Origin of the sequence: Azospirillum canadense (assembly GCF_025961225.1) — a bacterium.
GTDB classification, from domain to species: domain Bacteria; phylum Pseudomonadota; class Alphaproteobacteria; order Azospirillales; family Azospirillaceae; genus Azospirillum; species Azospirillum canadense.
This window is the reverse complement of record NZ_JAOQNG010000010.1, coordinates 1177199-1234226: the sequence shown is the minus strand read 5'-3', so window position 1 is coordinate 1234226 and position 57028 is coordinate 1177199. Positions and strand designations below refer to the sequence as shown.

The 57028-nt window shown below is 69.8% G+C and carries 48 protein-coding genes (2 of these 48 cut by a window edge); 32 read left to right on the top strand and 16 right to left on the bottom strand.

The genetic code is table 11. From position 1 onward, the window contains the following. Together M2351_RS41505 and rpoH are read right to left on the bottom strand one after the other, a co-directional pair. Positions 1-428, bottom strand: the 5' portion of a protein-coding gene (locus M2351_RS41505; protein WP_264661800.1) for a Cache 3/Cache 2 fusion domain-containing protein. It extends 94 nt beyond the left edge of the window; 428 of the gene's 522 nt are visible here — the first part of the coding sequence; it begins with the start codon at positions 426-428; its stop codon lies off the left edge, out of view. A gap of 482 nt (positions 429-910) precedes the next feature. Then, positions 911-1810 (bottom strand): RNA polymerase sigma factor RpoH, encoded by a 900-nt coding sequence (gene rpoH, locus M2351_RS41500; protein ID WP_264661799.1) that lies wholly within the window; start codon positions 1808-1810, stop codon positions 911-913. Positions 1811-2123: 313 nt separating this feature from the next. Between rpoH and M2351_RS41495 the strand changes: the two genes are divergently transcribed. The 4 genes from M2351_RS41495 to pseG all read left to right on the top strand — a co-directional run bounded on the left by M2351_RS41495 (position 2124) and on the right by pseG (position 6386). Next, positions 2124-3533, top strand: a complete 1410-nt coding sequence (locus M2351_RS41495) for a cytochrome ubiquinol oxidase subunit I (protein ID WP_264661798.1) — start codon at positions 2124-2126, stop codon at positions 3531-3533. Between the two features lie 22 nt (positions 3534-3555). Beyond that, positions 3556-4563: a cytochrome d ubiquinol oxidase subunit II gene (gene cydB / locus M2351_RS41490; RefSeq protein ID WP_264661797.1), complete on the top strand. Its 1008-nt coding sequence runs from the start codon at positions 3556-3558 to the stop codon at positions 4561-4563. 66 nt (positions 4564-4629) lie between these two features. Next, positions 4630-5322, top strand: a complete 693-nt coding sequence (locus M2351_RS41485) for a hypothetical protein (protein WP_264661796.1) — start codon at positions 4630-4632, stop codon at positions 5320-5322. A 14-nt stretch (positions 5323-5336) separates the two neighbouring features. After that, positions 5337-6386, top strand: a complete 1050-nt coding sequence (gene pseG / locus M2351_RS41480; RefSeq protein ID WP_264661795.1) for a UDP-2,4-diacetamido-2,4,6-trideoxy-beta-L-altropyranose hydrolase — start codon at positions 5337-5339, stop codon at positions 6384-6386. Here the strand turns inward: pseG and M2351_RS41475 are convergent. Continuing rightward, positions 6373-7143, bottom strand: coding sequence for an SDR family NAD(P)-dependent oxidoreductase (locus M2351_RS41475; RefSeq protein WP_264661794.1), 771 nt, complete (start codon positions 7141-7143; stop codon positions 6373-6375). The genes pseG and M2351_RS41475 overlap by 14 nt on opposite strands. Positions 7144-7150: 7 nt before the next feature. Next, the gene (locus tag M2351_RS41470) at positions 7151-8233 is read right to left on the bottom strand and encodes a 3-oxoacyl-ACP synthase III family protein (RefSeq protein ID WP_264661793.1); all 1083 of its coding nucleotides are present in this window, start codon (positions 8231-8233) and stop codon (positions 7151-7153) included. A 114-nt stretch (positions 8234-8347) separates the two neighbouring features. Between M2351_RS41470 and M2351_RS41465 the strand changes: the two genes are divergently transcribed. From M2351_RS41465 to M2351_RS41390, 16 genes are all read left to right on the top strand, one after another. Next, on the top strand, positions 8348-9475 hold the full coding sequence (locus M2351_RS41465; RefSeq protein WP_264661792.1) for an aromatic ring-hydroxylating oxygenase subunit alpha: 1128 nt from the start codon (positions 8348-8350) through the stop codon (positions 9473-9475). Beyond that, positions 9472-10242, top strand: a complete 771-nt coding sequence (locus M2351_RS41460; protein ID WP_264661791.1) for an SDR family NAD(P)-dependent oxidoreductase — start codon at positions 9472-9474, stop codon at positions 10240-10242. The genes M2351_RS41465 and M2351_RS41460 overlap by 4 nt, the downstream gene beginning before the upstream one ends. 30 nt (positions 10243-10272) lie before the next feature. Further along, a complete protein-coding gene (locus M2351_RS41455) occupies positions 10273-10824 on the top strand; it encodes a GNAT family N-acetyltransferase (RefSeq protein ID WP_264661790.1) in 552 nt (183 codons plus the stop codon). 163 nt (positions 10825-10987) lie between these two features. Next, on the top strand, positions 10988-11695 hold the full coding sequence (locus tag M2351_RS41450; protein ID WP_264661789.1) for a sugar phosphate nucleotidyltransferase: 708 nt from the start codon (positions 10988-10990) through the stop codon (positions 11693-11695). A gap of 30 nt (positions 11696-11725) precedes the next feature. Next, positions 11726-13315: a glycosyltransferase gene (locus tag M2351_RS41445; protein ID WP_264661788.1), complete on the top strand. Its 1590-nt coding sequence runs from the start codon at positions 11726-11728 to the stop codon at positions 13313-13315. A 59-nt stretch (positions 13316-13374) separates the two neighbouring features. Continuing rightward, positions 13375-14430, top strand: a complete 1056-nt coding sequence (pseI, locus tag M2351_RS41440; protein ID WP_264661787.1) for a pseudaminic acid synthase — start codon at positions 13375-13377, stop codon at positions 14428-14430. Beyond that, the gene (locus tag M2351_RS41435) at positions 14427-15188 is read left to right on the top strand and encodes a glycosyltransferase family protein (protein WP_264661786.1); all 762 of its coding nucleotides are present in this window, start codon (positions 14427-14429) and stop codon (positions 15186-15188) included. The genes pseI and M2351_RS41435 overlap by 4 nt, the downstream gene beginning before the upstream one ends. A 15-nt stretch (positions 15189-15203) precedes the next feature. Beyond that, positions 15204-15437, top strand: coding sequence for an acyl carrier protein (locus M2351_RS41430; RefSeq protein WP_264661785.1), 234 nt, complete (start codon positions 15204-15206; stop codon positions 15435-15437). Between the two features lie 231 nt (positions 15438-15668). Next, the gene (locus M2351_RS41425; RefSeq protein ID WP_264661784.1) at positions 15669-16487 is read left to right on the top strand and encodes an alpha/beta fold hydrolase; all 819 of its coding nucleotides are present in this window, start codon (positions 15669-15671) and stop codon (positions 16485-16487) included. Beyond that, positions 16484-16747 carry an acyl carrier protein gene (locus M2351_RS41420; RefSeq protein WP_264661783.1) on the top strand — a complete coding sequence of 88 codons (264 nt, stop codon included), beginning with the start codon at positions 16484-16486 and terminating at the stop codon, positions 16745-16747. Before M2351_RS41425 ends, M2351_RS41420 begins: the two co-directional genes overlap by 4 nt. After that, positions 16744-17970 (top strand): ANL family adenylate-forming protein, encoded by a 1227-nt coding sequence (locus M2351_RS41415; protein WP_264661782.1) that lies wholly within the window; start codon positions 16744-16746, stop codon positions 17968-17970. The genes M2351_RS41420 and M2351_RS41415 overlap by 4 nt, the downstream gene beginning before the upstream one ends. Beyond that, positions 17967-18731, top strand: a complete 765-nt coding sequence (locus tag M2351_RS41410) for an SDR family NAD(P)-dependent oxidoreductase (RefSeq protein ID WP_264661781.1) — start codon at positions 17967-17969, stop codon at positions 18729-18731. Before M2351_RS41415 ends, M2351_RS41410 begins: the two co-directional genes overlap by 4 nt. 24 nt (positions 18732-18755) lie before the next feature. Continuing rightward, a complete protein-coding gene (locus tag M2351_RS41405; RefSeq protein WP_264661780.1) occupies positions 18756-19889 on the top strand; it encodes a ketoacyl-ACP synthase III in 1134 nt (377 codons plus the stop codon). A gap of 164 nt (positions 19890-20053) precedes the next feature. Then, positions 20054-21919 (top strand): flagellin N-terminal helical domain-containing protein, encoded by a 1866-nt coding sequence (locus M2351_RS41400; protein ID WP_264661779.1) that lies wholly within the window; start codon positions 20054-20056, stop codon positions 21917-21919. A 132-nt stretch (positions 21920-22051) separates the two neighbouring features. Next, positions 22052-22477: a flagellar biosynthesis repressor FlbT gene (locus M2351_RS41395; RefSeq protein ID WP_264661778.1), complete on the top strand. Its 426-nt coding sequence runs from the start codon at positions 22052-22054 to the stop codon at positions 22475-22477. Continuing rightward, entirely contained in the window at positions 22474-28461 is a 5988-nt protein-coding gene (locus M2351_RS41390; protein WP_264661777.1) for a tetratricopeptide repeat protein, read from the top strand. The genes M2351_RS41395 and M2351_RS41390 overlap by 4 nt, the downstream gene beginning before the upstream one ends. A 69-nt stretch (positions 28462-28530) precedes the next feature. Here M2351_RS41390 and M2351_RS41385 read toward each other — a convergent pair whose 3' ends face one another. Continuing rightward, positions 28531-28713, bottom strand: coding sequence for a YdcH family protein (locus M2351_RS41385; protein ID WP_264661776.1), 183 nt, complete (start codon positions 28711-28713; stop codon positions 28531-28533). 225 nt (positions 28714-28938) lie between these two features. Further along, positions 28939-32523, bottom strand: a complete 3585-nt coding sequence (locus M2351_RS41380) for a tetratricopeptide repeat protein (protein WP_264661775.1) — start codon at positions 32521-32523, stop codon at positions 28939-28941. A gap of 179 nt (positions 32524-32702) precedes the next feature. Here M2351_RS41380 and M2351_RS41375 point away from each other — a divergent pair, with 179 nt between their 5' ends. Continuing rightward, positions 32703-33956, top strand: a complete 1254-nt coding sequence (locus M2351_RS41375) for a tetratricopeptide repeat protein (protein ID WP_264661774.1) — start codon at positions 32703-32705, stop codon at positions 33954-33956. Beyond that, a complete protein-coding gene (locus M2351_RS41370) occupies positions 33953-34318 on the top strand; it encodes a hypothetical protein (RefSeq protein WP_264661773.1) in 366 nt (121 codons plus the stop codon). The genes M2351_RS41375 and M2351_RS41370 overlap by 4 nt, the downstream gene beginning before the upstream one ends. Positions 34319-34323: 5 nt before the next feature. Here M2351_RS41370 and M2351_RS41365 read toward each other — a convergent pair whose 3' ends face one another. Next, entirely contained in the window at positions 34324-35805 is a 1482-nt protein-coding gene (locus tag M2351_RS41365) for a tetratricopeptide repeat protein (RefSeq protein WP_264661772.1), read from the bottom strand. 236 nt (positions 35806-36041) lie between these two features. Between M2351_RS41365 and M2351_RS41360 the strand changes: the two genes are divergently transcribed. Next, a complete protein-coding gene (locus M2351_RS41360; protein ID WP_264661771.1) occupies positions 36042-36701 on the top strand; it encodes a hypothetical protein in 660 nt (219 codons plus the stop codon). A 40-nt stretch (positions 36702-36741) separates the two neighbouring features. Further along, positions 36742-36948 carry a hypothetical protein gene (locus M2351_RS41355; protein WP_264661770.1) on the top strand — a complete coding sequence of 69 codons (207 nt, stop codon included), beginning with the start codon at positions 36742-36744 and terminating at the stop codon, positions 36946-36948. A gap of 119 nt (positions 36949-37067) precedes the next feature. On the opposite strand, the gene M2351_RS41350 is transcribed toward M2351_RS41355, so the two are convergent. Next, on the bottom strand, positions 37068-37694 hold the full coding sequence (locus tag M2351_RS41350; protein ID WP_264661769.1) for an ATP-dependent Clp protease proteolytic subunit: 627 nt from the start codon (positions 37692-37694) through the stop codon (positions 37068-37070). 262 nt (positions 37695-37956) lie between these two features. On the opposite strand from M2351_RS41350, the gene M2351_RS41345 reads away from it, so the two are divergent. Further along, positions 37957-38808, top strand: a complete 852-nt coding sequence (locus M2351_RS41345; RefSeq protein ID WP_264661768.1) for a glycosyltransferase family 2 protein — start codon at positions 37957-37959, stop codon at positions 38806-38808. On the opposite strand, the gene M2351_RS41340 is transcribed toward M2351_RS41345, so the two are convergent. Beyond that, positions 38766-39596 carry a phosphodiesterase gene (locus M2351_RS41340; RefSeq protein ID WP_264661767.1) on the bottom strand — a complete coding sequence of 277 codons (831 nt, stop codon included), beginning with the start codon at positions 39594-39596 and terminating at the stop codon, positions 38766-38768. The genes M2351_RS41345 and M2351_RS41340 overlap by 43 nt on opposite strands. A 159-nt stretch (positions 39597-39755) precedes the next feature. On the opposite strand from M2351_RS41340, the gene M2351_RS41335 reads away from it, so the two are divergent. From M2351_RS41335 to M2351_RS41325, 3 genes are all read left to right on the top strand, one after another. After that, entirely contained in the window at positions 39756-40145 is a 390-nt protein-coding gene (locus M2351_RS41335) for a hypothetical protein (RefSeq protein WP_264661766.1), read from the top strand. Positions 40146-40286: 141 nt separating this feature from the next. After that, positions 40287-41429, top strand: a complete 1143-nt coding sequence (locus M2351_RS41330) for an efflux RND transporter periplasmic adaptor subunit (RefSeq protein WP_264661765.1) — start codon at positions 40287-40289, stop codon at positions 41427-41429. A 4-nt stretch (positions 41430-41433) separates the two neighbouring features. Continuing rightward, positions 41434-44559, top strand: coding sequence for an efflux RND transporter permease subunit (locus M2351_RS41325; protein WP_264661764.1), 3126 nt, complete (start codon positions 41434-41436; stop codon positions 44557-44559). A gap of 57 nt (positions 44560-44616) precedes the next feature. Here the strand turns inward: M2351_RS41325 and M2351_RS41320 are convergent, their stop codons facing one another. The 6 genes from M2351_RS41320 to M2351_RS41295 form a co-directional block, all read right to left on the bottom strand. Next, the gene (locus M2351_RS41320; protein WP_264661763.1) at positions 44617-45396 is read right to left on the bottom strand and encodes a LamB/YcsF family protein; all 780 of its coding nucleotides are present in this window, start codon (positions 45394-45396) and stop codon (positions 44617-44619) included. Beyond that, positions 45393-46490 carry a 5-oxoprolinase subunit C family protein gene (locus M2351_RS41315; protein WP_264661762.1) on the bottom strand — a complete coding sequence of 366 codons (1098 nt, stop codon included), beginning with the start codon at positions 46488-46490 and terminating at the stop codon, positions 45393-45395. Before M2351_RS41315 ends, M2351_RS41320 begins: the two co-directional genes overlap by 4 nt. After that, on the bottom strand, positions 46487-47221 hold the full coding sequence (gene pxpB / locus M2351_RS41310) for a 5-oxoprolinase subunit PxpB (protein WP_264661761.1): 735 nt from the start codon (positions 47219-47221) through the stop codon (positions 46487-46489). The genes M2351_RS41315 and pxpB overlap by 4 nt, the downstream gene beginning before the upstream one ends. A gap of 11 nt (positions 47222-47232) precedes the next feature. Continuing rightward, positions 47233-48534, bottom strand: a complete 1302-nt coding sequence (locus M2351_RS41305; RefSeq protein WP_264661760.1) for a TRAP transporter large permease — start codon at positions 48532-48534, stop codon at positions 47233-47235. Positions 48535-48537: 3 nt separating this feature from the next. Further along, positions 48538-49047, bottom strand: a complete 510-nt coding sequence (locus tag M2351_RS41300) for a TRAP transporter small permease (RefSeq protein ID WP_264661759.1) — start codon at positions 49045-49047, stop codon at positions 48538-48540. A 207-nt stretch (positions 49048-49254) separates the two neighbouring features. Then, complete coding sequence (locus M2351_RS41295) at positions 49255-50238, bottom strand: TRAP transporter substrate-binding protein (RefSeq protein ID WP_264661758.1); 984 nt, start codon at positions 50236-50238, stop codon at positions 49255-49257. A gap of 210 nt (positions 50239-50448) precedes the next feature. Here M2351_RS41295 and M2351_RS41290 point away from each other — a divergent pair, with 210 nt between their 5' ends. The 3 genes from M2351_RS41290 to M2351_RS41280 are packed head-to-tail and all read left to right on the top strand — an operon-like array spanning position 50449 to position 55441. After that, positions 50449-51132, top strand: coding sequence for a TetR/AcrR family transcriptional regulator (locus M2351_RS41290; protein ID WP_264661757.1), 684 nt, complete (start codon positions 50449-50451; stop codon positions 51130-51132). Beyond that, positions 51129-52322 carry an efflux RND transporter periplasmic adaptor subunit gene (locus tag M2351_RS41285; RefSeq protein WP_264661756.1) on the top strand — a complete coding sequence of 398 codons (1194 nt, stop codon included), beginning with the start codon at positions 51129-51131 and terminating at the stop codon, positions 52320-52322. The genes M2351_RS41290 and M2351_RS41285 overlap by 4 nt, the downstream gene beginning before the upstream one ends. Next, a complete protein-coding gene (locus M2351_RS41280) occupies positions 52319-55441 on the top strand; it encodes an efflux RND transporter permease subunit (protein WP_264661755.1) in 3123 nt (1040 codons plus the stop codon). Before M2351_RS41285 ends, M2351_RS41280 begins: the two co-directional genes overlap by 4 nt. A 99-nt stretch (positions 55442-55540) precedes the next feature. Here the strand turns inward: M2351_RS41280 and M2351_RS41275 are convergent, their stop codons facing one another. Further along, a complete protein-coding gene (locus tag M2351_RS41275; RefSeq protein ID WP_264661754.1) occupies positions 55541-56494 on the bottom strand; it encodes a LysR family transcriptional regulator in 954 nt (317 codons plus the stop codon). Positions 56495-56591: 97 nt separating this feature from the next. On the opposite strand from M2351_RS41275, the gene M2351_RS41270 reads away from it, so the two are divergent. After that, a protein-coding gene (locus tag M2351_RS41270) for a sulfite exporter TauE/SafE family protein (protein WP_264661753.1) crosses the window boundary here: on the top strand, positions 56592-57028 show its 5' portion. Its footprint extends 313 nt past the window's final position; only the first 437 of its 750 coding nucleotides appear in the window; its start codon is at positions 56592-56594; its stop codon lies off the right edge, out of view.

Below are 57028 nucleotides of genomic sequence, written 5' to 3'. Positions count from 1 at the left end.
ATATCGACGTCTCCGAAGAAGCTCTCGCCCTTGGCAACTGCGGCTATTGCTTTACCCTTGGGGTCCAGCAGCGTGCCGATAGCGCGGGAACCATCGTCCTTTTTCACATTCGTTGCTACGCGGACGAAGTCATCGCCACTTTTTACGAAGATAGTGGCGGTGCCTCCTTTTTCCTTCTGGACCTCGTCAACGAGCGAGAAGTTGTTGTTCATTTTGGCGTTGCCGAAGTACAGAGCTGGCACCGTCTTTCCCGCAACAGCTTCCTCTCCTTTGATGCTCGGCGCGCCCAATGCTGCGGCCTTGGACTTGAGAAGCTGCATTGCCGACTGCACATCTTCAGCGGGTCCAGCGAGCACACGTGGATGGGGCAAAACAGTGAGATCGGCGGTGAAAACCAGCAGGAACAGAGCGAGTGTGGTTGTTCTCATTTCCGCCTCCTAGCCTTGCTGCATCTCGATGCCATAGGTGTCGTGGAAAAAGGTCCTATGGTCATACGGTTCAAGGGGAAGCGAAAATTGGGCGACTCTTGCGTCGCATGTGTCAAGTCATTGCTATGACATAGCTTTAAATATCCTGAACTCTCCACAAAGAGGGCGTGATCATTGCCCGCCGCTCCTCCAATTCTGCAAAGATGAATGCTTGATCGCCTGCACATGCGCCTGAGCAGCTATAAGGCAGTCGCTTCTCACTTTGACCGAGTAACGGGGCGAAGGTATCATGGTACCGCCAATCAAGGCGGCGATACGACGATCTGGACCCGGACATCGTGGAACCGGGCTTTGGGAGTGTCGACGTCGCAGACCCGCAATGGTGAAACACCACGCGTGCCGACGTTTCATCCAAAAGGGCGTCCAGGGGTCTTTCGACCCCTGGGAGGTCAGTGCGAAGGGATGGCTTCCCCTCGCCCGTTTTACGCGTTGACCAGGGCCTTGGCCGCCGCGGCGCCGGGCTGCTGCCGGGCCTGGGCCATGACGGCCTTCTGAACCTTTTCGAAGGCGCGCACCTCCAACTGGCGGACGCGCTCGCGCGAGACGTGGAAGTGCTGGCTCAGCTCCTCCAGGGTCAGCGGTTCCTCGCGCAGGCGGCGGGCGACCAGGATCTGCCGCTCGCGGTCGTCGAGCACGCCGAGGCCCAGCTTCAGGAACTGCTGGCGCCGCTGGCGCTCCTCCGCACCGGCTAGCATGGTCTCCTGGTCCGGCCGGTCGTCGGCCAGCAGGTCCTGCCATTCGCTGTCGCCGTCCTCCGCCAGGGTGGCGTTCAGCGAGCGGTCCATGCCCAGGCGGCGGTTCATCTCCACCACCTCGGCGGCCGGCACGTTCAGCTCCGTCGCGATGCTTTCCACCGCCTCCGGCGTCAGGTCGCCGGAGCCGGCGCTGTCCAGGTCGTTCATGCGCGCCTTCAGCCGGCGCAGGCTGAAGAACAGCTTCTTCTGCGCCGCGGTGGTGCCGATCTTCACCAGCGACCAGTTGTGCAGCACATACTCCTGGATCGCCGCGCGGACCCACCAGCTGGCGTAGGTCGCGAAGCGGAAGCCCTTGTCGGGGTCGAACTTCTGCGCCGCCTGCATGACGCCGACGTTGCCCTCGGCGATCAGGTCCGACAAGGGCAGGCCATAACCCTGGTAGCCCCGCGCCATCTTGAAGACAAGACGCAGGTGGCTGCCGATCAGCTTGTCCAGGGCCGCCCGGTCCTGCCGATCCCGCCAGCGCAGGGCGAGGTCACGTTCCTGGTCGGGCGTAAGGTACTCGTACTTCCGGGTCTCTTTCAAAAACTGCGTGAGGGGTTCGCCAGAAACAACCTGTTCCGTCAAAGACCATCTCCTGTTCCGGCATCCTCAGAACGCCCTGCAAACGCCGCCGCGCTCCAGACTGGTCAGCCGCATGTGGACCAGGGGGGACGGAGCGGGGTCGGTTTTTGGCCCAGGGCCGGCCAGACATAAGGGTGGATGTCGGGAAGAGCTTATAAATAGGCGGGTGGGGATGCGGTTCAAGGGCGGGGCTCGTTAAAAAAGGCACGGAACCGAACGGCGCCGGCTGCGTTGGGGGGTGAGGCTTGGAGGTTGGGGCCGAACGCCAGCCTCGGCATCCTCTTGCCCCATCATCTTGCGCGAAGGGACCGCGGCCATGGACCTCGATCCGCTGATCCTCTCCCGGATCCAGTTCGCGTTCGTCATCTCCTTCCACATCCTCTTCCCCTCCTTCACGGTCGGGCTGGCCTGCTGGATCGCGGTGCTGGAGGCGCGGTGGCTGATGACCGGCCGGGCGCTCTACCGCAGCCTGGCGGAGTTCTGGACCAAGATCTTCGCCATCTCCTTCGGCATGGGCGTGGTCTCCGGCATCGTGATGACCTACCAGTTCGGCACCAACTGGGCGCGCTGGTCGGACGTGGTGGGCAACGTGCTGGGCCCGCTGATCCAGTACGAGGTCGTCACCGCCTTCTTCCTGGAAGCCGCCTTCCTAGGCATCCTGCTGTTCGGCCGCGACCGCGTGCCCCGCGGCATCCACTTCATGGCGGCGGTGCTGGTGGCCTTGGGCACGGTCATGTCCTCCTTCTGGATCCTTTCGGCCAACAGCTGGATGCACACCCCGGCCGGGGCGGAGCTGCGGGACGGGAGGTTCTACGTCACCGACTGGTGGCAGGTGGTCTTCAATCCCTCCTTCCCCTACCGGCTGACCCACATGCTGACGGCCATGTTCCTGACCACCAGCTTCGTGGTCGCCGGCATCAGCGCCTTCTACCTGATCCGCAACCGCTTCCTGGACCACGCGCGGGTTGGGCTCAGCATGGCGCTCGGCCTCATCACGATCCTGGCGCCCCTGCAGATCTTCCTCGGCGATGAGCACGGCCTCAACACGCTGGAGCACCAGCCGGCCAAGATCGCCGCCATGGAAGGCAACTGGGAAGGCGGGACCCGCGCCCCGCTGATCCTCTTCGCCATCCCCGACGTGAAGCAGGAGACCAACCACCTGGAGGTCGGCATCCCCGCGCTCTCCAGCCTGATCCTGACCCACGATTTCAACGGCGCCGTGCCGGGGCTGAAGCAGTTCCCCGCCGACCAGAGGCCGGACCCGCGCATCATCTTCTGGACCTTCCGCCTGATGGTGGGAATCGGCATGCTGATGCTGGCGGTGGCACTCGTCCATCTGGTGCTGCGGGTCATGGGGCGGCTCTACAGCCCGAACTGGTTCCACCGGGTGCTGGTGGCCTGCATGCCCATCGGCTTCGTGGCGATCCTGGCCGGCTGGTTCACGACGGAGATCGGGCGGCAGCCCTGGGTGGTCTACGGCCACCTGCGGACATCCGACGCCGTGACCCCGGCGCTGACCGGCGGTGCGGTGCTGTTCTCGCTGATCGCCTTCATGGTGGTCTACGCGATGATCTACGGCTTCGGCACCTACTACCTGATCCGCATCCTGAAGATGGGACCCGCCGCGCTGCGCGACGACGACTACGCGCCCCAGGCCTTGCAGGAAGCCCAGCGCCCGAAGCGGCCGCTGTCGCTGCCCGGCGAATCGATCGAGCCAGCCGAATAACGATCAAGGTGGAGTGATCCCCATGGAAGGCAGCCTCCTCACCCTCGCCTGGGTCGCCATCATCGGATTCGCGGTCTTCATGTACGTGCTGATGGACGGCTTCGACCTGGGCATCGGCATCCTCTACCCCTTCGCGCCCAGCGAGGAGGCGCGGGACATCATGATGAACTCCGTGGCGCCGGTCTGGGACTTCAACGAGACCTGGCTGATCCTGGGCGGGGCGGGGCTGTTCGCCGCCTTTCCCATCGCCTACGCGGTGGTGCTGCCGGCCATGTACCTGCCGCTTCTGCTGATGCTGATCGCCCTCATCTTCCGCGGCGTGGCCTTCGAGTTCCGGTTCAAGGCGCGGACCAGCCGGCATGTGTGGAACAAGGCCTTCTTCCTGGGCTCCCTGCTCGCCACCTTCGCGCAGGGGGTGGTGCTGGGCTCCTTCATCCAGGGTATCGAGGTGCAGGGACGGGCTTTCGCCGGCGGCATGCTCGACTGGCTGACACCCTTCAGCCTGTTCTGCGGCGTGGCGCTGATCGGCGGCTACGCGCTGTTGGGCAGCACCTGGCTGATCTGGCGGACGATCGGGCGATTGCAGGACTGGTGCTATCAAACGGCGCGGCGGCTGCTGGTCGTGGTGCTGCTGCTGGTCGCCGTCGTCAGCCTGTGGACCCCGTTCCTGGAGCCGACCATCGCCCAGCGCTGGTTTTCCATGCCGAACCTCCTGCTGCTGTCGCCGGTGCCGCTGATGGTGGCGGTGCTGGCCTTCGGGCTGTGGCGCTCGCTGGAAGAGGGGCGGGACGTGCTGCCCTTCGTCTTCGCCATGGGGCTGTTCGCGCTGTCCTACCTGGGCCTGGCGATCAGCCTGTGGCCGATGCTGGTGCCGCCGCGGATCACCGTCTGGCAGGCCGCCGCACCGCCGGAAACGCAGGTCTTCCTGCTGGTCGGCATGGCCTTCCTGATCCCGACGATTTTGATCTACACCGCTTACAGCTACTGGGTCTTCCGCGGCAAGGTGACCGGCGCGATCGGCTATCACTAACCCGGCTACCATTGACGCCGGCCCTGTCGTAGAAAACATCTAATTTCTGCGGCAGGAGACAGCGCCATGAACCCAGAACCCGCCTTCGCCCCGGAGATCAGCTTTGCCGAGGTGATGCTGCGCAAGGGCGCCGAGTTGCTTCAGGAACAAATGGCCCCGGAACAGATGGTTGAAGGTCCGGAGGAGGCGGTCAACATCATGGCCCGGCGGCTTGCCGTCGCGGCCACGGTGGACGCGCCGCTGGTTGTCCACGCCGAGGGCGGCGAGCGGCCGGAACTGTTCGCGGAGGCCATGCGCCTGACCGGCGTGTCGGCTGGGGAGCGCGCCGCGGCGCTGGCCGAGGCCCGGCAGTCGGAGCGCGCCGTGGTCTTCGAGTTCGATGGCACCGGACCGCTGACCGGCAACCGCGTGGTCACCGCGGTGCTGCGCCCGGAGGATCGCCAGGACCTGCTGGAGGCCTACGTCGCCATCGGCCGCATGCGCGATGGCGCGGCCCAGATGACCGTCGCCCCGGCGACCCTGCGTTTCGACGCCAAGGCGCTCGGGCAGACGCTGGCCCTCATCGGCCCGGCGGCGCAGCGCAGCGTCAACGCGGCGAACGCCGCCATGGCGCACGCTGCGGGCATCGCCGCCTTGCCCGGCCACCAGGTGTCCGGTCTTCCGGCCGCGCTGGTTGCGCTGTTCTGGCACGCCTTCCTGCTGTCCTCCGCCCGGGCTCGGCTGCGTCCGACCGGCCCGAACGCGCCGACCTTGCACTGACCGGACGCCATGCCATGCCTCCTGTGGTGTTGTTCCGCGCCGACGCCGGCGCCTCCATCGGCGCCGGGCACGTCATGCGCTGCCTCGCAGTCGCTGAGGCGTTGCAGGACATGGACTTCACCGTGGCGTTCGTGTCCGCGATGCTGCCGCCGGCTCTGGAGGATCGTCTGCGGACCACCGGCATAATGGTTCACCGCATCGATGCCGAACCCGGCAGCGAGGGCGACCTTGCCGCGACACTCACTATTGCCCGAGACATCGGCGCGAGGGCCGTCGTCGTGGACGGCTATTGCTTCGGCCGGAACTGGCGGGCGGGGTTGGCGGGGGCGGTGCTGCCGGTGCTCGCCTTCGACGACACAGGCACGGGCGAGCCGCTGCACTCCGGCCTGATCGTCAACGCGGCCCCTGACGCCGCCCGCCTGCCTTACCGCTCCGGAAACCCGGACGCCATGCTGCTGCTCGGTCCCGCCCACGCCCCCTTGCGGCGGGAGGTGCGTCGGGCGGCTACCGCAGCGAAGGTGCCGCTGCCGGAGCGCCGGGCTCTGCTGGTCACCTTTGGCGGTTCCGACCCGCTCGGTTTGACCGCGCCGGTGCTGGCCCACCTTGCCGCCGCGCTGCCGCCGGACGTTCGCATCGACGTGGCGGTCGGCGGGGCGGCGCCCAACGCCGACGTGGTGGAGCAGGCCGCTCGCCCTCTCGGCGACCGTGTCCGCATGCATCGCGACACTCCGCGCATGGGGCAATTGATGGCCGAGGCCGGGCTGGCCGTGTCGGCGGCGGGCACCACCACGGCGGAACTGGCAGCCATCGGCACGCCGGCCGTTCTGGTCACCATCGCCGACAACCAGATAGAGGCCGCCCGCCAGTCGGAGGCGCTGGGCTGGTGCCGACTGGTGAATGGCCGGATTGCGGACGCGCCGGAGCGCATCGCCGAGGCCGCCGCCGCTCTCTGGGCCGATCCGGCTCAAAGAGTCGCGATGGCGGAACGCTTGTCGGGCATTGTCGACGGCCAGGGCGCTGTGCGAGTCGCCGAGGCGCTGGCGCGCCGCGTCACTGGGCGGTGAAGCCGCCGTCCACGGGCAGGGCGGTCCCGGTGATCCAGCGCCCGCTGTCGGCCAGCAGATAGGCCACTGCGTCGGCCACGTCCTGCGGGATCCCGTAGCCCAGCGGGTGGGCGGCCGCCAGGGCGGCGTTCTGCTCCGCCGGCAGCATGGCGAACTGCTTCTCCGCCTTCGCGCCCAGCACCACCGCCGGGGCCACCACGTTCACGCGGATCTTGCGGTCGGCCAGTTCCAGCGCCAGCGATTGCGCCACGGACACCAGCGCCGCCTTGCTGGCCGCGTAAAGGGACCGGCCTTTCTGCCCCTTCAGTCCGGCGACCGAGCCGACATAGACGATGGCCCCGCCGCCCGGCGCGAACACGCCTTTCTGGTGGAAGCCGCGCGCCAGCATCAGCGCGGCACCGACGTTCAGGGTGAAATACCGCTCGAACTGCGCGCGGTTGACCTGCCGCAGCACCGAATAGCCCTGCTCGGAGGCGGAATGGACCAGCCCGTGGAACGGCCCGTCAGCCTCGGCCAGCCGCTTCATCCAGCCGGGAATGGCGTCCAGGTCGGTCAGGTCGAAGGGGGCGACGCAGTGCCGCTCCGGTTCCGCCAGCAGGGCGCGCGTCGCCTCCAGCGCGTCGGCCCGGCGCCCGACCAGCGTCAGTGCGGCGCCAAGGTCGGCGAGCGTCCGGCACAGCTCCCGCCCGATGTCGCTGTCTACAGAGGCGCCGGTCACCAGGACGCGCCGGCCGGTGAGGTCGAGCGGGTTGCGCATGGTCGGCTCAGGGAGACAGCAGGGGGAAGTCGTCGGGGATCTCCTGCACCTCCGGTGCCGGGATCGGGCCGACGTCGGCGACCACGGCACCCCAGGACCAGCCCACGCCGAAGCCCGCCAGCAGCATCTTGCGCGTGCCGGTGGACAGCGCCTCGCCCAGCCGATGGCTGACCGCCAGCGGGATGGAGGCGGAGCTGGTGTTGCCGAAGTCGTGCATGTCCACGACGAACTTTTCCGGCGGGAACTTGGTCTTCTTGCGCAGATGCTCCAGCATGAAGGCGTTGGCCTGGTGCATGACGCACAGGTCGATGTCCTCCACGCCGACGCCCGCGAACTCCAGCGTGTCGCGAACCAGCGGCGGTACGGCGCGGAGCGTGAAGGCGAAGACCTCCGCCCCGTTCAGCGACAGGCGCGAGTCGGTGAACAGCCGCTCCTGCTGCTCGGGCGTCCAGGGCTCCCGGCCCGGCACCAGGGAGTTGCGCCGCCCGCCGGCCTTGACCCAGATGTTCTTGGCGCCGCCGCCGTCGGTGCCGACGACCACGTGGATCGGCGTGGCGCCCTCCACGCACTCCAGCGCCGCGGCGCCGCCGGCATCGCCGAACAGCGGCAGGGTGGACCGGTCGCCCGGCACGAGGTGGCGCGAACTGGTGTCGCCGCACAGCACCAGCGCCCGCTTGCCCGACGACCCGCCCAGCAGCCGTCCCGCCATCCACAGTCCGTAGACGAATCCGGAGCAGCCGAGATTCACGTCGAAGCAGGCCGCGCTCGTCGGCAGGCCCAGCCGCTTTTGCATGACGCAGGAGGTGGCGGGGACGTTGTAGTCCGGGTCCTGCGACACGAAGACCAGCACGTCGACGGTGGCCGGATCCCAGCCCAACTGGGCCAGCAGCCCCTCCGCCGCCGCCACGCACATGTCCGACGCGCAGATGTGCGGTGGCGCGATGCGGCGCTCGTACACGCCGGTGGTCGCCAGCAGCTTCTCCGTCTCCTCGGCGGAGAACAGGGAGTGGTCCTCCATGAAGGAATGGCGGTGCGGCGGCACGGCGGCCCGGAACCCCGCGATGCGCACGCCTTCGATGATCGCCTTCACCGGATACTCCCTTTATCCTATAACGGCCTAACACCGGCCTGGGCAAATTCGGGAAATATTAACCGACAAGACGCTAGGGTCGAATGATTAACGAACCGATAAATGGGACCAACCATGGACGACCGGGCTCAGCAACGCCAGCTTCCACCCCTGCCGACCACGGTGATCCCGCCCCAGCGTTATTCCGGTGAGGCGACCTACACCGAAGAAGTCGCCAAGATCTTCCGGCGCTCCTGGATGTTCGTTGGATTTACGGACGACCTGCGCGCCGAAAACGACTTCATCACGGCGGAGATCGCCGGGACGTCGGTGCTGATCCAGAACTTCGACGGCGAGCTGCGCGCTTTCCACAATGTCTGTACCCACCGCTACTCGCTGATCCACCTTCGGCCCTGCGGCAACGGCAAGCCGGTCTGCCCCTACCACGGCTGGGTCTTCAATCGCGATGGCGTCCCCGTCGGCATCCCCGGCAACCGGGAGCAGTTCGGCTTCAGCGAGGAGGACAAGAAGCGCCTCGCCCTGCCGCGGTTCGAGGTGGCGACGCGCGGCCGCTTCGTCTTCGTCCGGCTTGAGACGGGCGGCACGAGCCTGGATGAGCAGTTGGGCGCCTATGGTCTGATCCTCGACCATTTGTCGGAAACCTTCACCGACCGCATCGACGACGGCGTGCTGCCCTGGGCTGCCAACTGGAAGGCCGGGGTGGAGAGCGTGCTGGAGGTCTACCACGTCGATGCCACCCACCCGGAGACCTTCAAGAAGTTCACCAAGAAGGTCTGGGACTGCTCCTACGAGAAGGAGCATTCGCGGGGCACCACCCACTTGGCGGACGGCAGCGTGCGCTGGTGGGACGGCGTGAACCAGAAGATGGGCCTGCCGCGCAGCAAGATGCTGCGCAACTACGACCATTTCTTCCTCTTCCCGAACCTCGCCATCGGCATCACCCACGGTTCGCTGATGAGCGTGCAGACCTACGACCCGGTCGATCCGGACCACTGCAACCTGCATTACCGCCTGTTCCTGGGCGAGACCTCCAAGCCGCAGACCAAAGGCGGGGCCGCCCGCAAGGCGGTGGAGGACAACCTCCGCGGCTTCAACGTCCAGGTCCTGCGCGAGGATCAGGTTGTGTCGGAAGCAGCGCACAAGGGCCTGAAGCAGGTCACCCGCCCCGCCGTACCGGGCTGGGGGGAGGAGCGCATCTTCGCCTTCCACAAGGCCTATCTGGACCGCATGGCCGCCGAATGACGGGCATCGCTTCTCCGCTGGTCGACCTGTCCGGCCGGCGCATCCTGGTCACCGGCGCCTCAGCCGGGATCGGGCGCGCGACGGCGGTGCTGGCCGCCCGGCTCGGCGCGCGGGTGACGGTCAACGGCCGCGACGCGGCGCGCCTGGACGAGACGCAGGCGCTGCTGGCCGGGGAGGGCCACCGCGCCGCCGCCTTCGACCTGTCGGACACCGACGCGATCCCCGCATGGGTCAAGGCGCAGGCGGACGCCGGTGGGGCCTTCGACGGCGTCGCCCATTGCGCCGGCGTTCAGGTGGGCAAGCCGGTGCGGAGCGTGGACCGCGCCTTCTTCGACCAGATCCTGCACACCAACCTGCTGAGCGCCCTGGCGCTCGCCCGCGGCTTCCGCCAAAAGGGCTGCCACGCCGAGTCGGGCGCCATGGTGCTCGTCTCCTCGGTGGCGGCGGAGATCGGGCAGCCGGGCAACGTGGTCTATTCCGCGGCCAAGGGGGGCCTCGTGTCGGCCACCCGTGGCCTCGCCATGGAATTCCTGCGCGACGGCATCCGCGTCAACTGCGTCGCCCCGGCCATGGTCGAGACGGAGATGATGGAGCGCTTCCGCCAAACCACGACGGCGGAGCAGTTCGACGCCATCCGCGCCGCCCACCCCATGGGCTTCGGCAAGCCGGAGGACGTGGCCTCCGCCATCGCCTACCTCCTGTCCGATGCCAGCCGCTGGATCAACGGGGTCATGCTGCCCGTCGATGGCGGGTATTTGGCGAAATAACGCGCGCTTTTTTCAAGACAGTGAGTCCCTATGTTTCGCTTCCGCCGCCCGACTCTCGACGATGCCGCGATGCTGCTGCGCTGGCGCACGGACCCGTTCATCACGCGCTTCATGTTCACCGACATCGAGAACCCGGACGTGGAGCGCCAGCGCGCCTGGCTGAGGACCATGGAGGAGCGCCGGGATTTCCGCCACTTCATCATCGAGCATGAGGGCCGGCCGGTCGGCTACCTGTCCTATTCTGAGATCGACCCCGTGCACCGGCGCTGCTCTTCCGGGTCCTACATCGCGGAGCCGGAGGACCGGCGGAAGCTGGCGGGATTCCTGCACCCCTTCATCATGGATTACTGCTTCTACGGGCTGGGGATGAACAAGCTGGTCAACCAGTTCATGGAGGGCAACGACGCGGTCATCCGCATCCAGCGCCTGCTGAAGGCGCGGGAGGTCGGGGTGCTGCACCAGCACGTTTTCAAGAACGGCCGCTTCCACGACGTGTACGTGTTCGAGACATTGCGCAGCGAGTGGGAGACTCATCCCCACCTGTTCCCCCGGGATGTGACCCTGACCGCTTTTTCCGGGTAGATGCCCGGAAGAGGGCCTTGTCACAGGATTCGGAGACGAAAGTCCGCGCCGACCCCAACCGAATGTTTGACCTATCCACCGCCGACGCGGTATGCGGCGGGTGTGGATCGGTGCTGCCGCGCCGACAGCGGGAAGGGGAGGCATCGTGCGTCCTGAGGAAGCCTTGACGGACATCGACGTCATGCTGTTCGCCGGCGGGCTCGGCACGCGCATGCGCGGCGTGTCGGGTGACGCGCCGAAGGAGCTGGCCCCCATCGCCGGCCGCGCCTTCCTCGGCCATCTGCTGGACTATCTGGCGGCCTACGGCGCGCGCCGCGTGGTGCTGTGCCTGGGGCATTTGGCCGACCATGTCACCGCCTGGCTGGCACAGGGCGACACCAACCGGTCGCTCGACGTCGTCTGCCAGATCGAACCGCGCCCGCTGGGATCGGCCGCCGCGCTCGGCTACGTCCGCAAGGACCTCAAAACCGGCACGGTGATGGTGATGAGCGGCAACACCTTCCTTGACGCCGACCTGCGCGCTTTCGTCGCGTCGCACCGCTTATCCGGGGCCGACGCGTCGGTCCTCTGCGTGGAGGTGGAGGACGCCGCCCGCTTCGGCCGGGTGGAGGTCGGGCCGGACAGCCGCGTGCGCCGCTTCATCGACAAGACGCCGGGGCGCGGGGTCATCAACGCCGGAGTCTACCTGTTCTCCGCCGCCTTCCTCGACCGGCTCGACACCGCCGACACCGGCTCCCTCACCCGCGACGTGCTTCACAAGATGGCCCCGGGCACGCTGCACGCCCACGTCGCCAAGGCCCGCTTCATCGACCTCGGCACGCCCGAAAGCCTGGCCGTGGCGGCCAGCGTGATCGGCGGGCGCGACACCTGACGGGCCGGACGCGGCGCGGAGGCCCACACGATGTCCGACACCGTCGCGGCGGAGACCGCCGCCCTCACGGCCCTCCTGGCGGACCGCCAGTTCAACGCCGACAAGGTCAACCGTCTGTCCACCCATTGTGACGCGTTGCGCCGCCGGCTGGACGCCGACGATCGCCGGGCCGTCGCCGATGCGCTGCGACGCGCGCCGCCGTCCGGCGACACGGTCCTGCTCCAGTCGGTGCTGTTCCAGCTGACCGGCGACCTCTACCATTACGAGCGCATCCTCCATTACCTGCTGCTGGGTGGGGAGCGGGTCGGGCCGGAGCTGATGCACTACTCCTACTGGTGCATCGCCCGGCAGCTGTTCCTGGGCGCCGCGGCGCCGGAAAAGGCCGCCAGCTTCGGCCCCTGCGACCTGTTCCGCTTCTACGAGGAGACGGTGCGGGCGGTGTCCCGCCGCTGGGGCATCGTTCCGCCGCGCCGGACCCCTCGCGACGGGCCGATCCGCCGCGTGGCGGTGCTGACCAACCAGCTGACCAACGACCAGCACCAGCCCTCGCGCGACTGCTTCGACTACGCCAGCCGCTTGCAGGACGACTTCGGGCTGGACGTCGCGATCATCAACTGCAACACCATGCCGCTGCGGCTGGAAAACCTGTTCATCCCGCCGATGATGGCGGAGGTGGTGGCCGCCTACGACGGGGTCGTGGCGCTCCAGATGTTCGGCCGGTGCGTCAAGATGGCCTCCTTCACCGACCGGGCTTTCTCGAAGGATAAAATCGGCGCCATCGTGGACGCGATCGACGATTTCGACCCGGACCTGCTGGTCTGCTTCGGCGGCGCCAATGTGGTGGGCGACCTGTTCGCCGACAGCGACGCCCGGCCCGTGGTCTGCATCCCCACGACCTCCGGCATGACCATCTCGCTCGCCCACCTCGTGCTCGGCTACGAGGAGGGGGACCACACCGCGCACATGCCGGCGATGTACCGGGAGCCCTTTGCGCGGCGCTTCCGGCCCTTCACCCTGGGCTTCTCCCCGCCGCCCACGGCGGGGGACGAGGGCGACCACGGCCTCGGCAACGCGCCCTTCGTCTTCTGCGTGGTCGGCACCCGCCTGGACCTGGAGGTGACGGCGGAGTTCCTCGATGTGGCCGACGCCATCCTCGACCGCTGCCCCGGCGCCTTGATGGCCTTCGCCGGCGCGGCGGTGGAACTGCCCGCGCGCCTTGCCGCCACGCGCAACGCCGCTCGCATGTGCAGCCTCGGCCACGTGGCGGACATCCGCGCCTTCTACCGACGCTGCCACGCCTACCTGAACCCGTCCCGCCAGGGCGGCGGCGGCAGCGCCGCCTATGCCATCGCGGAGGGGCTGCCTGTGGTGACTCTCGCCTGGGGCGACGTCGCCAGCGTGGCGGGGGAGGGCATACCCGTGCCAGACCGCGCCGCCTTCGTGGAACGCGCCGCCGCCCTGTTCGCCGACCCGGCCGAGCGCGCCCGGCAGTCCGCCCTGTCCCGCGCCCAGTTCCGTACGGTCGGCGACCGGCACCGCTGCACCGAGCGCCTGCTTGCCTACGGCGAGGAGGCCCGCGACCTTCTGCGGTCCCGCCCGTCATCAACCGCACAAAATTAAGACCCGTTAACCGGTCGCGTGGCAGAGTGGTCGCCGCAACTGATTTGAGAACGACACCCGTGCCGCGCGACGTCATCATCAACGGCCGCCCCATTGGCCCCCGACATCCGCCCTATCTGATCGCCGAGCTGTCGGGCAACCACAACGGCGAGCTGGCGCGCGCGCTGGCGCTGGTCGACGCCGCCAAGGCGGCGGGGGCAGACGCGGTCAAGCTGCAGACCTACACGGCCGATACCATCACCATCGACCACGACGGCCCCGGCTTCCGGCTGGAGGGTGGGTTGTGGCAAGGCCGCACCCTGCACGACCTCTACCGCGAGGCGCACACCCCCTGGGACTGGCACGAGGCCCTGTTCGCCCACGCCCGCTCCATCGGCCTGACCATCTTTAGTTCCCCCTTCGACGACACGGCGGTGGACCTGCTGGAGCAGTTGGACGCCCCGGCCTTCAAGATCGCGTCCTTCGAGCTGAACGACCTGCCGCTGATCCGCCGCGCCGCCCGCTCCGGCAAGCCGCTGATCGTCTCCACCGGCCTCGCCACGCTGGGTGAGGTGGCCGACGCGGTGGAGGCCGCCGGCGACGTTCCGCTGGTCCTCCTGCACTGCGTCAGTGGCTATCCCACGCCGCCGGAGGACTGCAACCTGCGCACCATCCCGCATCTGGCCGAGGCTTTCAGCGTTGCCGTCGGCCTGTCCGACCACACGCACGGCTTGGCGGTGCCGGTCGCCGCGGCGGCGCTGGGCGCGGTGGTGATCGAGAAGCACTTCACCCTGTCCCGCGCCGAAGGCGGGGTGGACAGCGCCTTCTCCCTGGAGCCGGCCGAGTTCCGGGGCATGGCCGACAGCGTGCGCACCGCCTGGGCGGCGTTGGGCCGCGTCCATTACGGCGTGGAGCCGAGCGAGGCCGGGGGCCGCGACTACCGCCGCTCCCTCTACGTTGTCGCCGACGTGCCGGCCGGCGCTGCGCTGACCGCGGCGAACGTCCGCTCCATCCGCCCGGGTTTCGGCATGGAGCCGAAGCACCTGCCCGCCGTCCTCGGTCGCCGCGCCGCCCGCGCCCTCAAGCGCGGCGACCCGCTGCGCTGGGACATGCTGCTGCTGGAGGACGCGCCATGACCGCCAAAAAGCCGCCAGAAAAGCGTCGCGTCGTCTGCATCTCGCAGGCTCGCATGACCTCGACCCGCCTGCCCGGCAAGGTGCTGATGAACGCGGCGGGCAAGCCGCTGCTGGCGCACCACCTCGGCCGCCTGTCGCGCTGCCGCCGTCTCGACGCGCTGGTGCTGGCGACCACGGTGAACGCCACCGACGACCCCGTCGCGGACCTCGCCGGAACGCTCGGCGTGCCGGTTTTTCGCGGCAGCGAGCACGACGTGCTCTCCCGCTTTGCCGGGGCCGCTGCCATGGCCGGGGCCGATGTGGTGGTGCGCGTCACCGCCGACTGCCCGCTGATCGACCCGGCGCTGGTGGACCGCGTCGTTACCGCGCTGCTGGAGTCCGACCCGCCGCTCGATTACGTCAGTCTGGACGTCACCCGCTACCCACGCGGCCTCGACACGGAGGTCTTCACCCGCGCCGCGCTCGACGAGGCCGCCGCCAACGCCACCGACCCCGCGGAGCGCGAGCATGTAACCGCCCACATCTACCGCCGCCCGGACCGCTTCCGCCTCGGCGCGCCCCTTCAACCCGATGGGGACGCCGTGGACCAGCGCTGGTGCGTGGACGAACAATCCGACCTGGACCTCGTCCGCACTCTGCTTGGCGCCCTTCTTCCCGAAAAGCCCGACTTCGGATGGCAGGATTGTTGCAAACTCCTGGACCAGCATCCCGATTGGGCCGACATCAACCGCGCTGTTCGCCAGCGCACGCTGCACTGACACGGAGTTTTTCCTATGGACCGCAAGGAATTCCTGCTCGCCCTCGACGAGATGCTGGAACTGGACGCCGGCACCCTGACCGGTGCTGAGGAGCTTGAGTCGCTCGACAACTGGGACTCGCTGGCCGTCATCAGCTTCATCGCGCTGGTCGACGAGAAGCTGGGCCTGGTCGTGGAAGGCGAGAAGCTGGCCAAGGCCAAGGCCATCGACGACCTGCTGGCGCTCGCCGGCGTCGCCGTCGCGGCGTGAGGTGATGGGATAGGTGCTGGCGCTGGGCCCCCACCCTAACCCTCCCCCACTTCGCGGGGGAGGGGACTTGGTCGCGGAGTGGCGGCAGTCCCCTCCCTCGCCTCTCGCGCATGCGAAGCATGCGCTGACGGCTCTCAGCGAACGCCTTTGGCGTTCGCTGAGAGCCGAAGGTGGGGGAGGGTTAGGGTGGGGGCCCAACGCGACCACGCTTCCAAAATGCCCTTGTCCCCCATGACCGACACCACCCCCGGCCGTCTCCGCCGCGCGCGGGCCGACATCGCGGGCGGCCCGGCCGCTTACCTGTCGCTTGGGCGCGGTGGCGTTCCGGCGCTGCTGCTGCACGGTTTCGCCGGGGACTCGCTCACCTGGCAGTACAACCTCTCGCCCCTGGCCGCCGGCCGCAGGGTGCTGGCGGTGGATCTGCCGGGCCACGGCGGATCGACGCTCGACGTGGGTGACGGGCGGGTCGATGCCTTCGCGCCCTGGCTGGTGCGGCTGCTGAACGCGCTGGAGATCCCGCGCGTTCACGCCATCGGCCATTCCATGGGCGGCTTCGTCGCCCTCGAACTGGCCCGCCACGCGCCGGAGCGGGTGGCGAGCCTGTCGCTGATCGCCAGCGCGGGGCTCGGCCCCAACTTCGACCTCGCCTTCCTGCGCCGGGTGACCGCGCTGTCCTCGCCCGCCGAAGGGCAGGTGTGCGCCGACCGCCTGTTCGCCACGCCGTCACCGCTCGCCGAGCGGATCGGCGAGGTGCTGCACGCCCAGGCCGCCGACCCCGCGCGCCGTGCCGCGCTGGAGCGGATCGTCGACGGTTCGTTCGCCACGGCGGCGGAGCGCTGGCGGCCGGTGGACTGGGGCGCCGTCGTCCCGCCGGTCCAGCTGTTGTGGGGGCGGGACGACCGCATCATCCCCCTGCCTCCGCGCGACCGGCTGCCGCCCGCCGCCCCGCTGCATGTCTTCGACAACACCGGGCACTTGCCGCATAGTGAGGCCGCGACTCCCGTCACCGCCACCCTCCGCGACTTCCTCGCCACCCACGATCCCTCATGACCGAAACCATGCTCGCCCTGATCGCCGAAGAACTCGCCCGCATCGCCGCCGACAAGGGGGAGACTCTGCCACCGGTCGGGCCGGACACCCGTTTCCTGGGCGGCGACCTGCCGATCGACTCCCTCGACCTCGCCACGCTGCTGGTCGTGCTGGAACAGCGCACCGGCCAGGATCCCTTCCGCGCCGGCTTCATCCAGTTCACCACGGTCGGCGAGCTGGCGGCGCTCTACCGCCTCGACGCGCCAACCGGCGCGGCATGACCGAGCCCCCGCCGCCCTGGATCGATCCCAGCGTCCGCCTGATCGAAGGCGACGCCCATTTCGGCTGGCCGGACATCGCCAGGATGGCCGATGCGCTGGAGGCGACCTTTCGAAACGCAGCCGAAATGGCGACCGTCCGGGGCGATCGGGCCTCCACGGTCGTCGCCGCGCTGGTCGCGGCCGAACGCGCCAAGGTCCCGCTGTTCCTGAAACGCCATGGCTCAAAGCCGGGTGCCCCCGTCGCTGAAGATGCAACGCCGGCCTCGCCCGGCTTCTCGGTCCTGCTCGAAACCTCCGGCACGACCGGGGCGCCCAAGCGGGCCCGACACGGCTTCGACCGGCTGCGAGGGCGGCTGCGCGGCACCGCCGACCCGCACGCGCGCTGGCTGCTGACCTTTGATCCGGCCTCCTTCGCCGGCCTCCAGGTGATCCTGACGGCGCTGGCGTCCGGCGCGACGCTGGTCTCGACGCCCGGCGCCAGCACCGCGGAGCTTGCTGGCGCGGCGGTTCGGCACGCGGTCACCCACATCAGCGCGACGCCCAGCTTCTGGCGCGCCTTCCTGATGGCTCTGGGCACGTCCGGCCCGGCCCTTGCGGCCGTCACGCTGGGCGGGGAGGCGGTGGACCAGCCCCTGCTCGACCGGCTGGCCGCGCGTTTCCCGAACGCGACGCTGCGCCACATCTACGCGTCCACCGAGGCTGGTGCCCTGTTCGCCGTCACCGACGGGCGTGTCGGTTTCCCGGCGTCCTGGCTGGATACGGGCGTCGACGGTGTCGGCCTGCGGCTGAGCGACGGCGTGCTGGAGGTGCGCAGCCCGCGCGCCATGCTCGGCTACGCCGGTGGGAATTCGGCCGACAGCGACTGGTTCTCAACGGGCGACGTGGTGGAGGTGCGGGGCGACCGTGCGCTGTTCGCCGGACGCTTGGACGGCCGCGTCAACGTCGGCGGCGTAAAGGTGTCGCCGGAGGCGGTGGAGCAGCTGCTGCTTGGCGTGCCCGGCGTCCAGGACGCCCTGGTCCGCGCGGCGGCCAACCCGATCACCGGACACATTCTGACGGCGACTGTCGTGCCGGCCCCCGGCGCGCTGGAAGCGGACGTCCGCGCCGCCATCCGGGAGGCCGTGGCCGACCTGCCGCCGGCCGCGCGGCCGCGCGCCATCACCCTGGCCGACCACATCCCGCTGGGCTCCGCGGGCAAAAAGAAACGGGAAGGGGCCGCATGAGCGACGCCATGGAAACCGACGCCAAGCACAACACCGTCAAGCGCCACGTCATCGTCACCGGCGGCAGCCGCGGTCTCGGCCTCGGCCTTGTCGAGGCCCTGCTGGCCGACGGCTACCGCGTGTCCACCTGCAGCCGCGCGCCCAGCGACGCGCTGGAGCGGCTGGCCGGCCCTGACCTGTTCTGGAAAGCCTGCCGCGTCGGCGACGGCGACGAGGTGCGCGCCTTCGTCGACGCGGCGATGGAGTGGGGCGGGGCGTCGCCGCTGTGGGGGGTGGTCAACAACGCCGGGATCGCGCGGGACGGCGTGCTCGCCACCTTTCCGGAAATCGACGTGGAGGAGGTTATCCAGACCAACCTCACCGGCGCGATCCAGGTCGCCCGCGCCTTCCTGCGCGCCAAGCTGCTGAAGCGCGGGCCGGGGCGGATCGTCAACATCTCCTCCATCATCGGCCAGCGCGGCTACACGGGGCTTGCCGCCTATTCCGCGTCGAAGGCGGGGCTGGACGGGCTGACCCGAGCGCTGGCGCGCGAGGTCGGGCGGCTCCAGGTCACCGTCAACTCGGTGGCGCCCGGCTACCTGACCACGGAGATGTCCGGCACCCTGGCGGACGGCCAGCGGGAGCAGATCGTGCGCCGCACGCCGCTCGGCCGGCTGGGCGAGGTGGCGGACGTGGTCCCGGTGGTCCGCTTCCTGCTGGGTGACGGGGCCGCCTTCGTCACCGGCCAGACCATCGTCGTGGACGGCGGCATCACCGGCTGACGGCAACCACGCGAGGAACAGCCCATGGTCGCGAGCGTGATCGACGGCGTCGCCCTCCGCGGGCTGGTCGCCTGCGTGCCGGAACGGCGGGAAACGGTGGACGATCTGGCCGCCCGCTTCGGAGAGGATGCCGCCCGCAAGGTCGCCAAGGCGACGGGGATCGAGGCGCGGCGCCTCGTGCCCCCGCACCAGTGCACGTCCGACCTGGGCGAGGCCGCGGCGCGGCGCCTGCTCGACGGGCTGGGCTGGGACGCCGGTACCGTCGACCTGCTGGTCATGGTGACCCAGACGCACGACCGCATCATGCCGGCCTCCGGATTTCGGCTGCATCATCGGCTCGGCCTTGGCCGGCAGGCGGCGGTGATGGACCTGACGCTCGGCTGCTCGGGCTACGTCTACGGCCTGTGGACCGCTTCGGCGATGCTGAAGGCGGCCGGGGGGGGGCGCGCGCTGCTGGTGGCCGGCGACACAACGTCGCGGGTGCTCGACCCGAACGATCGGGCCGTGGCCCCCCTGTTCGGCGACGCCGCCGCGGCGACCGCGCTGGAGTTGGACGAGGCCGCCGCGCCGATCGCCTTCACGCTGGGCAGCGACGGCGCCGGCGCGCCCTACCTCACCGTGCCCGGCGGCGCCCTGCGGGAGCCCGACGCCCCCGCCCACCTGTTCATGGACGGCACCCAGGTCTTCGCCTTCACGCTGCGGGAGGTCCCGGCCAGCGTCCGCGCCGCGCTCGACCTCGCGGGCTGGACCATGGACGGGGTGGACCACTTCGTCCTGCACCAGGCGAACGCCCAGATGATCCGCCATCTGGCGCAGAAGCTCGGCGCCGCCCCGGCGCAGACGGTGGTTGGGCTGGCGGAATACGGCAACACCAGTTCCGCCTCCATCCCGCTCGCCCTCGCGTCGGAGCTTGGCGGCCGGCTGCGTTCCGCGCGTGCGCGGCTGCTGCTGTCCGGCTTCGGAGTCGGTTGGTCCTGGGGAAGCGTTGCGCTGGCGACCGGCCCTCTGGCGGTGTGCGGAACGATGCAGATCGACGCCGCCGGAAACCCGGTGGCGGATACGGTGGTGGATGCGGGGGAGGACCCGGCAAAATCTGCCGACGACGCGGGTGGACCGGCAAACGGTGCCGGTGGCCCGGCACATTCTGCCGGGCAGTAGGCAACTTTTGCCGATCCTGCTTTTGCCGCCCGGCAGGAAATACCACGAAAGCGCGGCAATTTTGGGCTGGCCCACATTTTGCCTAACGTAGCCCCGAGGGAATTAGTCCCTCTCCGTCAGCGCGAAGCGCGGCGGATCACAATCCTCCAAATGGAGTGACCATCATGGCTACCAATGGCGTCTCGCTCTCGTCGTCCATGCGCACGAACCTGCTGCAGCTGCAGGGCGTCCAGGACTCGATCGCGAAAAAGCAGAACATCCTCGCGACCGGCAACAAGATCAACACGGCCCTCGACGGCCCGACTTCGTTCTTCGCGGCCAAGGGCCTGAACCAGCGCGCCGGCGACCTGTCCGCGCTGAAGGACACGATGGGCCAGGCGATCAGCACCATCAAGGCGGCTGACAAGGGCCTGACCTCCATCGACGACATGATCGAGCAGGCCCGCGGCCTGACCACCGCCGCCTATTCGGCGCTGGGCACCGACGCCGGCTCGATGGCCACCCGCAAGTCGCTGGCCACGCAGTTCAACGCGCTGAAGGACCAGATCGACAAGCTGGCCGGTGACTCGAGCTACGGCGGCAAGAACCTGCTGGCCGGCAACGGCATGCGCATGGACAGCACCAGCGCCTCGCGCCAAGCGGTCAACACCATCCAGGGCATCGAAAACGCCCGCGTCACCAACGTGGTGTCGGCCGACACCTACACGGTGCGCGTCAAGGGCGACGGCTCCATCGAGGGTGCGGCCGGCGACATCAACAACGCCGAAATGGCGCACGGCCTGGTCGGCCTGAAGCTGTCGGGCACGATGTCGTCCACCGCGGGCAGCTTCTCCGACGTGCAGATCGAGGTCCGCGGCGCCACCGGCCGCGAGCGCTCCTTCATCGTGTCGGACGGCAACGAGTCGCGCACGATCAAGTACTTCGACAACAGCCAGACCATCGCCGCCAACACGACCCAGGCGTCGGTGTCCGGCACCGCGCAGGTCACCAACGTGCAGCTGGGCGGCACGATCGAAGCCGGCGACACCTTCACGATCACCGTCGAAGACCAGACCTTCTCCTACACGGCCACGTCCAGCGACGTCGCGGTCGGCGGCAACGCCCGGGCCAAGGTCGCCTCAGCGCTGCGCAACTCGATCAACACCGCGATGACCGGCAGCGGCCGCCTGGTCGGCACCGACGCCAAGACGGTCACCGTCTCGACCAACGGCACGATCACGCTGACCGGCGCCACCTCGCCGAACTCCACGCGCGAGATGAGCGTCAAGGCCACCTCTGAGAACGCCCTGACCAAGCGCATCTCCGAGAGCTTCTCGTCGGGCACGATCGTGTCCTTCACGGTCGACCGCAAGCTGCTGGAGCAGTCGGCCAACGGCGGCAATGGCACCTCGACCATCGAGAAGAAGGTCGACATCCAGGTCCAGGCCAGCAATCTCAGCGGCGCCACCATCACCCGGGATGGCATGGCCAACCGCGGCGAGGGCAAGCTGTCCAACGGCGAGAACGCCTTCGCGTTCGACACCGGCACGGTCCGCTTCAGTGTTGACCAGAACAAGATCAAGCAGGCGGCCTCGGCCAACTCGGCGGCGAACCTGGTGACGGTGCAGGTGACCGACTCCAACACGTCGAACGACCTGTCGGTTCAGCTGAACGAGCGCAACACCAACTCGATCAACGTGAAGGCCCAGAACCTGACCACCAGCGGCCAGGGCCTGCGCATCGACTACGCCCAGAACGACTGGACCGACCGTTCGGACATCGACAAGGCGGTGTCCAGCATCGACTACGCGAAGCAGAACCTGCGTTCGGCCTCGCAGACGCTCTCGACCAACCTGAACATCATCACGACCCGCGAAAACTTCACCAAGGAGTTCAGCGACGTGCTGACGGAAGGCGCCAGCAAGCTGACGCTGGCGGACCAGAACGAGGAAGGCGCGAACCTGCTGATGCTGCAGACCCGTCAGCAGCTCGGCACCATCGCCCTCTCGCTGGCCAACCAGTCGCAGCAGTCGATCCTGCGCCTGTTCTAAGCCGGGAACTTCGGGTAGGATCACGCCCGGCGGGCGGCGGCGCGAGCCGCCGCCCGTTCCATTTGGTGCGCGGCGCCTCCGTGGGATGGCCCCGGTTTCCCGCACCGCCCAGCCAAGACCGGGTCGGTTGTCATGCCTTTGAAGTTCGTTCTTCGTCCCAACGAAAAAGTCATCATCAACGGCGCCGTCATCGGGGCCGGAGACCGTCCGGGCTCCTTCTTTCTCTACAACACGGCGAATTTCCTGCGCGGCCGGGAAGTGCTGAAGGAAGAGCAGATCGACTGCATCGAGAAGAAGCTCTATTTCGTCATTCAGCTCGTCTACATTTTCCCGGAGGATGGAACGCTGAACCTGCAGCGCTTCGCCTCCATCCTGAACGAAACGCGGGAAGCGCGTCCCGATTGCGCCAAGGACCTCGACGAGATCGAGCGTCTGGTGGAATCGCGCAACTATTACCGCGCGCTCAAATTGTGCCGGAAGATGTTCCGGGGCGGACCTGACTCAGCCGACGAGACGACGCGCAGCCCGGGTGATTCCTCCTCCGATCCGGCTCCGTGACACGCATTGGGAATCGCCGCCCCGATAAGACCGGCCGGGCGGATTCGCGTGAGGGCCGGATTCTTGGCGATTGGCTGAACGCCGCGATCGACCACCATCGCGCCGGCCGGCTGGCCGACGCGCTGCGGCTCTACGCCCAAATCCTGACGTTGCGGGCGGACCACGCGGACGCGCTCCACCTCTCCGGTATCGCCGACTACCAAGCGGGCCGCGCGGAGTCCGCTGCGCGCCGCTTCCGCGCCGTGATCGCCGCCCATCCGGCCTTTGCGGAAGCCCACAACAGCCTGGGCAATACCCTGGCCGACGCCGGACGCTGGGGCGAGGCGGCTGCGGCCTATGGACGCGCCATTGCCCTGCAGCCCGGTTATGCGGAGGCGCTCGGCAACCTCGGGACCGTCCGGCAGGCAGAGGGGCGCCACGCCGACGCCCTGGCGGCCTACAACGAGGCGTTGCGGCTGGAACCCGGCCGCCCGGGCACCCTCCACAATCTCGGCCTGCTGCACCAGCAGCTGGGTGACCTCGACCATGCGGCGGTCTGCTTCCACGAGGCCGTCAAGGCGTCGCCCGGCCATGCCCCGGCCTGGCGCTCGCTGGCGCTCGTCCTGTGCACGCTCCGCCACCCCGATGCGGATGCCTGCCTGCGCCGCGCGCTGGCGGACGCCCCCGACGACGCCGACCTCGCCATCGCGCTTGGGACCCTGCTCGGCGAGCGGCGGTGCTGGGCGGAGGCGGAGGCGGCGCTCCGCCCCGCGCTGGAGGCCGATCCTTCACACGCGCGCCTGCGCTTCGCGCTCGCCGGCGCGCTGCAGAACCAGGGGCGCTGGGCCGAGGCGGCGGACGGCTACCGCCACGCCCTGGCCGGTGAGCCGATGCTGGCGAGCGCCTGGAACAACCTGGGCGTGGTTTTGCTCGATCTCGGCGCGGCGGGGGAGGCGACGGCGGCCCTGCGCGTCAGCCTGGCCTTGGAACCGGCCGACGCCATGGCGCTCAACAACCTCGGCACCGGCCTCGAAAGTCTGGAGCGGGCCGAGGAGGCCGTGACGGTCTATCGCCGGGCGCTGGCCGTCCGCCCCGATTACGCCAAGGCGCTGGACAACCTGGGCAACGCACTGGCGAGCGTGTCCAGCCACGAGGAGGCGATCCGGCTGCACCGCATGGCCATCGCCGCTCAGCCCGACCATGCCGAAGCCTACACGAACCAGGGCACGTCGCTGCACCCCCTGGACCGCTGGGCGGAGGCGCTGGCGGTGCACCGCCGCGCCGTGCGGTTGTCCCCGCGCAACGCGCCGGCGCGCACCGCGCTCGGCCTGGCGCTCCAGATGCTCGGCCATCCGGAGGAGGCCGAGGCCGCCCATCGCGCGGCCCTGGAGATCGACGCCCGGAACGCGGAGGCGCACGCCAACCTGGGCATGCTCCTGTGGCAGACCAACCGGCCGGACGAGGCGGAGGGGCCGCTGCGCTGCGCCCTCGACCTCAACCCGTCGCTGGCCGCGGCGCATCTCAACCTCGGCCTCGTCAGCCTGGCGCTTGGGAAGCTCGGCATCGGCTGGGAATCCTACCAGTGGCGCTTCCGCGCCAAGGGCTACCGCGACCGGGCCGTCGCAGCGCCGCCCTGGCGGGGGGAGCCCATGCCGGGCAAGCGCCTGCTGGTCTGGCGGGAGCAGGGGGTCGGCGACGAAATCCTCTTCGTCTCCTGCCTCCGCGCGGCGGCGGAGCGGGTCAGCCACATGGTGGTCGAATGCGACCCGCGGCTGGTCAGCCTCTTCGCGCGCTCCTTCCCCTGGGCCACGGTGCGCGCGGAGACCCTGACCGACGACGGGTGCGAGACCGTCGTTCCGATGGATTGCGACGCGCACATCGCCGCCGGCGCACTGCCACGCTTGGCCCGCCCAGCACTGTCCGCCTTTTCGGACGCGGCCCCCTGGCTGACGCCCGATCCGGCCCGCGCCGCAGCCTGGAGGGATAGGCTGGACGCGCTGGGGCCGGGGTTGAAGGTCGGAATCGGCTGGCGCAGCCAGATGATGACGACCGACCGCAAGGCCGCCTACGTGACGCTGGACGCCTTCGCGCCGCTATTCGCGCTGGCGGGCGTCGTCTTCGTCAACGTGCAGTACGGCGATTGCGCCGCGGAGCTTGCCGCGGCGGAGGCGCGCTTCGGCGTGCGTATCTACCGCTGGGACGACCTGGACCTGAGGGACGACTTCGAGGGCACGGCGGCGCTCATCGCCGGGCTCGACCTCGTGATCACCCCGGCGATTTCCGCGGGCGAGCTGGCCGGCGCGCTGGGCGCGCCGGTCTGGCGGCTGGGCCACAGGGACTGGACGCAGCTCGGCAGCGGGGTGCGCCCCTGGTTCCCGACGCAACGCCTGTTCCAGCCCCGTCCGGGCGAAGGGCTGGAGGACATGCTGGCCCGCATGGCGCGCACCCTGGACCGGATGCGGAACCCCGCGCCCCCCGATCTGACCCAGCCCGACCCGGCCCAGCCCGCTCCAACGGACGTGGACCGGCTGGTCGCCGACGCCATCGACCATCACCGGTCGGGGGACCCGGCCGCGGCGGAGCGCCTGTGCCGCGCGGCGCTCGACGCGTCGCCGGATCATGCCGTGGCCCTCCATCTTCTCGGCGTCCTGTTGCTGCGGCGGGAAGAGCCCGCCGCGGCGGCCGCGGCGCTCGCCCGTGCCACGACCGCCGATCCCGGAAACGCCGCCGCCCACGCGGCGCTGACCGACGCCCTGCAGGCGCTGGGGCACGCCGACCGGGCGGAGGTCGCGCAGCGCCACGCCATTGCCGCCCGCCCGGATGGGGCGGAGCATTGGGTCAACCACGCGGCGCTGCTTCGCGCCCTGGGGCAACCGGATGCGGCGGAGGCTGCCATCGGCCGCGCGCTGCTCCTGCGTCCGGGGCTGGGACCGGCGCACACCCACCTCGGCCATCTCCGCGCCGGCCGGGGCGACCGGGTCGGTGCCGCGCGCAGCCACCGGCTGGCGCTGGTCCTGACGCCGTCCGGGGTGGCGGAGCTGGTCAACTTGGCATCCGCTCTCCAGGACGCGCAACGCCTTCCCGAGGCGGAAGCGCAGCTGCGGCGCGCGATGCGGGTCGCGCCGGGTGAGGCTGCGGCCTGGAGCCATCTTGGCAGCGTGCTCGACCAGCTCGACCGGCCCGTCGAAGCGTTCGCCTGCCACCGGCGTGCGCTGGACCTCGCCCCGGCCATGGCGGAGGCGCACGCCAACCTGGGCATCCATTGGGGGCGCCAGCGCCGCCTGGAGGAGGCGAAGGCCGCCTACCGCGACGCGATCCAGGCCGATCCCCACCTCGCGACCGCCCGCTACAACCTGTCGCTTTTTCTGCTGGAGGAGGGCGCGCTGCGTCCGGGCTGGGCGGACCATGAATGGCGGTTCGGCTCGCCGCAGTTCCGCCACCAGGCGCGGCGCTTCGCCGCGCGCGGCTGGCGGGGGGAGAACATCTCGGCCGCCCGCGCCCTGGTCTGGCGGGAACAGGGGGTGGGCGACGAAATCCTCTTCGCCTCCTGCTATCCGGATCTTCAGTGCCGGGCGGGTCATCTGGTCGTCGAATGCGACCGGCGCCTCGTCACGCTGTTCGCGCGGTCCTTCCCCGGCGCCACGGTTCGTCCGCCGACCCCCGACCCGCGCGACGTGGACGTGCAGGTCGCGGCCGGAAGCCTGCCGCGCCTGCTGCGCCCGGATCTAAAGCGCTTCCCGGCGCAGCCCTGGCTGGTACCCGATCCGCAGCGCGTGGCCTTCTGGCGGGACCGGCTGGCGGCGCTCGGGCCGGGGCTGAAGCTCGGCATCGCGTGGCGCAGCCAGCTCATGGACGGCGACCGCCGGCACTGCTACACCGCGCTCGACCAGTGGGGGCCGCTGTTCGCGCTGCCCGGCGTCACCTTCATCACCATGCAGTACGGCGACTGCGCGGCGGAGATCGCGGCGGCGGAGGCGCGCTTCGGCGTGCGCATCCACCGCTGGGCCGACCTGAACCTGAAGGACGATTTCGAGGCCGTAGCCGCCCTGACCGTCAACCTCGACCTGCTGATCACGCCGGCCATGTCGGCGGGCGAGCTGGGCGGCGCGCTGGGCGTGCCGGTTTGGCGCTTCGGCCTGCCGGAATGGACTCAACTCGGCACCGGGACGCGCCCCTGGTACCCGACCCAGCGCCTGTTCCAGCCGCGTCCCGGCGAAGGGCTGGGGGAGGTCCTGGCCCGCATGGCCGCGGCCCTGCGCGGCCTCATGCCGCAACCGTCGAGCGTTCCGCCGCCACCATCCCCGCCGCCAGACCCGGAGGCGCTGCTGGAACAGGCCGCTGGGCATCACCGCGACGGCCGGCTCGCCGACGCCGCCCCCCTGTACGAGCGGGTGCTCCGGTTGCGTCCGGACCATCCCGTGGCGCTGCACCTGTCGGGCCTGCTCGCCCACCAGACCGGACGGTCGGAGGCGGCGGCGGAGCGGATCGCGGCGGCCTTGTCCCGCACGCCCGCCTATGCCGCGGCCCAGGCCAGCCTCGGAACCGTCCTTCTCGACACGGGCCGGCCGGACGCCGCTGCGGACCGCTTCCGCCGGGCGCTCGCCTTGCAGCCGGCCTCGGCCGCCACCCTGACCAACCTCGGCAACGCCCTGGAAGCCGGGCATGACCTGGAAGGCGCCGCGGCCGCCCACCAGCGCGCCGCGATGGCCGAACCGGGGCTGGCCGAGGCGCACGACAACCGCGGGGCCGTCCTGACCCGCCTGGGCCGCCTCGCCGACGGGGCCGCGAGCCACCGGCGCGCCGTGGCACTGGCGCCGGCGCGCGGGGCGGGCTGGCTCAACCTGGGCGTCGCGTTACGGCGATCCGGCCGGTGGCCCTCGGCGCACCACGCGCTCCAGCGCGCCTTGGCGCTCGAACCTGGCACCGCCGACGCGCTCGCCAACCTCGGTCGCCTGCTGCGCGACCTCGGGCTGGCGACGGAGGCGGAGCGCTGGTGCGACCGCGCGCTTGCCCTGGATTCCGACCAGCCGGCCGCCGCCTTCAACAAGGGCCTGCTGTGCCTGACGCGCGGCGACCTGGCGATGGGCTGGTGGGGCTACGACCATCGCTTCCGCGCGCGGGACCTGGCCGGGGCGGCGCGTGTCGTGCCGGTGCCGCCCTGGGAGGGGGAGGATCCCTCAGGCCTCGGCCTGCTGGTCTGGCGGGAGCAGGGCCTCGGCGACGAGGTCCTGTTCGCCGGCTGCCTGCCGGAACTGATCGCGCGGGCGGGCTCCGTCACGGTCGAATGCGACCGCCGGCTCGTGCCGCTGTTCGCCCGGTCCTTCCCGACGGCGACCATACGGCCGGCGCCGGCAGACCCCGAGGCGCCCTGCGCGGGCATCGACCGCCACGTGGCGATGGGGTCGCTGCCCCGGCTGCTTCGGCGCCGGCTGGCCGACTTTCCACCGCGCGTGGGCTATCTGGTTCCCGACCCGGCCCAGGTCCTGCGCTGGCGGGAGCGGCTGGCCGCCCTGGGGCCGGGGCTGACGGTCGGCATCGCGTGGCGCAGCGGTCTGATCAACCCGGAACGGCGCGGCGCCTATTCCGCCATCGGGGATTGGGGGCCGGTCGTCGCGGTGCCCGGCGTCCGCTTCGTCAACCTCCAGTACGGCGACTGCGCCGCCGAGTTGGAGGAGGCGCGGCGGAGCTTCGGCGTGGCCGTCCAGGCTTGGCCCGACCTGAACCTCAAGGACGACCTGGACGGCGTCGCGGCGCTGATGGTGGGGCTCGACCTTGTGGTCACTCCGGCCAGTTCGGTCGGGGAGATGGCCGGGGCCCTGGGCGTGCCGGTCTGGCGGTTCGGTGCGGGAGGGGACTGGACGGCGCTCGGCACCGGCACGCGGCCCTGGTTCCCCAGCATGACCCTGGTGACGGCACCGCCGGGCCAGCCGGCCTCGGGCGCGTTGCCCCTGGTCGCGCGCCGCCTGCGCCATTTGGTGCAGTCGCCGCTTCGCGGGGGAAAATAAAAAAAGCCAGAGATGGCTTTATGAACCACCCCTGGCTTTTCACCGAAACGGGAAAGGTCTATGGGCGCGTCAATTCACCCGGTGGGAGGTTCTGGCCAAGCGATCAATCTCTTCCTTGACATGCAGCTTCTCGATCTTAAGGCGCTTGATCGCGCTCTCATCCGGCCAAGAGCGCTTTTCCTCGTCGAGGATCGCGCGGTCGAGACGCAGGTGCTTTTCCTGCAAGGAAGATAGGCGAGCATCAGTGTGCATGGTCTGCTCTCCATCGGATCGAACCGGCTCCTGCCAAGTCCGGCAGGCCGGAGACAGCAGTGTTCACCCATCCGAGGCGCCAAACAACCCCAAACTTTTGTCCTAGTACACCAAAGACGGGGGATGACCGCCCCGAACGATGGGGGGTAGGACAATTCGCCGCATAGGGCTCTGCCTTGCCGTTCGTTGTCGGCCTTCGCCTTTCGGCAGAGCTTTGTTGCGCAACTATGCCGTCCGCTCCATACCGCCCAGCGCGGCGGCAATGCGGCGGACCACGTCGCCGAGTGCCTCTCCCGGACGGGGCTGGAACAGGCGCTGGGTCGGGAACCAGGGCCGCGCCCCGCTGCCGAGCTGCGTCCAGTCCAGGCCCCCGACGCGCCACACCGGCACGCCCAGCGCGCCCGCCAACTCACCCGCCGCGGTGGCCGGCAGCAGGACGAGGTCCAGCGCGGCCATCAGGGCGGCCAATCCCTCCAGATCATTCTTCAGGTCCAGGTCGTCCCAGCGGTGCAGGCGCCGGCGGCCGTCGCGCTCGAAGGCGGCCAGTTCCGCGGCGCAATCGCCATATTGCAGGTTCACGGCCTGCACGCCGGGCAGGTCGAGCACCGGGCTCCAGTCGCCGATGGCGGTGTAGGCGCTCTCGCGCTGCGCGGTGACGATCTGGCTGCGCCAGCTGATGCCGATCTTCAGCCCGGGGCCGAGGGCGTCCACGCGGCGGCGCCACAGCGCGGCGCGCTCCGGGTCCGGGCTGAGGAAGGCTGGCCGGGTTGGGAAGCGGTCCAACCGCCGGCGCAACAGGGCGGGCAGGGAGCCGGCGGCGACCTGCAGGTCGCAGTCCGGCGGATCGATGGACTCGCGGCCTTCGCCGCCGCCGGACTCCGCGCGCACTTCCGCCCAAGGGAAGGCGCGGGCGAACAGAGGGACCAGCCGGGGGTCGCACTCGATCACCACGGCGCCGCCGCCCGTGCCGCCGCCCGTGCCGCCGCCCGTGCCGCCATAGTCGCGCAGATCCTCGAAGCAGGAGGCGAACAGCACCTCGTCGCCCAGCCCCTGCTCCGGCCAGACCAGCAGGCGCCGCCCGGCCAAACCTTCGCCGCGCCACCACGGCAGCGCGATGCGCCGCGCTCGCTGGAGTTGCCGGGCGGAAAAGCGCCGTTCGTAGCCGGCCCAGCCCGCGTCCAGGTCCCCCTCCGCCAGCGCCAGCAGGCTGAAGTTCCAGGCCGCCAGTGGCTGTCCGGGGTCGAGCCGCACGGCGCGCCGGATGTGCCGCAGGGAGTCCTCGTCACGGCCCTCCGCCTTGGCCATGGTGCCGAGGTTGTTCAGCGTGTCCACGGAGTCCGGGCGCAGGGTCAGGGCGGTCCGATAATGGCCCGCGGCCTCGGCGAAGGACCCCGTCACCTCGCAGGCGTGGCCCAGGTTCGTGTGGGCGGCCGGATTCTCCGGGGCCAGCGTGATGGAGCGCCGGTGCCAGCGCTTTGCCGACGCGATCGTCGGCGCCCGGTGCAGCCCCAGGCCCAGGTGGGTCAACGCCTCCGGGAAGTCGGGGCGCAGCGCGATGGCGCGGGCGAAGCAGGCCTGCGCGTGGCCCGTGCGGTCCAGCGCCTGATGGACCAGCCCCAGGTGGTTCCAGGCCGCCGGGAACTCCGGGTCCAGCCGCAGGGCGGCGGCGATGTTGGCTTCCGCCTCCTCGTGCCGGCCGAACTGGTGCGCCGCAAGACCCAGGAGGTGCAGCGCGTCGCCGTGGTCCGGCTGCCGGTCGAGGACGGCGCGGTAGGACGCCATGGCTTCCTCCAGCCGGCCCGCGCGATGAAGCCGGATCGCCTGGGTCAGCCGCTCCTCAATGGACGATGGCTGGTCCAAGGGAGGGGGCGGCGGAGCGGGAACGGCGGCCTCCCGCGCCAGCCGCGCCAGCGTGGCGGCCATGCGGGCGATCACCGCGTCGAACGTCTCGCCGGGGGGTGGCTGCAACGTCTGCATGCTGGCGAACCAGGGGCGCGCCCCGGTGCCGAGCTGGGTCCAGTCCCGGTGGCCGAAGCGCCACGTCGGCACGCCCAACGCGCCGGCCAGTTCGCCCGCCGACATGGCCGGCGTGATGACGAGGTCGAGGTTGGCCGTCAGAGCGGCGGCGCTCTCGAAGTCGTCTTTCAGGTTCAGGTCGTCCCAGCGGTGGATGCGCACGCCGAAGCGGGCCTCCGCCGCCGCGATCTCCGCCGCGCAGTCGTCGTATTGGAGGTTCACGAAGGTGACGCCCGGCAGCGCGAACAGCGGCCCCCACTGGTCCAGCGTCGTGTAGGCTGCCTTCCGCTCCGGCGTCATCAGCTGGCTGCGCCAGCCGATGCCGACCTTCAGCCCCGGCCCCAGCGCCGCCACGCGGTCCCGCCAAAGCGCGACACGCGCCGGGTCGGGCGCCAGCCACGGGCCGGGCTGGTCGAACCCGGCCAGCGTGGAGCGCAGCAGCCGCGGCAGGGATCCGGCCGGGATGTGCCGGTCGAAATCCGGCGGGACGATGGTCTCCCGTCCCTCCGCGTCGATCGTCTGGGCGCGCACCGTGGCGCGCGGGAAGGACCGGGCGAACAGGCTGACCAGCCGGCGGTCCGTTTCGATCGTCACGCGCCCGCCGCTGAAGGCGATGACCTCGGCGTAGCAGGAGGCGAACAGGATCTCGTCGCCGACGCCCTGCTCCCGCCAGACCAGCAGGCGTTGCCCCCGCAGCCCCTCGCCCTGCCACAGCGGCGCATCGATGCGCCGGTCGGGCACCACCTGCCCGGCGGCGAAGCGCGTCCCGTAGCCCTGCCAGCCGCGCCCGACCTGCCCGTGCAGCAGCGCCAGCAGGGCGAGGTTGTAGCTGGCCGTGGCAAGGTCGGGGTTGTGGGCCAGCGCCTCCTCGTAGCAGGCCTCGGCCTTGTCGAACTTCCCTTGCGCCTGCAAGGCGTTGCCCAGGTTGTAGATGGCCTCCACGAAGTGGGGCTGGCGCCGCAGCACCTCGCGGAAGCACTGCTCCGCTTGGTCCAGCCGGCCGAGCTTCTGCAGCACGGAGCCCAGGTTGTTCAGCGCCATCAGATGGTCGGGGTCGCGCTTCAGGGCCTCGCGGTAGGCGATCTCCGCGCTTTCGTAGGCCTGCTTCTTCTGTAGGACGGCACCGAGATTGTAGTGCGCTTTGGCGTCGTCGGGCCGCTGGCGCAGCACGAAGCGCGTCTGGGCCAGCGCCTCGTCCAGCCGGCCGCTGGCGGTCAGCGCGTCGCTCAGGTTGTTGTGCGCCTCGACCATGGCCGGGGCCAGCCGCACCGCGCGTTGCAGCGCCCGCACCGCGTCGGCGGTGCGGTGCTGGGCGCGCAGCGTGTTGCCCAGGTTGTACCAGGCCTTGGCGTAGTCCGGCCGCAGCTCGACCGCCGCGGTGAAGGCCAGCGTCGCCAGTCCTGGCAAGTCCTGTGCCTGCAACGCGTTGCCGAGGTTGTAGCGCGGCTGTGCCGACCCGGGGGCCAGCGCGATCGCCCGGCGGTGGGCATCCGCCGCCTCCGCATGGCGGTTCAGGGCCGCCAGCGCGCTGCCGAGATTGTCGTGGAAGTCGGCCACCCCGCCGTCATGCCCGATCGCGCGGCCGATCAGCTCCACCGCCGCCGTCGGCTGGTCGACCTGGAGCGCCAGCACGCCCAGAAGGTGCAGCGCGTCGGGGTGGTGCGGGTCGGCGGTCAGCACGGCGCGGTACTCGCGCTCCGCGTCGCGCAGGCGGCCCGCCCGATGGTGCCCGACCGCGCGGCCGAGCGCTGCGGCGATCTCGTTCGCCGTGCCGTGTTCCGCGCGCTCGTCCATCGTCGTCGCCTTATCGTCCGTTGCCGGTCCCGCCCCGCCCCAATCCTCTGCCCCGTTTGGGCTTGGGCTGGGGCCTGCGGAAGGGAGTGCCATGATCCGCCGATCCAGGTAAAGAAGCTGTTGTTGCCGCCCCCATCCAACCGCCCCCTTGTTACTGCACTGCCGCCGGGAGGCTGTCCGTGACCGAACCGAGCACCCCTTTCCGCCTGGGCGGATTCGCCGCGAAGGCCCAGCGCCTCTTCGCGGAGGCCAACGCGCTGGCCGAGCAGGGCTGTGCCGTTGAGGCGGAGTCCGTTTACCGCCGCGCACTGGCCCTCGACCCGCGGCTGGCGGAGGCGCACAACAACCTCGGCAACGTGCTGCGCGCCCTGGGCCGGGCGGCCGACGCGGTGGCCGCTTACCAGCAGACGCTCGCCTGCGGGCTCGACCACCCGCTGGTCCACTACAACCTTGCGTCGGCCCTGAAGGCGGTGGGCGAGGCGGGATCGGCCGAGCGCTCCTTCCGCCGCGCCCTGGCGATGCGGCCGGACTATGCGGAGGCGTTCAACAACCTCGCCAACCTGCTGCGCGAGCAGGACCGGCTGACTGAATCCGCGGACGTCTACCGGCGGGCGCTGGCTCTGCGGCCGGACTGGGACGAGGCGCACGACAACCTGTCCGGCGCGCTCTACCTGCTGCACGAGGACGGGCGCACGGAGGAGGCCGGGCAACTCGCCCGTCTGTGGCTGCGCGACCATCCGGACCACCCCGTGGCGCGCCACATCGGCGCGGCGCTGGCCGGGTTCGCCACCGAAGACCGGGCGTCCGACGCCTATGTCCGGCAGGTGTTCGACCATTTCGCCGGCGAGTTCGAGACGAAGCTGGCCGAACTCGGCTACCGCGCGCCGGGCCTGCTGGCCGACGCCCTTCGGCAGGCGATGGGGGTGGAGCCCGACGGCATCCTCGCGGTGCTCGACGCCGGTTGCGGCACCGGTCTCTGCGCACCCTTCCTGCGACCCTGGGCGCGCCGGCTGGTCGGGGTGGACCTGTCGCCGGGCATGCTGGACCACGCCCGCGCGCGCGGCCTCTACGACGGACTGGCGGAAGCGGAGCTGGGCGCCTTTCTCGCCGGCCAGCCCGGCGCCTTCGACCTAATCGTGGCGGCCGACGTGCTGTGCTACTTCGGCGCGCTCGACGCGGTGCTGGCGCAGGCCGCGGCGGCACTCCGCCCCGGCGGACGGCTCGCCTTCACGGTGGAGCGGCTGGAGGAAGCGGCGGAACCCCACCGCGTCAGCCCGCACGGCCGCTACGCCCACGCCGAGGGGTATGTCCGCGGCTGCCTCGGCGCCGCGGGTCTGGGCGTGGCCCGCCTGTCCCACGACACCCTGCGTTTCGAAAGCGGCGAGCCGGTGGACGGGCTGGTCGTGGTCGCGGTGCGGGAGGTGGAATCATGAGCGACACGCCCGAGCCTCCCGCCAATCCGGCCGCCAAACCGGCGCGCAAGGAGCTGCCGCCGGGCTACCGGCAGGGCATCATCACCGCCGTCACGGTGATTCTCGGCTTCTCGCTCGTCTTCCTGCGCTTCTGGAGTTTCGAGGCGGAAGGGGCCTGGACTGTGCCGTCCGTTGTCGCGGCCTTCATCCTCGCCGCCTCCATCCTCTTCCAGATGGTCTGTCTCTGGCGGTCGCTCCAGATTTCCGACGATGACGAGGCCGAATACACGAAGACCCTGCGCTGGTTCCTGGCGTCGATCGTGACGCTGCTGCTCAGCGTCCTCCTCGCGGCGCTGGCCTACTCCGGCCTGTTCAAGGGCTGAGGCGCTCAGCCTGGGAAGGGCAGGCCGTGCCGGCGGTGGTGGCGGTCGTGGACCAGCGCGCGGTCGCGGATCATCGGCCAGACGATGCGGCGCAGGAACCGGTCGGCGTCGGGCTCGGCCGCGGCGTAGCGGTCGACCAGGGGCAGCAGGTCCGGCAGCAGGCCGGCGATGCCTCCCCATTGCCCGCCGGGCATCATCTCCGTGTCCAGCACACCGTCGCGCATCACGTGGAAGGGCAGGCCGGACGCCTCCCAGGCCGCCACCGCGTCCGCCTGCGACGGCGTGAGCAGCACCGTGGCGTCACGGCAGAGGAAGCGCTCCACCGCCGGGTCGTCGGCGACGGCCAGCCGGGCGTAGGCGCCGTCGGGATCTCCGGCCATGGGGACGGGAACGAGGGCGGCCCCGGCGGCGGTCAGCTCCGCCAGCTCCGCCAGCACCGCGGCGGGCAGCGCGTGGTCGTGGTAGACGCGGCAATCCCAGCCGGGATGGAGCGCCGACGCCAAACTCAGGTTCTGCAAGAGGCCGCCCATGGCCTTCTCGCCGCTTCCCGTCAAAGCGAAGGCGATGACCTTGCGCCGCCGCGCCTCGGCGTCCCGCGGCGTGGCGGGCAAGGCCGGCAGGGCGGGGGCGTGGGCCAGCGCCGCCCGGTCCTTCAGCGCCAGCGCCCGCTCGCCCCAGGCGACCGCCTCCTCCTCCCGCCCGAGCAGGGCCAGCGCCACGACCAGCCGGTCGATCGCCTCGGTGTGGCGCACGTCCAGCCGCGCGGCGCATTCCAGCGCGGCGGCGGATTCCGGCAACCGGTCCACCGCGCCCAGCGCAATGCCCAGGTTCAGGGCCGCCGACGGGAAGTCTGGGGTGATCGCCAGTGCGTTGCGGTAGGCGGCCAGCGAGTCCTCCCGCAGGCCCAGCGCGAACAGCGCGTTGCCGTGCAGGAAGGCGATGTCGGCGTCCAGCGGCAGCAGCGCCGCCGCGCGGGCCAGAACGGGCAGCGATTCCACGCCCATCCCGGCCTCCACCAGCAGCCGGCCGCGCTCGTGCAGCAGGGCGCCCAGCCGTTCGCGCGCCACGTCCAGGGCCGGTGCCGTGGCCACGGCCCGCTCCAGCGCCGCGATGGCGCGGCGGGTGTCGCCGCTGTGATGCAGCGTGTTGGCCAGGTCCGTCCAGGCCTCGGCGAAGCCGGGTTGTAGGGCGATGGCGCGCCGGTAGGACGCCACGGCCTCCGCCGGCCTTGCGGCGGCCCGCCAGACGTTGGCGATGTTGGCGTGCATGTCCGCCGCGTCCAGCCGCTGGGCCAGCGCGCGGCCGATCAACTGCAGGCCGAGTGCGTGTTCCCCCACTTGGCCCGCCAGCACGCCCAGGAAATGTAGGGCGTCGGGCTGGTCCGGCTCGGCGTCCAGGATGCGGTGGTAGAGTTCCTGCGCCTCGGCCAGCCGGCCGGCGAGGTGGTGGTCCAGGGCAAGCGCCAGCGCTTCCGCGATCGTAGCCATGGGCGAAGGCTTAAGGGCGCCGCCGGCGATCCGCAAGCGCGGGCGTGTTCGCCCGCCTGTAAAAAGATTGGGAGCCTTGGCCGGACGTACCGAAATGCGAACTCACAGAATCGTGAACAGCCACCGGGATTTCGACTTTGGTCGTAGACCGTATAATAATGAACAAACCCTTTACAATGCTCGGCATTGGATGCAATATCGGATCCTGATCGTGTCCATAGATCGGTGTTCCTGTCATGAACGTGGCCCTCGCCACCGCAACGGCCCAGGTGCCGTTGCCCGTCATGGCGGCCCGCAGCGGCGTTGCCGCTGAGAAAGGGGCCGGCGCCGGGACTCCGCCCGCGGCGGACGCTTCCGGGGACACGTCGGCGGTCAAGGTTGATACCGGAAAATCCAGCGAAGACCTGCCGGTCCTCGGGCGCTACCCGCGCGTCGCCGTCCGGTTCGACCAGGGCGCGTCGCGCCTCGTCCTTCTGTTCCGCGATCCGGCCGACGGTGCGACGGTCGAGCAGATCCCGACCGAGGCCGCGCTGAAGCAGTACCGGGAAGCGCAGAAGGACCGGAAGGACGGCCGTTCGTCCCTGCAACTGCTCGTGGGCGGCGCCGACGGCGGGCAGGCCCGCCAGCAGGGACAGGGAACCGGGGCGGGCGACCTCGCCACAAGCCAGGGAGCCGGACAGGGTCTGGGTCAAGCGACCGGTCAAGCGACCGGTCAAGCGACCGGTCAAGGGACCGGCCAAGGGACCGCTTTGCCGGGCCGGGCGGGATCGGGGCCGCACACCACTTCCGGCTATCCACCAACCGTGGTACACTCCACACCCGCAACCACGCACGCCGCCGCACCGTCGGTCTCCTCCTCGGGAGCCGGCAGCGCCCGCGTCAACGTGGTTATCTGACCGGACGATCCGGTTCAGGTCCTTTGAAGGTCTCTGACCCATGGCACTCGACGTCACCTCCTCATCCCTGGGCGCGGCCATCGGCCTGCGTCAGGCGCAGGGTCAGGCCGATTTCGGCATGAAGACGCTGAACCAGTCGGCCCAGCAACAGCAACAGGCCGTCACCAGCCTGCTCCAGCCCGCCGGCAGCGGCTCCGGCGGCAACGTCACGGCGACGCGCGGCCAGAACCTGAACATCGTGGTGTGATCAACCCGGTGATGGGCCGGACGGGCTGCATCGCTGAATGACACTTGCGGCGACGCTTGCGGCCAAGAAAAAAGCCCCTCCCGGGTGGGAGGGGCTTTTGCGTGTCCGGATGGCGCCGGTTACTTCAGCTCATCGAAGGTGTCGATGATGTGGCTGACGATGCCATATTCGCGGGCTTCGTCGGCCTGCATCCAGAAGTTCCGGTCGGTGTCCTTCGCGACCTTCTCGTAGGACTGGCCCGTCTCACGCGCGATGATCCGGTTCAGGCGCTCGCGCATGCGGATGATTTCCTTCGCCTCGATGGCGATGTCCGTCGCGCGTCCGCCCGTGCCGCCCAGCGGCTGGTGGATCAGGAAGCGGGTGTTGGGCAGGCAGAAGCGGTCTTCCTTCTTCGCGGCCAGGAAGATGTGGCAGCCCGCGCTGGCGACCCAGCCGGTGCCGAGCATCTTCACGCGCGGCTTCACGAAGCGGATCATGTCGTGGATGGTGTCGCCCGCCTCGACGTGGCCGCCGGGGGAGTTCACCACCACCGTGATGTCGTCGTTGCTCTCATGCGCCAAAGCCAGCAGCTGGGCGGAAACCGCCTGCGCCAGCTTCATGTCGATCTGGCCGAAGATCAGGACCGTACGCGCCTTGAACAGGTTCGACTGCACGGCCGCGAAGGGCGGCTGGGCGCTTTCCTTCGACTTCTCGTCCGGCTCCTGCTCGGGTTCGTCGTCGAAGCGGGTATATCCGTCGTGCGCCATCGTTTTTGATCTCCCTGACGTCGGCATAGTCTATCGGGGGCTTCGGCTGTCGTGCCTTTATCAGGCCATCGGATGTGAGCCGCATCGCGCCTCTCGGCTCTCCACATAGCCCGTATGGGGTCAATGTTCAACGGGCCGCAACGCCAAATCCCGCCCAGTTGCCATTGGGACGGCCCCCCGGAGATCGGCATAGGCCCCGCTTCGGACTTGCGCCTTCGGTTCCCCACTCGGCACACTGCCGGGCGGCAAGGGGAGTTTGGGTATGGACGGGGGCGGAGTCTCGGTCATCATCGCGGCCCACCGGGCGCACGACACGATCGCGCGCGCCGTTTCCAGCCTGCTGGACCAGGGTTGGGCCGACTGGGAGGCGGTGGTCGTCAGCGACGACGGGACCGACTACCGCGCCACGCTGGAGGCGGCCGGGCTGGGCAGCCCGCGGCTGGTCTTCACCGGCACCGGCCGGGTCGGGGCCGGCGCGCCGGCGGCCCGCAACGCCGGGCTCCGCGCCGCGTCGAAGCCGTTGGTGGCGCCGCTCGACGCCGACGACCGCTTCCTGCCCAACCGGCTCGCCCGGCTGGCACCGCTGGCGCTGCGGCATGGTGCCGCGGTGGACAATGTGGCCGTGGTGCGCGACCGCGACGGCGCGCCGCTCTCCACCCTCTTCCCGCCGACGGAGGAGGTGGGCGAACTCGACGGTGAGGCGTTCCTGGCGACCTCCGTGCCGATGTTCCCGGTGGTGCGCCGCGACCTCGTCCCCGGTTGGGAGGAGGATGTCAATTTCTGCGACGACGTGGTCTTCAACGTCCAGGTCATCGACCGCGTCGGCCCGCTGCCGCTGGTCGGCCAGCCGCTCTACGAGTACCGGCAGCGCGAGGGCTCCATCACCTTTTCCGCCGACAGCGGCGACCGTGCGGAGCGCTGCTACCGCCACGTCCTCGCCCGGCTGGCGGGTGACGGGCTGCGCATCGGGGACGAGTCCATTCGTCACCGCTTCGCCGCCGCGCTGGAGGCCAAGCGCGCCCTGAACGCCGCCTATGAGGCCGCGCACCGGGCCGGCCGCTGCGCCAACTTTCAGGAATTCCTGGCCTTGCGGGAGAAGTCCTTGGCCGGGTAGTCGCCGACCGGGCTCAGGTGCGTGATCAGCCCGGCGCCCGGCCGGTACAGGTGCAGCGCCAGGGCGGACGCCTCCTCCGTCCAGCGGTAGGGCGGCTCCGGCGTCAGGTCCAGCGCGATCTGGTAGGCGATCGACGGCGCCACATAGCCGTAGGCGCCGTTCCAGTTCAGCGCGGTCTGCCGGTGGGTGTGGCCGCTGAGAATGGCCAGCACGTTCCGGTTCGCCTGTACCAACCGACCCAGTTCGTCCGCCCCGTCCAGGCAGCGCAGCGTGTCCAGGAAGGCGAGCCCGGTGTCGAAGGGCGGGTGGTGCAGGGCGATGATGGTCGGCCGCTCCGGCTGCTCGGCCAGCCGCTCCGCCGTCCAGGCGAGTCGCCGCTCGCACAGGGCGCCCACCGGGCTGCCCGCCACCACCGAGTCGAGCATCAGGATGCGGACGGGAAACTCTTCCACGGCGTACTGGATGAAGTCGCCCTGGATGACCTCGTTGGCCATGGGCATCCAGCCCGCGCCGGCGAAGGTCCGCCGCAGCCCGTCGCGGTCGTCGTGGTTGCCGGCCAGCACCCGGTAGGGGATGGCGAGCGGCGCCAGAATCTCCGCCAGCGCCTCGTACTCGCCAGGCTTCGGGCCGTTGATCAGGTCGCCGGTGATCAGCACCAGGTCGGGCCGCGGGTCCAGCGCGTTCAGGTGGGCGATCGCCGCCGCCAGCCGCGCGTTGGTGTCGTAGTCGGTGGTGGGGGTGCTTCCGGGCGCCGTCACATGCAGGTCGGAGATCTGGGCGATCAGCATCGGGCACCCATCGATGGATTGTTGCCGGGAGGTTTTCCCGGGCATCGACATCGCCGATTTTGCAACGGCGGGCAAGCATTCCGTCGGGCGGCAAACCTTCCTTTACACTTCGATGACTATCGTACTCGACAGATCGGTCGTGTTGCATCGGGATGGGGTATGGGCACCTCCACCACCTGCCTGCTCGGGCGTCTGCTGTCGAATGGGAAGTTCTGGCTGAAGCGCGCGCGAATCGACGCCGCTCACCTCGCCGCCGACAGTCCTCCTATCGGGCCTCCTGTCGGGCCGGACGGCGCGTTGCTTGCCGACCTCCGCATTGAGCAGGGGATCATCCGCGCCATCCTGCCTGCCGGCGAGTCGCCCTGCTGCGCGCCGGGCCTGTGCCTGGACGGCGGCAGCGTCGTCCCCTTGAACGCCCCCTTGAACGCTGGCGGCCGCATCGGACCCGGCATGCCCGCCGATCTGGCGCTGGTCACCGCCGACGGGGAACGGCTGATTATGCAGGGTGGGCAGATGGTTTCCGGGACGGATCGCCTGTATACTGCGTAAAGGCGCGCAACTTTCTCGACTTCGGCGGAAAATTGAACGATAGAGTTCAGTTCGCTGCCCGCCTCCTATCGCGGCGCGGTTGAAACGAAACGTCCCATCCGCTCCGCCGCGCGCGGAAGGGCTTGTCCGGGTCCCGTTTTCATGCGCCACACGCTTCGGATCGTCGCCCTTCTGGTTCTGGTCGCCCTCGGCGGTGGCGCCTACTGGTACTTCGTGAAGCAGGGCGGGACCATCGAGACGCTGCTGGCCGGGACGGTCGTTCCCTCGCCCGGCGGCGCGTCCGCCGCGAAGCCGGGCGGTCCGGCCGGCGGCCCCCCCGGCGGCATGCCGCCGATGCCGGTGGAGGCGGTGCCGGTCCGTGTCGGTGCCGTGTCGCGCACGGTGACCGCGGTGGGCTCGCTCCTGTCCAACGAATCGGTTGTCATCCGGCCGGAGGTCGCCGGCAAGATCGCCGAGATCGCCTTCCAGGAAGGGCAGGCCGTCAAGAAGGGCGCCGTGCTGATCCGGCTGGACGACAGCATCGCCCGCGCCACCCTGGCCCAGGCGCAGGCGAGCATCGCCTTTTCCCGCGCGGAGCTGAACCGTGCCGACGAGCTGTTCCGGCAGAAGACCGGCCCCGCCCGCAACAAGGAGCAGGCGCAGGCCAAGCTCCAGGCCGACGAGGCGGCGATCCAGCTCGCCAAGGCGCAGCTGGAGAAGATGACCCTGGTCGCCCCCTTCGACGGTGTGCTGGGCCTGCGCAAGGTCTCGGTCGGCGACGTGGTGGCCGCCGGCAAGGACATCGTGAACCTTGAGGCCATCGACACCCTGAAGCTCGACTTCCGCGTGCCGGAACTGTACCTGCCCGCGGTCAAGACCGGGCAGACGCTCCAGGTCGCGGTGGACGCCTTCGCCGGCCGGACCTTCGACGGCAAGGTCATCGCCATCGACCCGCTGGTCGACGTGAACGGCCGCGCCGTGGCGGTCCGCGCCCGCGTCGCCAACACCGACGGGTCCTTGCGCCCCGGCCTGTTCGCCCGCGTCAGCCTGACCATCGACACCCAGCCGAACGCCGTGCTGGTGCCGGAGCAGTCGATCGTCGCCTTCGGCAACAAGCAGTTCGTCTTCAAGGTCGTGGAGGGCAAGGCCGTGCAGGCCCCCGTGACGCTCGGCGGCCGTCGTAACGCGGAGGTGGAGATTGCGGACGGCCTGAAGCCGGGCGACATGGTTGTCACCGCCGGCCAACTGAAGATCCGTGACGGCGCCTCGGTCGCGGTCATGAACGCCAAGCCGGCGGGGAGCTGATACGATGGTCCTCTCCGACATCTCCATCCGCCGGCCGGTCCTGGCGACGGTGATGAGCCTCGCGCTCATGCTGATCGGCCTCGTCTCCTACCAGCGCCTGTCGGTGCGCGAATACCCGAAGATCGACGAGCCCGTCGTGACGGTGGAGACCACCTACAAGGGCGCGTCCGCCGAGATCATCGAGACCCAGGTCACCCAGATCCTGGAGGACAGCCTGTCCGGCATCGAGGGCATCGACGTGATGTCTTCCATCAGCCGCGCGGAGAAGAGCCAGATCACGCTCCGCTTCCGCCTGGACCGCAACGTGGACGTGGCGGCCAGCGACGTGCGCGACCGCACTGGCCGCGTGCGCGCCCAGCTGCCCAACGAGATCGACGAGCCGGTCATCGCGAAGGTGGAGGCCGACGCCCAGCCGATCCTCTACCTCGCCTTCTCCTCCGACCGGCATTCGTCGCTGGACGTCACCGACTTCGCCGACCGCTACGTCAAGGACCGCCTGCAGAACCTGCCCGGCGTCGCCCAGGTGCGCATCTTCGGCGAGCGGCGCTTCGCCATGCGGCTGTGGCTCGACCCGCAGCGCATGGCCGCCTACCGCGTCACGCCGCAGGACGTGGAGAACGCGCTGCGCAAGCAGAACGTGGAGATCCCCGCCGGCCGCGTGGAGAGCAAGGCGCGCGAGTTCACCGTGGTGTCGGAAACCGACCTGCGCACGCCCGAGGAGTTCGACCGCATCATCCTGCGCGACGAGGCCGGCTACCTCGTCCGCCTCAAGGACGTCGGCCATGCCGAGGTCGGCGCGCTGGACGAGCGCGTCAGCGCCCGCTTCAACGGCCGCCCGGCCGTCGCCATCGGCGTGGTGAAGCAGTCCACCGCCAACCCGCTGGACGTGTCCAAGGCGGTCAACGAGGCGCTGCCGAAGATCCGCGCCGCCGTGCCCGACGGCATGGGGGTGGACGTCGCCTACGACAGCTCCGTCTTCATCGCCCGGTCGATCGACGCGGTGTTCCACACGATCTTCGAGGCGATCGTGCTGGTCGTGCTGGTCATCTTCGTCTTCCTGCGCAGCCTTCGCGCCACGCTGGTGCCGCTGGTGACCATCCCCGTGTCGCTGATCGGCGCCTTCGCGCTGATGTACGCTTTCGGCTTCTCCGTCAACACGCTGACGCTGCTGTCCATGGTGCTGGCCATCGGCCTCGTCGTCGACGACGCCATCGTGATGCTGGAGAACATCTACCGCCACGTGGAGGAAGGGATGCCCCCCTTCCAGGCGGCGCTGAAGGGCTCCAAGGAGATCGGCTTCGCGGTCATCGCCATGACCATCACGCTGGCCGCGGTCTACGCCCCCATCGGCTTCATGACCGGCCGCACCGGGCGCCTCTTCTCCGAATTCGCGCTGACTCTGGCTGGTGCGGTGATCGTGTCGGGCTTCGTCGCCCTGACGCTGTCGCCGATGATGTGTTCCAAGCTGCTGAAGCACCAGACCAAGCACAACGTCGTCTACAACGCCATCGAGCGGCTGCTGAACGGCATGACCAACGGCTACCGCGCGATCCTGCGCCTGTCGCTGCGCGCCCGGCCGCTGGTGCTGCTGGTCGGGGCGGTCGTCGCGGGGCTCAGCTACACCCTGTTCACCGGCCTGAAGTCGGAGCTGGCGCCGGTGGAGGACCGCGGCACCATCGTCGGCATCGCCATCGCGCCGGAAGGCTCCACGCTCGATTACACCGAGGGCTACGCCAAGCGCATGGAAGCGCTGTTCCGCGACATCCCGGTGCTGGAGAAGTTCTTCGTCGTGGTGGGCTTCCCGGTGGTGAACCAGGGCATCAGCTTCGTCCGCCTCGTCGATTGGGACCAGCGCGATGTGAAGCAGCAGGCGATCACCGCGCAGCTGTTCCCGAAGATGTTCGGCATCCCCGGCATCCTGGCCTTCGTCACCAACCCGCCGTCGCTGGGCCAGAGCCCGGTGGAAAAGCCGGTCAACTTCGTCATCCAAAGCTCGCTTCCCTACGGCGAGCTTCAGAAGATGGTCGACGGCCTGCTGGCGGAGGCGCGCAAGTTCCCCGGCCTGACCAACCTCGACACCGACCTCAAGTTGAACAAGCCGGAGCTGCGCATCACCATCGACCGCGACAAGGCGGCCGACCTGGGCGTGGACGTGGACACGGTGGGCCGCACCCTGGAAACGCTGCTCGGCGGCCGGCAGGTGACGCGCTTCAAGAAGGAAGGCAAGCAGTACGACGTGATCGTGAAGGTCGCGGACGTGGACCGGCGCAACCCGGACGACATCGCCTCCATCTACGTGCGCGGCACGCCGCCCATGGCGTCGGCGACCGGGGTCGGCACCACCGTGGGGTCGATGATCTCGCTCGCCAACCTCGTCCACGTGGAGGAGCGGGTGGCGCCCAAGGAGCTGAACCACTTCAACAAGCTGCGCTCCGTCACCATCACCGCCACGCTCGCGCCGGGCACCTCGCTGGGCGAGGCGCTGGGCTACCTGCGGGACGCGGCGAACCGCGTCCTCCCCGTCACCGCCCAAACCGACTACGCCGGCCAGAGCCGCGAGTTCCGCGAATCGGCAACCGGCCTCTACTTCGTCTTCGTGCTGGCGCTAGCCTTCATCTATCTCGTGCTGGCCGCACAGTTCGAAAGCTTCATCGACCCCTTCGTCATCATGCTGACCGTGCCGCTGTCGATGACCGGCGCGCTGGCGGCGCTGCATTTCACCGGCGCCACGATGAACGTGTACAGCCAGATCGGCCTCGTCACACTGGTCGGCCTGATCACCAAGCACGGCATCCTGATCGTGGAGTTCGCCAACCAGCTCCAGCGCGAGGGGGTGGACATCCGCAAGGCGGTGGAGGAGGCGGCTGTTCTGCGCCTGCGCCCCATCCTGATGACCACCGGCGCCATGGTGCTGGGCGCCTTGCCGCTCGCCAACGCCCACGGCGCCGGCGGCGAGAGCCGGCAGGCCATCGGCGCGGTGATCGTCGGCGGCATGATGCTGGGCACCTTCCTGACGCTGTTCGTCGTGCCGACGGTCTACAGCTACATCGCCAAGAAGAAGCCCTTCCCCGCGGAGGAGGACGTCACCGCCCACCCGCCGCACGGGGCCACGCCGCGCCCGGCGGAGTGATCACGACCCTCTTTCTAGTTCCCTCTCCCCGGAGGGGAGAGGGAGAATGGGATAGCGTCAAAACCTCTCCCGCATCTCCGGCAGGGTGGCGATCCGCACGCCCTTCGCTTCCAGCGTCTTCCGCAGGTTCGTCGCCATGACGACCGCGCTCGGTTCGTCGCCGTGGACGCAGACGGAATGGGCGGTGCAGGGGATACGCTTGCCGGTGACCGACACGATCACGCCTTCCTCCAGCATGCGCAGCACGTTGGTAGCCGCGACCTCCGGATCGTGGATCATCGCGCCGGGCTGGGCGCGTGAGACGAGGTTGCCGCTGTCGTCGTAGGCGCGGTCGGCGAACACCTCCTCCGCGGTGGCAAGGCCCAACCGGCGGCCGGCCTCGGCCATCTCCGACCCGGCAATGGCCAGGAAGATCAGCGACGGATCGACGCCCTTGATGGCGCGGCCGATGGCCATGGACAGGGACTCGTCCACTGCCGCCATGTTGCTCAGCGCGCCGTGCGGCTTCACATGGGTGACACGACCGCCGCAGGTCGCGGCGATGCCCATCAACGCGCCGATCTGGTAGGCGACCATGGCTTCCAGTTCCGCCGCCGAAAGGCGCATCTGGCGGCGGCCGAAGCCCTGCAGGTCCGGGAAGGCCGGATGGGCGCCCAGGCTGACGCCGTTGCTGAGCGCACTCTTCACCGTGCGCGTCATCACCAGCGGGTCGCCCGCGTGATAGCCGCAGGCGATGTTGGCCGACGCGACGACGCCCAGCATCGCCTCGTCGTCGCCGATGGCATAGGCGCCGAACCCTTCACCCAGGTCGGCGTTCAGGTTGACCGTGATGGTCATGATGCCCTCCCGTTCATATTTCCGGCCATGTTCTCGGCGTTCAGGATGTCACCGTTGCCGTTCACGATGTCCACGACGCCGGACACGAGGTTTTCCGAATAGAGCGCGTCCAGGTCCACGCCGCCCGCCGGGCGCACCGTGCGAATGGCGCGGATCCAGCCCGCGATGGCCTGTTCCTGCCGGCGGCGGATACCCTCCGCCTCATCCACACCCACCGCGCGGAAGGCCAGCGCATCGCCCGGCCGCAGCCGGCCGACGCGCGGCAGGTCGGCGGAGATCACCGTGGCGATCTTGGCGTAGCCGCCGGCCGTCTGGTGGTCGTTCAGCAGCAAGATCGGCTGACCGTTGCCCGGCACCTGGATCGAGCCCGTCACCAGCCCATCCGACGGGATGTCGGCCGAACCCCTGTGCGCCAGCGTCGGTCCCTCCAGCCGCAGTCCCATGCGGTCGGCGTCCTTGCCGACGCGGTAGGTGGCGGACAGGAAGGTCTCCACCGCCGCAGCGGTGAAGCGGTCGTCCTGCGGCCCCAGCACCACGCGCACCGGCCCGCCGCCATAGTCCGGCGGCTCCGGCAACTCCACGTCGTCCCCCCCTGGCGCCGCGTCGCGGACCAGCGGAAGCCGAGCGCCATCGCCCAGCGGCTTGCCCCCCAGCGGCCCAATGCCGGCCCGCACATAGGTGGACAGGCTGCCCAGGAACGGCTCCAGCGCGAAGCCGCCGGCCACGGCCAGATAGGCGACCGACGCGCCGGTCACCGCGCCCAGCGCCAGCACGTCGCCACAATTGAGCGTGTGCGTGCGGTAGGGCTCCAGCGCTGCGGGCGGCTGCCCCTCGCGCTCCATCCGCAGGGCCATGGGGCCGACGACCGCGACGCGCACCGATTCGGCCTCGACCTTCAGCGCCGGACCGAGCAGGGCGATCTCCACCCCCGCCGTTCCCGCCGGATTGCCGACCAGCGCGTTGGCCAGCCGCAGGGCGATAGGGTCGAGCGCGCCGGCCACCGGCATGCCCAGCTCCTGGTACCCGACGCGGCCGAGATCCTGGATGGTGGCGAACAGGCCGGGTCTAACCACACGCAATCCGGGCGCGCTCATGCCGATGCCCTCAACGTCTCCGGATCGAATCGCCCTGCGGCGACCTCCGCCACCAGCGCGTCGTGGTGCGCCCGGTCCACCGCCTCGAACCGCACCCGGTCGCCGGCCGCCAGCAGGACGGGGGAGGGGCGGGTGCCGTCATAAAGCGGCACCGGACAGTGGCCGATCAGGTGCCAGCCGCCGGGGCTCTCCCACGGGTAGACGGTGGTCAGCCGACCCGCCATGGCGACGGAACCCGCCGGCACGCGCACGCGCGGCTCCGTCCGGCGTGGCCGTTCCAGCTCCACGGGAAGGTCTCCCATGTAGCCGAAGCCCGGCATGAAGCCCAGCATGTAGACGAAATACTCCGTTGCCCCATGCAACGCGGCCAGCCGTTCCGGCGTCAGCCCCAGCGCGGCGGAGACCTCCTCCAGGTCGGGGCCAAGCTCCGGGTCGTAGCAGACCGGCAGGCGCCACAGCGCGCCCTCCGCCGCCGCCGCGTCGTCGGGAACGATCTGCGCCTCCACCGCGGCCTGGACGACCCGGCGGCTGGTCGCCGCCGGGTCGTAGACCACCTGGAGGGAGCGGAAGGTCGGCACCGTCTCCACCAACCCCGGCACCGCCGCCCGCTTCAGGCGGGCGTGCAGCGCCATCACGCGGGCGTTGGTCGGCCGGTCGATGCCCTCGCCGAACTCGACGTTGAAGGCGGTGTCGCCGGCCGTCGTGAAACGCACGTCCCCAATAGCGGCCACTTGTCCGGTCCTCACCCGATCATCTTCGACGGCAGCCACGTCACCAGACCCGGGAACAGCCACAGCAGGACGACCATCAGCACCATGACGGCGAAGAAGGGGAAGCTCGCCTTGCCGATGGTGAAGATGTCCTTGCCGGTCATCGGCTGCAAAACGAACAGGTTGAAGCCGACCGGCGGGGTGATCTGCGCCATCTCCACCACGATCACGATGTAGATCCCGAACCACAGCAGGTCGATCCCCGCCTTCTGCACCATCGGCATGATGACCGACGTGGTCAGCACCACCATGGAGATGCCGTCCAGGAAACAGCCCATGATGACGAAGAAGATCGTCAGCACGACCAGCAGCGCCGCGGTGGACAGCTGCATGGAGGTGATCCACTCCGCCAGCAGGCGCGGGATGCCGGTGTAGCCCATGGCGACGGTCAGGAAGGCGGCGCCCGCCAGGATGAAGCCGATCATGCAGGAGGTGTGGGCCGCGCCCAGCACGCTGTCGCGGAAGGTTGTCCAGTTCAGCGTGCCGGTGACCAGCGCCAGCACCAGCGATCCCAGGACTCCGACGCCCGCGGCCTCCGTCGGCGTGGCGATGCCGATGTAGATGGAGCCGAGCACGGCGACGATCAGCAGAACCACGGGGATCAGCGACCCGGTGTCGCGGATCTTCTCCGCAAAGCTCTGCGGCGGCTCCGGCGGCGGCACGCGGCCGGGGTTCAGGGCGGACCAGCCCGCGACATAGGCCATGAACAGGCCGGTCAGCAGGATGCCGGGGATGACGCCGGCGATGAACAGGCGGGCGATGGACACGTCGGCGGCGACGCCGTAGACGATCATGATGATCGACGGCGGGATCAGCAGGCCCAGCGTGCCGGCGCCGGCCAGAGAGCCCACGATCATCATCGGATCGTAGCCGCGCCGGGTCAGCTCCGGAATCGTCATGCGCCCGATGGTCGCGGCCGTCGCGGCCGACGAGCCGGACACGGCGGCGAAGATGGAGCAGCCAACGATGTTCACATGCATCAGCCGGCCGGGCAGCCAGCCCATCCAGGGCGCCAGCCCCTTGAACATGTCCGACGAGATGCGCGTGCGGAACAGAATCTCGCCCATCCAGATGAACAGCGGCAGCGCGGTCAGCGTCCAGCTGGTGCTGGCCCCCCAGACGTTGGTCGCCATGACCAGCCCGATGGGGCGCGACGTGAACAGGGCCATGGCGACGAAGCCGACGCCGGCCAGCGCCAGCGCGACCCAGATGCCGGCGCCCAGCATCACGAACATCGTGAGCATGACGACGATGGAGGCGGTGGATTGGTCCATGGTTCAGCCCTCGCTCTGCAGGCCGGCGCTCTGGTAGGACGCCTCGCGCCCCATCAGCACCGCGATCAGGTCGTCCAGCAGCGCCACCACCAGCACCACCAGCCCGGCGGCCATGGCCGCCTGCGGGATCCACAGCGGGATCGGCAGCACGCCCTGGCTGAGATCGCCGAAATCGTAGGAATCGTAGGTCATGCGCAGCCAGTAGAAAGCGAAATAGAGGCTGAGCGCGCTGGCGAAGCCCAGGCAGATCACCTCGAACACGCGCCGCACGCCCCCATGCAGGCGATCCACCAGCACGCCGACGCGGATGTGCGCGCCGCGGCGCAGCGCCGGCCCCAGCATCAGGAAGAAGGACGCGGCCATGCAGTAGCCGGCCAGCTCGTCGGCCCCCGGCACCATGCGCCCGACCAGGCGGGAAAAGACCTGGCTGACGATCAGCACGCCGATCAGCACCAGGAACACCGCGCCCAGGAACTCGGCGGCGCGGTAGAGGAAGGACAATGCGGTGCGCATGGCGCAACCACCTCCAGAAATCGGGCGGGGAGTTGGGGAGAGTTGTTCTTGTGTGGGCGCTTTGCCCCCACCCTCCCGCTCTCGGCGGACCGAAGGTCCGCCTGCCGCGTCAGCGCAAGCTACGCTTGCGCGAGAGCTTCGCGGGTCCCTCCCCTGCGAAGCGGGGGAGGGTTAGGGTGGGGGCAATACTCAGCCCTTTGCTGGACCTTACTTCTTATACGCCGCGATGATCGCCTCGCCGTCGGCGCCCGCCGCCTTCATCCACTCGTCGGTCATGGTCTTGCCGATGGCGGCGAAGCCGTCCTTGATGGCGGGGGTCGGGGCCAGGACCTTCATGCCGTTGTCGGCCAGCGTCTTGTTCAGGTCGGCGGTTTTCTTCTCCCACTCGGTCCAGCCCGTGGCCTCGGCCTTGGCGGCGGCCTCCTGGATGGCCTTCTGGGTGGCGGCGTCCAGGCCCTTCCAGACCTCGGCGCTGACGAAGACCATGTTGCGCGGCAGCCAGGCCTGGATGTCGTAATAGTCCTTCACGAAGTCCCAGGCCTTGGTGTCCACGCCGGTCGCGGCCGAGGTGATCATGGCCGTCACGATGCCGGTGCCGAAGGCCTGGGCGACCTCCGCGGCCTCGATCTTGGTCGGGACGGCGCCCGACAGTTCGGCGATGCGGGTGGTGGCCGGGTTGTAGGCGCGGAACTTCTGGCCCTTCAGGTCGGCGACGGAGGCGATGTCCTCCTTCACGTACAGGCCCTGCGGCGGCCACGGAATGGAGTAGAGAAGCTTCAGGCGCTGGCGCTCCAGCTTCTTCTCCAGATACGGCTTGGAAACCTCGTAGAGCTTCTTCGACGACGCGAAGTCGGTCGCCAGGAACGGCACCGAGTCGAGGCCGTAGAGCGGATCCTCGTTCGCCCAGGAGCTGATCAGCACCTCGCCCAGCTGCGCTTGGCCGGACTGCACGGCGCGCTTGATCTCCGGATGCTTGATCAGGGAGCCGTTGGAATGGACGGTGATCTGGATCTTGCCGCCCGTGGCCGCCTTCACGTCGTCGGCGAACTGGCGCACCACGATGGTGTGCAGGTTCGTGTCGGGATAGGGCGTCGGCATGTCCCAGGTCTCGGCGAAGGCCGCGACCGGGGTGGCGAGGCCGATGGCGAAGGCGGCGCCGATGAGGGTGGAACGCAGGCTGATCGCGGTCATGTTGTGGGTGCCCCCCTGTTATGTGACCGGTTTGGTGTCGGGCCGATCTTCCGATGTCGCCGCCGTGCGCGCAAGGGGCCGCCGTGTTACCCCGTATGCAGATGTACGCGTGCCATGTCGCTTGACAGCGTACGGGGCTCAGGTATTTTCAGTTTTTGAAACCGGCGAGTTTCATTTTTTCTTCATCGGACATTCGAGGTTTCGGGATTAATGCCCCTCGACGCGGCAACTGGCGACGCGGCACCCGGCTGGCGCCTGAAGCGACGCGAAGCGATCCTCGCGGCCGCCTCGACCCTGTTCGCGCAGCGCAGCTACGCCGCGGTCCAGGTGGACGAGGTGGCGAAGCTGGCGGGGGTGGGGAAGGCGACGCTCTACCGCTATTTTCCGTCCAAGGAAGATTTGTACCTCGAATCGTTGGCCCGCGCACTCGATGAGTTGGAAGGCCGGATGTCGGCCCTGGCGCCGGTCGGTTCCGACCCGTGCAGCCGGCTGTGCGCCTGGGCGTCGGCGCTGATCGACATTTTCGGGGAACAGCTGCCGACGCTGAAGATCATCGGCGGCCACCAGTCCGACCTAGCGGAGCAGGGGCGCCGCCTGATCCGCCACCGCAACGCCCACATGGCCGCGGTCCTGCGCACCGTGCTGGAGGACGGCATCGCCGCCGGCCAGTTCCGCGCGCTCGACACCGACATCACGCCGATGCTGATCATCGGCATGGTGCGCGGCGGCGTCATGGGGCTGGGCGACCGCCCGCGCGAGCAACTGGAACGCGCCGTCCTCGATTTCGTGACGGCGGGCACCACCAAAACCGATACCGCCCCAACAGACACCACCACTGCGGCCAGGGCCGAAGCCCTGCCTGATCGAGGCCACCGCGCCGGGAGTTCGACGTGACGAGACGCATAGTGTTTCCGGTCCTGCTGGTGGCTGCGCTGGCTGGCGGCGGGTACTGGTACAGCCTGAAGACCGGCGGGGCGGAGGTCGCCAAGGCCGCCGCCCCGGCCAGCGCCCCGCGCGCCGTGCCGGTGGTGGTGAAACCGGTGGAGGCGCGCGCGGTCCCGGAACGGCTCGGCACGATTGGATCGGTCCAACCTTTGGCGGCGATCGCCATCAAGGCGCGCGTCGACACAGTGGTGGACACTGTCCACTTCACCGAGGGGCAGGAGGTGAAGGCGGGCGACCTGCTGTTCTCGCTCGACGCTCGCGCGCTCGACGCCCAGCTCCGCCAAGCCCAGGCCAACCTGGAGCGCGACAAGGCCAATCTGGAGAAGGCCCGCGGCGACGTGCGGCGCTACAGCGAGCTGGTGCGCTCCAACGCCATCTCGCGCCAGCAGCTCGACGCCGCCATCGCCACGGCGGACGCGCTGGAAGGCACGGTGAAGGCCGACAACGCCGCGATCGAGGCGGCGCGGGTCGCGCTGTCCTTCACCCGCATCACCGCCCCCATGGACGGCCGCACCGGTGCGGTCAACGCCAAGGCCGGCACCATGGTGCGCGCGGCCGACGCCACGCCGCTGGTCACCCTGACCCAGCTGCGCCCGATCACCGTCGCCTTCAACGTGCCGGAACGCCACCTGCCGACCATCCGCAAGGCCATGGAAACGGGCAAGCTGCCGGTCACCGCCGGCATCCCCGGCGACAGCCGCGCGCCGGAAGACGGCGTCCTGTCCTTCGTGGACAGCCAGGTGGACCAGCAGTCCGGCACCATCCTGGTGAAGGGCCAGTTCCCCAACACCGACACCCGCCTGTGGCCCGGCCAGTTCGTGGACGTCGTGCTGACCCTGCGCGTCGAGCCGCAGGCCCTGACCCTGCCCGACGAGTCGGTGCAGACCGGCCAGGAGGGCCGCTTCGTCTACGTCGTGAAGGGTGACGACACCGTGGAGGTCCGCCCGGTGACCGTGTCGCGCAGCCAGGACGGCCTCGCCATCATCGCCAGCGGCCTCCAGGCCGGCGAGCGGGTGGTGGTGGACGGCCAGTCCCGCCTCTTCCCCGGCGCCAAGGTCAGCGCTCGGGGGGATGAGAAGGGCGGTGATGCGAAGAAGAAGAGCGACCTCGCCCCCGCATCTCCCGGGGGTGCGTCGTGAGCATTTCCGAACTCTGCATCCGCCGTCCGGTGATGACCATCCTGCTGACGGCGGCGCTCGTGCTGGGGGGCCTTGCGGCCTACCGCCAGCTGCCGGTCGCGGCGCTGCCGCGGGTGGATTTCCCGGTCATCAACGTGTCCGCCACGCTGCCGGGCGCCAGCCCGGAGACGATGGCCGCGTCGGTGGCGAGCCCGCTTGAGCGCGAGTTCTCCACCATCGCCGGCATCGACACGCTGACCTCCACCTCCAGCCTCGGCAACACGTCGATCACCATCCAGTTCGTGCTGGAACGGGACATCGACGCCGCCGCGCAGGACGTCCAGGCGGCCATCGCCCGCACCCAGCGCCGCCTGCCGGCGGAGATGACCACCCCGCCCAGCTACCGCAAGGTCAACCCGGCCGACGCGCCGATCCTGCTGCTGTCGCTCAGCTCCCCGACGCTGCCGCTGTCGCAGCTGAACGATTTCGCGGAAACCGCGGTGCAGCCGAAGGTGGCCACCCTGCCGGGCATCGCGCAGGTGCAGATCTACGGGTCGCAGAAATACGCGGTCCGCGTCCAGGTCGATCCCAACGCCCTGTCGGTGCGCGGCATCGGCATTGACGAGCTGCAAAAGGCCCTGGCCGCGGCCAACGCCAACACGCCGGTCGGCACCCTGTCCGGCGACAAGCAGCAGCTGGTCATCGCCGCCAACCCGCAGCTTCCCAACGCCGCGGCTTTCCGCGACTTGATCATCGCCTGGCGCAACGGCGCGCCGGTGCGGCTGGGCGACGTCGGCGCCGTGCTGGACAGCGTGGAGAACATCCGCACCGCCAGCTGGCACAACGGCACACGCGCCATCGTGCTGGCCGTGCAGCGCCAGCCCGACGCCAACACGGTGGAGGTGGTGGACCGGGTGAGGGCCCTGCTGCCGACCTTCCGCGCCCAGCTGCCGCCCAGCGCCAAGGTGGAGGTGATGAACGACCGTTCCACCTCGATCCGTCAGGCTGTGGAGGACGTGCAGTTCACGCTCGGCCTGACCATTGCGCTGGTCGTGATGGTGATCTTCCTGTTCCTGCGCCGTCTGTCGGCGACGCTGATCCCGGCCCTGACCGTGCCCATCTCGCTGATCGCCACGGCCGGCGGCATGCATGTGATGGGCTTCTCCATCGACAACATCTCGCTGATGGCGCTGACGCTGGCCGTGGGCCTTGTCGTCGACGACGCCATCGTGATGATGGAGAACATCGTCCGCTACGTCGAAGAGGGCATGCGCCCCTATGAGGCGGCCATCAAGGGCTCGCGCGAGATCGGCTTCACCATCGTGTCGATCACGCTGTCGCTGGTGGCGGTTTTCATCCCCATCCTGATGATGGGCGGCGTGGTCGGCCGCGTGTTCCACGAATTCGCGCTGGTCGTGACCATGTCCATTGCCGCGTCGGCCTTCGTGGCGCTGACGCTGACGCCGATGATGTGCTCCCGCATGCTGTCGCACGAGCCGCACGGCGCGAAGGAGGGCCTGTTCGGTCGCATCCTGGAAGGCGGCTTCGACGCGCTGCTGCGCGGCTATGGCTCGACCTTGCGGCTGGCGCTGAAGTACCGGCCGATCATGGGCCTCGTCATGCTCGGCACGGTGGCCGGCTCGGTCATGCTGTTCCAGGCCATCCCGAAGGGCTTCTTCCCGACGGAGGACATCGGCCAGATCTCCGTCTCTACGGAGGCGGCGCCCGACATCTCCTTCCCGGCGATGGCGGAGCGGCAGCAGAAGGTCGCCGCGATCATCAAGGCCCACCCGGCGGTGGACGACGTCACTTCCTCCGTCGCGGTCGGCGGCAACTCCATCAACTCCGGCCGCATGTTCGTCGTGCTGAAGCCGCGGGAGGAGCGTGTCGGCGCGGGCGAGGTGATCCAGCAGCTGCGCCGCCAGCTGGCCGGCATTCCCGGCATGGCGGTCTTCATGCAGCCGGTGCAGAACCTGCGCATCGGCGGCCGCCAGTCCAAGAGCCTGTACCAGTACACCATCCAGGGCCTGGACCTGGATGAGCTGTACCAGTGGTCGGGCCGTCTGGAACGCGCCCTGCACGACATCCCGATCCTGCAGGACGTGACCAGCGACCTCCAGCTGAACAGCCCGCAGGCCTACGTGCATGTGGACCGCGAGAAGGCGGCGACGCTGGGCATCGGCGTGGACCAGGTGCGCTCCACCCTCTACAGCGCCTTCGGCCAGCGCCAGGTCTCGACCATCTACACGCCCAGCAACGACTACCAGGTGCTGATCGAACTGGCGCCAAAGTACCAGGTCGGCGACGACGCGCTGTCGCGCATCTACGTCCGCTCCACCACGGGCAAGCTCGTGCCGCTGGACGCCTTCGCCAGCGTGCAGCGCACCGCCGGGCCGCTGACGGTCAACCACCAGGGCCAGCTTCCGGCCGTGACGCTGTCCTTCAACCTCGCCCCCGGCGCCGCACTGGGCGACGCCGTGGCCGCGATCCGCACCGTGGAGCAGGAGATGGCGTTGCCCGCGACCATCACCACCGGCTTCGCCGGCACCGCCCAGGTCTTCCAGGACGCCCAGGCCGGCCAGGGCCTGCTTCTGCTGGCCGCGGTGCTGGTGATCTACATCGTGCTGGGCGTCCTCTACGAGAGCTTCATCCACCCGCTGACCATCCTGTCGGGCCTGCCCTCGGCGGCCATCGGCGCGCTCGCCACGCTGATGGTGTTCGGGCAGGAACTCAGCATGATCGCGATCATCGGCATCCTGATGCTGATCGGCATCGTGAAGAAGAACGCGATCATGATGATCGACTTCGCGGTGGACGCGCAGCGCAACCAGGGCATGACCGCGCGCGAGGCGATCGAGCAGGCCTGCCTGCTGCGCTTCCGCCCGATCATGATGACGACCATGGCGGCGGTCATGGGCACCCTGCCCATCGCCATCGCCCACGGCGCCGCGGCCGAACTGCGCCAGCCGCTCGGCCTCGCCGTGGTGGGCGGCCTGTGCGTGTCGCAGATCCTGACGCTCTACATCACGCCGGTCCTCTACCTCTACATGGACAGCGCCGGCAACGCGGTGGCCCGCCTGCTGAAACGCCGCCCCACCGTCGCCCCCGACGCCGGTCACCCGGTCCCCGGCGGGGAGTGACGCAAATCCTTCCCCTCTCCCTGCACCGCAGGGAGAGGGAGGGACCCATGGCACAGCCATGGGAGGGTGAGGGCTAGGTCTTCCCGAGAAACCAAGCCCTCACCCTCCCACACCTTCGGTGCGGGCCCCTCCCTCTCCCGGCCCGGCCGGGCGAGGGGGATGACTCTCGCCACCGCGCACCAAACACTCCACCATCAGACGCACGTGGATCGGCAAGTCGATCATCCGGCGCACGCAGACGTACAGCCGCCGCACCGCCCAGGCGTCCGTCAACCGCACCGCGCGGATCTTGGCGAAACGCCGGCAGCGCCGCGCCGATGATTCGGGAATGACGGCCAGCCCGACCCCCCGTTCGACCATCCGGCAGATCGCGTCGAAGCCGCGGACCCGGACGCGCAGCTTCAGCGGCTGGCCCACCCGGATCGCCTGATCGTCGATGTGCTTTTGAAGCGCGCTACCGGCACCCAGCCCCACGAAGCCGTGCCCGACCACCTCCCGGAAGGCGATCCCCCGCCGCCCCGCCAGCGCGTGACCGCGCGGCACGACCAGCACCAGCCGGTCGGTGCGGAACGGGAAGGTTTCCAGCCCGGACCGGTCGGCGTAATCGGCGACCACCCCTGCGTCGGCCAAGCCCTCCGCCACCATCCGCACGATGGCGTCGCTGGGCTTCTCCTCCAACTCCACGTCAATGTTGGGATGCTCGGCCAGGAAGAGCGCCAGCGCTTCCGGCAGAAATTCGGCGAGGGCGGCCGTGTTGGACAGCAGGCGCACATGGCCCTTCAGCCCCTGCGCGTAGGCCCCCAACTCGCCGCGCATGCGCTCCAACTGCTGCAGCACGATGCGCGCGTGCGCCGTCAGGGCGTCACCGGCCGGCGTCGGCCGCACGCCCCGCCGGCCCCGGTCGAGCAGCGGGACGCCCAGCGTCTCCTCCATGCCGCGGATGCGAGCGCTGGCCGATGCCAGCGCCAGATGCGAGCGCTCGGCGCCATGGGTGATGCTCGCCGCTTCGACGACGTGCAGGAACAGGCGCAGGTCGATCAGGTCGAATCGCATGGGTGTCACCTCGCGGAACGTGCCTTCGGCAAAAACGAAGGCTGGCTTTGCGACATCCACATTGCCTTGGCATCGCGAGTGGCTTCAAGTCGCACCCATGATGGACTTGCCACTCTCCCTCCTGGCCCATGTGGCCGTCACCTTCACCCTCGCCGGCCTCGTCAAGGGCATGATCGGCCTGGGTTTGCCGACGGTCGCCGTCGGCCTCCTCGGCTTGGTGATGCCGCCGTCGGAGGCGGCGGCGCTGCTCGTCGTGCCTTCGCTTGTGACGAACGTCTGGCAGCTCGCCGCGGGCCCGCGGTTCGGCGTGGTCCTGGACCGGCTGTGGCCGATGATGCTCGGGATTTCGCTCGGAACCTGGGTCGGGACGAGCCTGCTGGCCGGCGTCCAGGCCGAACACGCGGTCCGGGCGCTGGGCGTCGCGCTGCTGGTGTACGCCTTGGTCGGCTTGGCAAAGGTGTCAATGCGCGTGCCAGCACGCGCCGAGTTCTGGCTGTCGCCGCTGGTCGGGGCCGCCACCGGCGTGGTCACCGC

Excerpts from the sequence above, each read along its gene's own strand:
- M2351_RS41410 (WP_264661781.1), top strand. The coding sequence starts at position 17,967 with ATGAGCGACGCCATGGAAACCGACGCCAAGCACAACACCGTCAAGCGC.
- M2351_RS41320 (WP_264661763.1), bottom strand. The coding sequence starts at position 45,396 with ATGACCATCACGGTCAACCTGAACGCCGACCTGGGTGAAGGGTTCGGC.
- M2351_RS41430 (WP_264661785.1), top strand. The coding sequence starts at position 15,204 with ATGGACCGCAAGGAATTCCTGCTCGCCCTCGACGAGATGCTGGAACTG.
- pseG (WP_264661795.1), top strand. The coding sequence starts at position 5,337 with ATGCCTCCTGTGGTGTTGTTCCGCGCCGACGCCGGCGCCTCCATCGGC.
- M2351_RS41495 (WP_264661798.1), top strand. The coding sequence starts at position 2,124 with ATGGACCTCGATCCGCTGATCCTCTCCCGGATCCAGTTCGCGTTCGTC.
- M2351_RS41305 (WP_264661760.1), bottom strand. The coding sequence starts at position 48,534 with ATGGACCAATCCACCGCCTCCATCGTCGTCATGCTCACGATGTTCGTG.
- M2351_RS41400 (WP_264661779.1), top strand. The coding sequence starts at position 20,054 with ATGGCTACCAATGGCGTCTCGCTCTCGTCGTCCATGCGCACGAACCTG.
- M2351_RS41435 (WP_264661786.1), top strand. The coding sequence starts at position 14,427 with ATGACCGCCAAAAAGCCGCCAGAAAAGCGTCGCGTCGTCTGCATCTCG.
- cydB (WP_264661797.1), top strand. The coding sequence starts at position 3,556 with ATGGAAGGCAGCCTCCTCACCCTCGCCTGGGTCGCCATCATCGGATTC.
- M2351_RS41405 (WP_264661780.1), top strand. The coding sequence starts at position 18,756 with ATGGTCGCGAGCGTGATCGACGGCGTCGCCCTCCGCGGGCTGGTCGCC.
- M2351_RS41330 (WP_264661765.1), top strand. The coding sequence starts at position 40,287 with ATGCGCCACACGCTTCGGATCGTCGCCCTTCTGGTTCTGGTCGCCCTC.
- M2351_RS41445 (WP_264661788.1), top strand. The coding sequence starts at position 11,726 with ATGTCCGACACCGTCGCGGCGGAGACCGCCGCCCTCACGGCCCTCCTG.
- M2351_RS41350 (WP_264661769.1), bottom strand. The coding sequence starts at position 37,694 with ATGGCGCACGACGGATATACCCGCTTCGACGACGAACCCGAGCAGGAG.
- M2351_RS41385 (WP_264661776.1), bottom strand. The coding sequence starts at position 28,713 with ATGCACACTGATGCTCGCCTATCTTCCTTGCAGGAAAAGCACCTGCGT.
- M2351_RS41365 (WP_264661772.1), bottom strand. The coding sequence starts at position 35,805 with ATGGCTACGATCGCGGAAGCGCTGGCGCTTGCCCTGGACCACCACCTC.
- M2351_RS41300 (WP_264661759.1), bottom strand. The coding sequence starts at position 49,047 with ATGCGCACCGCATTGTCCTTCCTCTACCGCGCCGCCGAGTTCCTGGGC.
- M2351_RS41345 (WP_264661768.1), top strand. The coding sequence starts at position 37,957 with ATGGACGGGGGCGGAGTCTCGGTCATCATCGCGGCCCACCGGGCGCAC.
- M2351_RS41395 (WP_264661778.1), top strand. The coding sequence starts at position 22,052 with ATGCCTTTGAAGTTCGTTCTTCGTCCCAACGAAAAAGTCATCATCAAC.
- M2351_RS41420 (WP_264661783.1), top strand. The coding sequence starts at position 16,484 with ATGACCGAAACCATGCTCGCCCTGATCGCCGAAGAACTCGCCCGCATC.
- M2351_RS41340 (WP_264661767.1), bottom strand. The coding sequence starts at position 39,596 with ATGCTGATCGCCCAGATCTCCGACCTGCATGTGACGGCGCCCGGAAGC.
- M2351_RS41275 (WP_264661754.1), bottom strand. The coding sequence starts at position 56,494 with ATGCGATTCGACCTGATCGACCTGCGCCTGTTCCTGCACGTCGTCGAA.
- M2351_RS41370 (WP_264661773.1), top strand. The coding sequence starts at position 33,953 with ATGAGCGACACGCCCGAGCCTCCCGCCAATCCGGCCGCCAAACCGGCG.
- M2351_RS41360 (WP_264661771.1), top strand. The coding sequence starts at position 36,042 with ATGAACGTGGCCCTCGCCACCGCAACGGCCCAGGTGCCGTTGCCCGTC.
- M2351_RS41465 (WP_264661792.1), top strand. The coding sequence starts at position 8,348 with ATGGACGACCGGGCTCAGCAACGCCAGCTTCCACCCCTGCCGACCACG.
- M2351_RS41355 (WP_264661770.1), top strand. The coding sequence starts at position 36,742 with ATGGCACTCGACGTCACCTCCTCATCCCTGGGCGCGGCCATCGGCCTG.
- M2351_RS41455 (WP_264661790.1), top strand. The coding sequence starts at position 10,273 with ATGTTTCGCTTCCGCCGCCCGACTCTCGACGATGCCGCGATGCTGCTG.
- M2351_RS41460 (WP_264661791.1), top strand. The coding sequence starts at position 9,472 with ATGACGGGCATCGCTTCTCCGCTGGTCGACCTGTCCGGCCGGCGCATC.
- M2351_RS41485 (WP_264661796.1), top strand. The coding sequence starts at position 4,630 with ATGAACCCAGAACCCGCCTTCGCCCCGGAGATCAGCTTTGCCGAGGTG.
- M2351_RS41475 (WP_264661794.1), bottom strand. The coding sequence starts at position 7,143 with ATGCGCAACCCGCTCGACCTCACCGGCCGGCGCGTCCTGGTGACCGGC.
- M2351_RS41290 (WP_264661757.1), top strand. The coding sequence starts at position 50,449 with ATGCCCCTCGACGCGGCAACTGGCGACGCGGCACCCGGCTGGCGCCTG.
- M2351_RS41415 (WP_264661782.1), top strand. The coding sequence starts at position 16,744 with ATGACCGAGCCCCCGCCGCCCTGGATCGATCCCAGCGTCCGCCTGATC.
- M2351_RS41380 (WP_264661775.1), bottom strand. The coding sequence starts at position 32,523 with ATGGACGAGCGCGCGGAACACGGCACGGCGAACGAGATCGCCGCAGCG.
- M2351_RS41315 (WP_264661762.1), bottom strand. The coding sequence starts at position 46,490 with ATGAGCGCGCCCGGATTGCGTGTGGTTAGACCCGGCCTGTTCGCCACC.
- M2351_RS41325 (WP_264661764.1), top strand. The coding sequence starts at position 41,434 with ATGGTCCTCTCCGACATCTCCATCCGCCGGCCGGTCCTGGCGACGGTG.
- M2351_RS41335 (WP_264661766.1), top strand. The coding sequence starts at position 39,756 with ATGGGCACCTCCACCACCTGCCTGCTCGGGCGTCTGCTGTCGAATGGG.
- M2351_RS41425 (WP_264661784.1), top strand. The coding sequence starts at position 15,669 with ATGACCGACACCACCCCCGGCCGTCTCCGCCGCGCGCGGGCCGACATC.
- M2351_RS41295 (WP_264661758.1), bottom strand. The coding sequence starts at position 50,238 with ATGACCGCGATCAGCCTGCGTTCCACCCTCATCGGCGCCGCCTTCGCC.